Source organism: Micromonospora sp. NPDC050695 (assembly GCF_040654415.1).
In the GTDB taxonomy this organism is placed as follows: Bacteria; Actinomycetota; Actinomycetes; order Mycobacteriales; family Micromonosporaceae; genus Micromonospora.
Map to the genome: position 1 here is coordinate 1 of NZ_JBFAHZ010000005.1, position 57,186 is coordinate 57,186.

Sequence of the window (57,186 nt, forward strand, 5' to 3'; positions counted from 1 at the left end):
CGGTACGCGACACCGTTCGGGCGCGCAGACCATAGCGACACGGTATCGACCATCAAGACAACGACACGCCGGATGGGTTGTTACCTCCCGGTTTGAACCCTGCATCTCGACTGCTTTGAGTCCCTGTCCTGGTGACACGGCCACCCGCGCTGACCTGCGGAAACGCATCCGCCTAGTGACACGCCCTACCGCCTATGCGAGACCACGTCCGTGCAGGTCAGGGGCCACTTTTGTGTCACAGGACCGCTCAGTTGCTGCGGAACGCAGGCGACGGGATCCTGCTGATCAGTGACAAAGGCTTCGCCTCCAAGCCGTTCGAGCGGCAGCTGGCCGAACAGGGCATCGAACTGCTCCGACCATCGCGCAAGAAGGAGAAGACCCGCTACGGCGAACCGATGCTCAAGAAGGTCCGACAGCTGATCGAATCCGTCAACGACACCCTCAAAGGCCAGCTTGACCTGGAACAACACGGCGGACGAACCTTCACCGGCGTCGCCGTACGCGTCGCCCAACGCCTCCTCGCCATGGCCGCCGCGATCTGGCACAACAACAAGACCAGCGCACCCGTCACCCGGTCACTGATCGCCTACGACCACTGACCGGAATTCGGAACAACTCGTCTAGCGAGGAGAAACGGCTAGCATCCGGATCTCGACGTGAGGAGCCCGGATGACAGCCGCCACCCAGACCCGGTTCGGCCTCGTCGGCAGTGGCTGGCGGGGTGAGTTCTTCCTCCGCCTGGCGGGGCTGTTGCCGGAGCGGTTCCGCGCGACCGGCGTGGTCACGCGTACCGGATCGCGCGGTGACGCCGTGACGGCCCGGTGGGGTGTGCGAACGTTCCGTACGACGGCCGACCTTCTCGCCCACGAGCGGCCGGACTTCGTCATCGTGTCGGTGCCCTGGTCGGTGACGCCCGACGCGACCCGTGAGCTGGTCGCGGCCGGCGTGCCGGTGCTCGCCGAGACACCACCCGCGCCCGATGTGGCGGGGCTGCGGTCGCTCTGGTCCGACGTCGGCGGCAGCGGCCTGGTGCAGGTGGCCGAGCAGTACCTGCTGATGCCCGGGCATGCGGCCCGCCTGGAGGTGATCCGCGCCGGGGTGCTCGGCGAGCCGACCTCCGTCCAGCTGTCGTCGACGCACCTGTATCACGCGGTATCGCTGATCCGTGGTCTGCTCGGCGTCGGGTACGACACCGCCGAGGTCAACGCACGGGCGTTCGTCGCGCCGCTGGCCAACCCGTTGTCGCCGGACGGCTGGAGCGGTGACGCCACCCCGCAGCAGCTCACCACCACCCTCGCGACGATCGACTTCGGTGGGCGGATGGGGCTCTACGACTTCACCGACAACCAGTGGTGGAATCCGCTGCGTACCCGTCGGCTGGTGGTCCGGGGGTCACTCGGCGAACTGGTGGACGACCGGGTCGTCCGTCTGGTCGACCCGACCACACCGGTGGAGTCCGCCCTGGTGCGGCGGCAGACCGGTCTGGACCTGAACCTGGAAGGGCTCGACCTGAAGCACATCAGCTTCGACGGCCGGGTGGTCTACCGCAATCCGTTCGTCGGCAGTGGATTGTCCGACGACGACCTCGCGGTGGCCGACATCATGGCGCGTACCGGCGCCTGGGCGCGGGAGGAGGGTCCGGCACCCTACCCGCTGGCCGAAGCCTGCCAGGATCACCTGATCAGCCTCGCCATCGAGGAGTCGGTACGCACCGGTCAGCCGGTCGTCACCGCCGAGGAGTCGTGGGCGCGGTAGCCCTCCGTCCGGCTAGTCGTCCTGCTCCCAGCTCGGCCGGCGCTGCCGTGCCACCTCCGCCTGACTCGTCGCCTGCGGGGTCCATCCCTCATGCGGCAGCAGGATCTGCGGGTAGACCTCGCCGAACCCGATCACGAAGGCGACTACGTCGATGATCACGTGGGTGGTCCGCGCGGCGTAGATGGAGATGCGGTCGGTGCTCCAGTTGACGCCGGACATGAACGCGTTCGACACGGTCTGGTTGGTCTCGAAATTGATCGTCGAGAACGACGTCGGGCGCGGCAGGCCGGCCGGGAAGATCTGCAGGAAGCTGCCCGCGACCGAACCGGTGACCGTCACGTTGCCGAACACCGCGTCGGCGATGAAGACGTAGCCCGCGAGGGTGACCTCGATCGTCCGACCGCCCAGCAGTCGGCCCGTGCTGTCCAGGTCGCCCGGGGCGGCCAGGCCGCCGGGATCGTGGATGTTGACGCGCCCCTGTGGCGTGCGGGTGTCGAGGACCCGTTGCGGTATGACCGGCACGATCCGGTTGGAGTTGGCGCTGGTGTGGACCCGGTCCACGAAGCCGTAGTGGCGGTAGTTGCCGGAGGCCGCCCAGATGGTGCCGGTGGTGTCCATGCCGATCGAGCCGATTTCGGCCTGGGCGGAGAGCCCGGTCCCGTTGGGTGCCAGGCGCAGGGTGGGTGCGGTCAGCGCCTTGCCGTTGGGGCCGGTGGTCACCTTGGCGTTCGCCAGCCGCAGGGTGGCGGTGTCGGAGGAACTGCGGAGCGTGGTGGCGCTGCCGGCGTCGTTGTCCGCACCCTGGAGCACGGGATCGCCCGGGTCGGCCTCGGCCGAGGCGGCGGTCGCCGCGGCGGTCACGCCGGCGCCGGCCAGCCCGGCGGCGACGGTTCCGGCCCGCCGCAGCAGACGGCGGCGGTCGACGGTGTTGTCCTGGTCCCTGTTCATCCGGGCCCCCGAAAGGTATTGACAGTGTTCGACATGGCTGATACTCGTCCCCTTCGTTGTCGGCCGCATCGCCCGAACGGCCCCCGGGGCATCAGCCCTGCCCGGAGGGCGCCCACGCCGCCCTCGGTGACACCCCGGCCGTCCATAACAGACCGAAGGTCCGGCGCGTCGACTGTGTCTCTCATCCGATCCATGGCAACCATCGGCCGTGCTCGGCGTGTGTATCGGATACCACTTCGACGCCCGGAGTATCCGGGCACACACGGGGAGTAGAAATGACTCGTACCGCTCGACGCAGGATCCTCGGTGGCGTCGCCGCCGGACTGCTCGCCACCTCGCTCGGCCTCGCCGTCTCCGGCACGGCGACCGCCGCGACCGCCGGACCCGTCGGCGCCTGCACGATCAGCCCGCTGCCGTACCCGGCCGACACGTACCGTGCCGACGCGAACGCCGTCGACCCGACCGGACGCTTCGTCGCCGGTTCCGCCCTGCGGGTCAGTGACAGCGGCAACCAGCCACTGCTGCTGGTCTGGGACCGGGACCAGCTCACGACCGTCGAGTCGCCGACCGACGGCGACGTCGTCGACGTCAACGCGTACGGCGTCGTCGTCGGCAACGGCTGGGTCAACGGCATCGGCCAGCCGTGGAGGTACCGCGACGGCCGGTTCGAGCAGCTGCCGGTGGTGCCGTCCGACGGCATCTTCGTCACGGCCATCAACAAGGCCGGCGACATCGTCGGTCACGGCTCGAACAGCGCGACCGGGGAGTATTTCGCGTTGCGTTGGCCGGCCGCCCGGCCGGCTACCGTCGAGGTGCTCGACGCCCCGGCCGGTGCCGCACCGGTGGCGATCACCGCGAACGGCACCATCGTGGGCAACGCCGGCGAGTGGGGTAGCTGGTCCGCCTGGGTCCGTCGGCCGGGCGGCCGGATCGAGGCACTCGGCGCGCCGGGTGCCCGCACGACGGTGGCCGTCGCGGCGGCGGGGCACTGGGCCGTCGGCCAGGCGGATCTGGGCGGCGAGGGCGGCCCGGTGGACGTGCGGTGGGACCTTCGGGACGGCTCCTACACGGCACTCGACCCGCGGCTGGAATGGGTGACGGACGTCAACAACAAGGGCGTGGTCGTGGGCGGCGACCGGGTGGTTCGTGGCGCGACGTCCCGCGTCCTGCCGGGTGGCGGTGACCGGGTGACCATCGGTGCGCGTTCGATCTCCGACACGGGCACCATCGTGGGCTTCCGCAACGGCGACCGGGTCACCCCGGTCCGCTGGACGGGCTGCTGACCCGACTCACCAACGGCGTGGGGCCGGCCCGCCAGGGGTCGGCCCCACGCCTGGGGTCACGGCTTCCAGGAACCGGCGGTCTCGAACTGGTGCTGGTACTCCAGCACCCCCGAGGTGTCGTGGACGTCGAACACGACGCTGCCGGTCTGCCGGGTGCCGGCGGTCAGGTCGTTGCCGGCGGGCATCGGTTTGCCGCAGCCGGAGAACGCTCCGCCGATCGCGTTCGTCTCGGTGCCGTCCGCGGCGACCCACTGGAAGGAGAGCGGGTTCGTCGCTGCGGTGCCCTTGGTCACGGTCACCGTCACGTCGGCGATCACGTACATGCCCTCGTCCGGCTTGAGACCGTACGACTTGCAGGGCTTGGTCGCGGTGCTGAACTTCGTCACGGTGATCTCGACGGTGCCGTCGTCACCATCGATGACCAGGGTGTCGCCGGCGGACATGTTCCGGGTGTCGCCGTTTGCCGAGCGTGGGGTCGACTTCGGCGCGGCGGCCGGCGGCCGCCCGACACCCCGGGTGACACCCGGCGTGGGCAGCGCGTCGGTCACCTCGTTCGCGGCCCGGTTCGCGCCGATCACCACCGCGACGATGCCGCCGGCGCAGCAGAGCAGGGTGAGTACGGCAGCCGTGACCGCGACGGCCACGACGGTCCTCTTGGAACTCTTCGGCTGGACGGGCGGCGGCATCGTGAGCGGATAGCCCGGCCCGCCGGCTGCCGGGTACGCGCCACCGGAGAACGGGGGCTGCGGCCACGCCTGGTCGGGTGGTGCCGTGCTGGCGTACGGCGGCGGTGGCACGGTCTGCGGCGCCCACTGGCTCGGTACGGCCGTCACCGGCGACCCCGGGACCGGAGGCGCGGAGACCGGAGGCGCGGAGACCGGAGGCGCGGAGGCCGGAGGCGCGGAGGCCGGAGGCGCGGACACCGGCGGCTGCGGTGTCGCCGGGTTCGGCTGCGTCGGCGGTTCCGGGTTCGGCTGCTGGCGGTCCTGCGGCCCGACGGGGGGCTGGGGGTGGGTCACCGTACTCCTTGACGCCTCGGTACGTGCGGTTCGGGAACCCGCCGACGTTACCGTGCGTCGCCCACCCTCCTGTCGTCGCGCCGGATCGCGTCCACCCCCGGCGGGATCCACCAGGGTGGACGGTGGGAACGTCAGCGCAGCGGAAGGACGGCCGCGGTACGGATCAGCCCCTCGGCGACCACGAAGCGACCGCTGATCGTGGACGGCGGATCGGCGACGTCGGCCGCGTCCAGCCGGGCCGGAGCGATCCGAGCCGTGAACGTGCCGGCGTCGGGATCCACCTCCAGCCGGGCGTCGTGGAAGTCCAGCCAGCTGCCGACGACCGGGTACCAAACCTTGTAGACGGTCTCCTTGGCACTGAACAGCACGACCGGCCAGGAGATGCCGGCGGGCAGCCGCGCGCACGTCTCCTCCTCCTCGGGCAGCAGCACGAGTCGTCGTACTCCGGCGTTGATCTCGCGGTGTTGCTCGGCGTCCATCCCGACGGACCGGATGTCGGTGCGGCGCGCCGCGGCGGCGGCGCAGTAGCCGGTGGTGTGGGTGATGCTGCCGATCATCCCGGCCGGCCAGACGGGCGCGCGGTCGGCGGCGGCCGGGACGGCCGTCGGCGGTAGGCCGAGGCTGGCCATGGCCCGCCGGGCGCAGACCCGCCCGGCCGTGAAGTCCCGTCGGCGGGTCTGTACCGCCTGCTCGCCGAGGCACGCCTGTTCGGCGGCGAGCAGTTCCCCGGCCCAGTCGTCGGGGCCGGCGACCGCCACGGCGACCGTCGGCGGCAAAAGGTCACGCACGGTCGCCACCTACTGACGGGTAGGAAGGAGGCGTCCGGCCGATCGTCAAATTTCCGACTCCCACGACGGGAGAAGCTACCGCAAAGATGTAACACCGGAGGGACGTGTCGCGCTCTCCTGATGGCTCCGGGGGGACCACCATCAACATCTGGCTAGCCCCGTATACGTCTGGAGAGGACCTGCGATGACCGATGGTGCCCGATCGCCGGGGGGACGGGTTGACGACCACGCCCCGACGACCCCCGGCTGGAGCTGCGGCTCCTGCGGGGACGAGTGGCCGTGCGCGACGAAGCGTGGTCGGCTGCTGGCGGAGTACGGCGGCGACCGGGCGATGCTCAGCGTCTATCTGGGCTCGTGTCTCGCCGCCGCCACGGAGGATCTGCGTGCCGCCCCGGTGATGTCGCTGCAGGATCGGTTCATCGGCTGGCTGCCACGCGGCTCCCGACGGGTCTGAACACGCCGGTGGCCCCGCCGTCGGGCGGGGCCACCGGGCGGGGCGGGTCGGTTCAGACCCGCCGGGGCCGCCGGGTCAGGGCGAAGCCGACCACGCCGGCCACGGCGGCGAGCACGCCGCCGACGCCGGTCCAGATCCAGCGCGAGCCGAGATCCGGCAGCCAGTCCGTCGGCCAGTCACTGTCCTCGTCGGCCTCAGCGTCCACCGGGGGTACGGCGTTGAGCACCGTGCCCGCCTTGGTGTTGGGCACCAGGGGTGCGGCCAACTCACCGTCGTCGGCCGAGGCGCCCCGGTCGGCGACGGTGCCGACCAGCAGGTCCACGTCGATCGGCGCGCCCAGGTCCGGCTCCGGCAGGTCGATCACGGAGAGCCGGATGACGTACGTGCCGGGCAGCGGGTCGCCCGACCAAGGCTCGGCCCACGGCCGCACCTCGCGCAGCGTGCAGCCCAGCGTCACGCTCGACGCCTGCGCGTCCACGGTCGGGGTCTGCGCCCCGGCGGTGCACGCCTGACGCCGGCGCAGTCCGTCGAACACGTCGACGGTCCAGGTGGAGGCGCCGCCGCGTGCCTTCGGGAAGGTGACGGTGGCGTTGATCTCGTGCACCTGGCCGGCCGTCGCCGGGAACGACCAGTAGAGGTGGTCGCCGACCGAGGCGTCCACCCGTACCGGCTGCCCGGCGGTGATCGGGGTGGCGGTGAGGAACGAGGTGCCGGCCCGGTTCACCGGCGTGGCGCCCGGCGAGGGCGTCGGTGCGGCGACGGCCGCCGCGGGCAGCAGTGCGGACCCACCGGCGGCGAACAGCGCGGCCAGCGTCCGGAGCAGTGCGGTACGCATCAGTTCTCCCTCCAGGTGGCGACCCACCAGCGGGTGAGCAGGCCGGCAAGCAGGCCGGTGAGCAGTCCGGCCACGGTGAGCAGGGCGAGCAGCACCCAGCCCCGGCCGAGGTCCGGCCCGTTCGGTGCGGGTGCGGCGGCGACCACGTCGATGGTCAGCTCCACCGGCATGCCCGGGGTCGCGGCGGTGCCGGGACGCGCGGCGAACGAGTTGCTCACCACCAGGCACATGGTGGTGGGCTCCACGACCGGCGCCGAGGTCTGCTCGGCCTCGTCGGCGTCCTCGTCGTCGGCGGTGGCCGACCAGCGCAGCCCGGCGGAGAGCGCGTCGGCCCGTCCGCTGCCGGCGTCCGCGCCACGGACCAGTTCCCGACCGTCTGTGGCGGTGGCCCGCAGCAGCACGCCGTAGTCCCGGTTCACCGGCCGGTCCAGCGCCATGCTCACCGACGCGCGCAGCTCCTGTCCGGGGCGTACCGGCACCCGGTACCAGCGGTGCTCGGAGAACGCCTCCCGGTCGGCGTACACGCCGGGTGCGAGCAGCGGCGCCGAGTCGCAGGCGTTCGCACCGCCGACGACGGTCGGCGCGCGGGTGTGCGTGTCGCCGGCACGCTCAACGAGCTGTTTGATCCGGTCGGTCAGCTCCTCGGCGCTCTGCGCGGCCGTGTAGGTGCCGCCGGTCGCGCCGGCGATGCACAGCAGCTGCCGGCGGACCTTCTCGTCGGGCGCCAGGCCGAGCGTGTCGACCACCAGGCTGGTGCCCTTGGCGGCCAGCTCCCGGGCCACCTCGCACGGGTCCGGTGGGGCGCAGGTGTCCTCCCCGTCGGTGATCAGCACGATCCGGCGGGTGGTGGCGCCGGTGCCCAGGTCCTCCGCGGCGGACCGCAGTGCGAGCCCGACCGGTGTGAACCCGGTCGGCCGCAGTGTCGCGACCGCCGCCTTGGCCGCGGACCGGTCGACCGTGCCGACCGGCACGATCTGTTGTGTGTCCTGGCAGCCGACCTTCTTGTCCTTGCCCCGGTAGGTCGCGCCGAGCACCCGGATGCCGAGCTGGGTTTCCTCCGGCAGTGCGTCGACCACCTCGTTGAACGCCTGCTGCGCGACCGAGATCCGGCTGCGCCCGTCGATGTCGGCGGCCCGCATCGAGCCGCTGACGTCGAGCACCAGTTCGACCCGGGGCGGCTCGGCCACCGGCTCCTCGTCGTCGGCCCCCGCCGGGGCCGGCCCGCTCAGCGCGGTGGTCGCCAGCAGTCCGAGGAGGACGGCCGTCGATCGTCTGAAGTTGATCACGGCCCGCAGTGTAGTGAGATCCACTTTGGATGATCACTGGGGTGGCGGGGTTCGAGACCAGTGCCCCGATCAGGGCGCGGACCGGCGCGTCCCGCGCTCTGGGTCCACGGTGGCTCACCCTCGGTCAACTGCCGAAAGACAACTAACGGTCCGGGCGCCATCCGTCGGAAATCTGACCCAAGTTGACCCGTTGTGCCGGTGGTGCGCCGTGGTTAAGCTCTTCATGCGCGCCCCAATCGCCCGCTTCCCCCGTGGCAGGCGATCGGGGCGCGCGTCTTTGTGCAACGGGCCCACACGCTCCAGAGCGTGTGGGCCCGTTTCTGTCGCGCTGAGCGGCGCGTCGCCTGCCGATGCCTATATCCAGCGACCGTCCAGCCACATCCGGGCCAGCCAGTCCGAGTACGGGATGAGTTTGCCGACGAAGATCGGATAGAAGTACGCGAAGCACAGCGCCACCAGCAGCACGTACGCCCCGGCCGCGATGCTGCCGACCAGCCGGCGTTCGTAACCCGGGTCGCCCGGCACGAGCGGAGCCACCTCACCGACCTCGCCGCCGGCCGGGGCGATCAGCGCACCCAGCACGTACACCACGGCGAGCACCAGGAACGGCAGCGCCGGCGCGGTGTAGAACGAGAACATCGTCCGGCCGTCGAGGGCGAACCAGAACCAGGGCAGCAGCCCCGCCGCCACGCTGAGCAGGATCGCGCCGGCCCGCCAGTCCCGGCGGGCCACGCCCAGCCAGACCAGCGCCACCAGCGCGGGCAGGAACGACCACCACAGCAGCGGGGTGCCGAGCAGCAGGATCTCGGAGGCGCAGCTCGGCGCGCCGCAGGCGCCGTCACCGGACCAGTGGAACGCCACCGGGCGACCCAGCAGCAGCCACTGCCACGGCCACGACTGATACTTGTGCGCGTCGTCGAGTTGGGCGTGGAAGCCGTACGCCGCCCGGTGGTACTCGAACAGGTTGATCAGCGGACCGACCACTGGGGCGTCGCTGAGCGGGGCGTTCGGGTAGGACGACGCGAGCCGGTAGTAGCCGTCGTCGCTGAGCAGCCAGCCCGACCAGGTGGCCAGATAGGTGCCCACCATGACCACGCCGGCCAGCACCAGCCAAGGCAGCTCGTCGAGCAGGGTGTCCCGCCAGGGCCGGCGGACCCCCGCCGAACGGCGGACGCCGACCTCCCAGAGGATCACCAGCAGCGCGAAGGCCGGCACGAAGTACAGACCGCTCCACTTCACCGCGCAGGCGCAGCCGAGTAGCACCCCGGCCGCCAGCCGCCACCACGGCCAGGTGCGCCAGCCGCCCGGTGGCCGGCCGGCGCGGCCCGGCCGGCTCGGGTCGAGCCCGTCGTCCAGTGCCCGCGCCCAGCGCCGACGCCGGGCGTCCCGGTCGAGCACCAGAGCACCGAAGGCGGCCAGCACGAAGAAGAGCAGGAAGATGTCGAGCAGCGCCGCGCGGGACAGCACCAGGTGGAAGCCGTCCAGGGCGAGCAGCAGGCCGGCCGCGCAGCCCAGCACCGTCGAACGGAACATCCGCCGGCCGATGCGGACGAGCAGCAGCACCGACAGCGTGCCGATCACGGCGGCCGAGAACCGCCAGCCGAACTCCGGCGCGGTGGTGAACAGGTGCCCGGGGACGGTGACCCGTGAATCGGCGTCCTGGTAGCCGAAGGCCCACTCGCCGACGCCGATCAGCCACTTGCCCAGCGGCGGGTGCACCACGTACGACGGGACGTTGTCCTTGTAGTTCCACTCGACACCACGGCTGATCAGCCCGTAGGCGTCCTTCGCGTAGTACGTCTCGTCGAAGATCTTGCCCGTGGGGCTGGACAGGCCGACGAAGCGCAGGATCGCCGCGATGGCCACCACCACGGCGGTGGCGAGCCACGAGTAGTGGTCCAGTCGGCCGTCGACGGTGGCGAACCGTCTGCGGACCACGGCGGCCACACCGCCACCGCCGGCACGCGGTGTGGTGGGCTCCGCATCGGGGCTGTGGTCGGTCGTCACCTCGACCATCTTTGCCGGGTCGGCGCTCGGGCTCTGCGCTGTCGACGCACTCGTCACCCGGCGATCGTAGGCTGCCAAGGTGTCCGGTGGCGCCCGTCGTCCCTGATACCGGTATCCGCTGTCGATGAAGGAGACGAATTCGTGGGTGAAATGTCCGAAGCTGGACGCCTGATCCTGCTCGGCGCCCCGCTCGGCAACCCCGCCGACGCCTCGACCCGGTTCCGGGAGGTGCTCGCCAGCGCCGACGTGGTGGCCGCCGAGGACACGCGTCGCCTCACCCGGCTGGCCCGCGACCTCGACATCACCATCGGCGGCCGGATCGTCTCCTACTTCGAGGGCAACGAGGAGCGCCGCACCCCCGAGCTGGTCGAGGTCATCCTCGGTGGATACGTGGTCGCGCTGGTCACCGACGGCGGGATGCCCAGCGTCTCCGACCCCGGCTACCGGCTGGTCCGCGCCGCGCTCGACGTCGGCGCGCCGGTCACCGTGGCACCCGGGCCCAGCGCGGTGACCACCGCCCTGGCCGTCTCCGGGCTGCCCTGCGACCGGTTCTGCTTCGAGGGTTTCCTGCCTCGTACCCCCGGCGCCCGCCGGACCCGACTGCGGGCGCTCGCCGCCGAGGCGCGCACCCTCGTCTTCTTCGAGGCACCGCACCGGATCGGCGCGGCGCTCACCGACCTGGCCGACACCTTCGGCGCCGACCGGCCCGCCGCGCTCTGCCGGGAGCTCACCAAGACCTACGAGGAGGTGCTCCGCCGCCCGCTCGGCGACCTGGCCCGCTGGGCCGCCGAGGGGGAGCCGCGTGGAGAGATCACGCTGGTGGTGGCCGGTGCGCCGGTGACCCCGCAGGAGCGCCCCGACGACGACACCCTGCGCGCGGCGGTCGCCCAGCGGGAGGCGGCCGGCCGGTCGCGCCGGGACGCCATCACCGACGTCGCCACCGAGTACGCGCTGCGCCGCCGCGACGTCTACACGATCGTGCACAGCTGACCCGCGTCGCCAGCGTGACGCGGGTCCGTGCGGCGGCCGGCGTGATCCTCCGGGATCAGGCCGGCCGCGTGGCTGGTGGCCCGGCTGGCGTGCGGGAATAACCGCGTCGGGTGCCGACCGGGACCAGCCGTTCGCTTCTCAGGCCAACTGCTGAACCAGACGTGAGCGGATTCACGTTGGACGGGTACGTGGTATCACCCGACAGGAAGGAACTTTGACTGTGGATCCCAGGGAACAGGCGTTACGTAGACAGGCGTCACGTGAACAGGCGGTACAGGCGTTACGGCAGGTGCTGTTACACAAGGAGGAGGTGCGCCGCCAGCAGGAGTCACGCCGCCGGCAGGCGTTAAGTGATCAGGCGGAACGTGAGCGGGTGTTACGGGAGCTGCTGCCACTCAGGCAGGAGTGGTTATACCCCGAGGACTCGACCGTGAGGCGCGTGCCGAGGGAATACGAGCCCAATTTTCTAGTCTGGCGCCAGGAGAACAATGCAGTTCAGGAGCGGTTGGATAAGAGGTATCTGGCCGAAGCAGCCAGGACCGCTGCGAGACGCGAGGAAAGTGCGGAGTTGGAAAGGACCTGTTTGGCTGCCGCAAGCGCGGCACACCTGGCAAGTGCGGCGAGATTGCTCCGAGGCGAAGCGGCAGCGCTCGGGTCGACGGCACTGCCCTCGACCTCGTCACGATCGGCACTCACCAAACCGGCGGCGACGAATGTCTCTCGTGACCCGTCAGCCTCGGCCTCGAATCCGACTCGCCGATAAGGCCTGGACGAGTAAGTCCTAACGACCCTGGGTGGTGGAGATAGGCGAAGGTGTTGAGGGCCATTTTGTGACGACCGGCCCCAACACCCTTCTAACCGCACCGTCGGTGAAGGTCGATGGCTGTCTACGCGGAACTGGCTCATCCTGGCCGTGGCTCAGGCTCTGCTCGGCGTGCGGTCCGAAGCCCGCTGGCTGCGGTTCGCCCCGGGGGATCTGCCCAGGGCGTTCCCATACCTGCCCGGGCGGTCCGGCTGCAACAAGCGGTTGCGTGCGGTGGTGCCGCTGCTCAAGCGAGCGATCCGCGTGGTCGCGGCGGACACCGACCTGTGGACGGACACACCGTCCTCGACCTGGTCGGCGTCATCGGCGAACAGGTCCTGGTGAACCTGCTACCGGAACGCCGCGTCCGGACGAGAACCCGCATGATCAAACGCTCGAACTCCACGTACCAGGCCCGCAGACCGAACATCGACCGTCGCACTTACAGGCCCCCACCAACATTGACGTCATCACCGACGAACCTTGACGAACCAGCCGCCGCCCTAACTGAACGGCGTTGGGTCCTGGGTGATGGTGCAAAGCCCGGCGGCACTGGGGCCGTCCGGAAAGACGCGAGTATCCTGCGGTGAATTCTGGGTCTCGATCTGTTCATCAGGAGGCCGAAGGGTGTTTATCCCGGGTACCTAGCGTGTGGTGGATGATCGGCGAGAACAACGGCCAAGGAATCGCTGCGTCTGCCGCAGTCATGTCGTCACGGGAGTCCACCCCGGAGCCGCCGCGACCACTGACCCCGTTCCCTTCCGAGATGGTCCACCAGCTTGCGGCCGTCACGTCTGGTCCCGCGAAGCTGGTGAGCCTGCCGCCGGCTCCCGCCACGCCGCGGACGCCCACCCCGGTACCGACCCGGGCGCCGGAGCAGGCCACCGATTCGAGGTCAGCCGTCGCCACCGAGGCGCTTCAACCCCTTGAGGCCCCGCACGCGTGGCGCCAGGGCGGCGCTGCGGATGACCTCGAGCGGAATCAAGTCCGTCAGCCGGTACCAGCGGCGCGGAGCAGGGCTGGTGACGTCCCGAAGGCCGTTTTCGCCGCCCTCGCGACTGCCGGGCCGTTGCTGTCGACGGCTGGTCAGGACCGGGACGCGGTCGCCGGTGCCGTGGGCATGGCAAGCGCGACGGCAGTCGGGGACGCGATCAACGAGATCTGGAAGTGGGGCCGTGCCGCGAGCAGGTACGAGGTCAACGTGCCGAAGATCGCCGCAGGTGTGGTCATCGCCGGCGGCATCGTCGCCAACGCCGTAGGCGCACAAAAGGCCATGCATGTCGTACGCGCGGGCGGTTTGATCACGCAGTCCGCCGGCCTCGGCCTCAAGGGGGTCGGCGAGTGGTGGAAGTCGGAGAACGGCTGGAAACTGATCCCGGACGGCGACTACGCGAAGGCCGCTGGCGCCTTCTTCGCCGTCGCCGCCCCGATCCTGCAGAAGCGGGCCGTGGAGCTGCAGAGGCAGCTGGCGGAAACCGGCGTGGGATCACCCATTCCCTTCGCCGCGGCCTCGGCCGGTATGGCCGGATCAACTGCGGCGGGTGAATTTTTCAGCGAGGTCGGCAAGGGTTTCTTCGCGGACGGATTCACCCAGGGAATCAAGCTCGACAAGATCAACATTCCGAAGATCCTGGGTGGCTTCTTCGGGATGGTGGGCGCTGGCGTCATTGCCGCGGGCACGGCCACCGACAACCGCGCCGCGCGCATCGCCGGCTTCACCATTCAGGGGTTGGCCCTGCTCACCAAGGCGGTCGGTGAAGCCCACAAGTGGGAGAACCACCCGTGGGGCAGGCCGCAGAACTGGATCTCCACCCCTGTGCCGCAACAAGCCGGAGACATCGCGGCAGCGGCGACACTCACCGGCCGCCGTCCCACGGCCGGCCCGCCGCGGGGCTCTGACCAGAGACCTGCACGGGTCACTCACGATCACGGAAACTCGCCGGTCCGAGCCGCAGCACGCTGAGTCGGCGGCTCACCAGGCGGCGGCGAGGAAGCCGAGGGTGATCAGCGCCGGGCCGGCGAGGGCGGCGGCCACCGCCCAGCGACGGTGTCGCCGCCCCGGTAGTCGGGTCGACCCGGTCCATCGGGCGATGCCGGCGGCGCAGCCGATGACCATCAGCAGGCCGGGCAGCCAGCGCAGGTGCCGGCCGACGCCGGTGTCGGCGTACGCGGTGCCGCCGTCCGGGCCGGTCATCCGCGCCGGCAGCGAGGTTCCGGGTGCGTCCCGTCCGTCCGGTACGCCGCTGACCCGTACCCCGTGTGCCAGGAACCGCCCGTCGTCGGCCGTGAAGATCCCCCGGCACCGCTGGGTGAGCCCGCCGCCGGTGCAGTCGTCGATCAGCACCGTGCCGACGCGGGCGTGTCCGACCGCGAGCCAGAACGGGCCGGCGCTCACCCAGGCGAAGAAGGCCACCACCAGACTGAGCAGCACCAGCACGGTCAGCCCGGGCAGCGGGTCCGGCGGTCGGGGGGTACGCGCCGGCGAGCGGCGTCCCGCCGGCCCGGAACCGCGCTCCCGCTCCGGCGCGGCGTCCTCCCGGACCGGGGTGCCGTCCCAGTGCACCTGCTCGATCGGTGCCCAGAAGGCGCTGTCGTCGGTCGGCGCGTCGCCGTCGGAGGGGCGGGACCCCCGGTGCCACCGGCTCTGCTGCCGGACCGGCACCCGGCGGGGCACCGCGTCCACCGGCGCCCCCGTCGTCGGCTCCACCTCGACGACCTCCACCGGATCATGCCCGGTCGGCCCCGAGCCGGCCGCCGGGCCGGGTGGTGCGGGCCGGGCCGGGCTGGGTACCGGCGACGCCGGTGTGGGTCGGGCCGGGGTGGGTGCCGGCGCGGCGGGTGTCGGGCGGGCCGGGGTCGCAGCGAGCCCCGCCGCGCCGGCCCGCCCCGCTGGTGTGGGTCGCTGTTCCCCGGTGCGGGCCGGGCTCGGGCGCGCGTTGCTGCCCGGGTCGATGCCGGGCACCACCCGGGGCTGGGGCGCGACCCCGGCGCTCCGGGATCCACCGGCCCCGGAGCCGGCGTCGTCGTCCACCGCCGGCCCGGTGTGCCGGTCGTCGTGGTCCCGGGCCGCTCGTCTGCCAGTCACGACGTTCATTGCACACCGGTCGGGGAGGCGGAACGGGCAGCTCGGCCGCGTGTCGGCGACAAATCGGACCATTGGTCGAGGTCGCCGATCCGGTCCGCCGGCCCGGCACCCCCTATTGGTTCGCGGGCGCCCCGGACGGGTCACTAGGCTTGCTGCTCATGAGTCACGTTCTCGCGGCAGTGGCCTGGCCGTACGCCAACGGCCCCCGCCACATCGGCCACGTCTCCGGTTTCGGCGTTCCCTCCGACGTCTTCGCCCGGTACATGCGGATGGCCGGCCACGACGTGCTCATGGTCTCCGGCACCGACGAGCACGGCACCCCCATCCAGGTGCAGGCCGACGCCGACGGGGTCACCCCGCGCGAGCTGGCCGACCGGTACAACAGGGTGATCGTGGAGGACCTGCACGGTCTCGGCCTCTCCTACGACCTGTTCACCCGCACCACCACCCGCAACCACTACGCGGTGGTGCAGGAGCTGTTCGAGGGGATGTACCGCAACGGCTACATCGTGCCGAAGACCACCATGGGCGCGATCTCCCCGTCCACCGGGCGCACCCTGCCCGACCGGTACATCGAGGGCACCTGCCCGATCTGCGGGTACGACAGCGCGCGCGGCGACCAGTGCGACAACTGCGGCAACCAGCTCGACCCGATCGACCTGATCGACCCGAAGTCGCGGATCAACGGGGAGACCCCGAAGTTCGTCGAGACCGAGCACTTCTTCCTGGACCTGCCCGCCCTGGCCGAGGTGCTGCGGCAGTGGCTGGACACCCGGGACGGGTGGCGGCCCAACGTGCTGCGGTTCTCCCGCAACCTGCTCGACGACCTCCAGCCCCGGGCGATCACCCGGGACCTGGAGTGGGGCGTCCCGATCCCGCTGGACGGCTGGCGGGACCGGCCGGACAAGCGGATCTACGTGTGGTTCGACGCGGTGATCGGCTACCTGTCCGCGTCGATCGAGTGGGCCCGGCGCTCCGGCGACCCCGAGGCGTGGCGCAGGTGGTGGTCCGCCGACGGGCAGGGCAAGGACGCCCGGTCCTACTACTTCATGGGTAAGGACAACATCGTCTTCCACTCGGTGATCTGGCCGGCGCTGCTGTCCGGATACTCCGGCGAGGGCTCCCGCGACGGCGAGCCGGGCGAGCTGGGCCGGCTCAACCTGCCCACCGAGGTCGTCTCCAGCGAATACCTGACCATGGAGGGGCGCAAGTTCTCCTCGTCCCGCAAGGTGGTCATCTACGTCCGGGACTTCCTGGAGCGCTACGACGCCGACGCGCTGCGCTACTTCATCGCCGCCGCCGGTCCGGAGAGCAACGACACCGATTTCACCTGGGCCGAGTTCCTCCGGCGCAACAACGACGAGCTGGTCGCCGGCTGGGGCAACCTGGTCAACCGGTCCATCTCGCTGACGGCGAAGAACTTCGGCGCGATCCCGCCGGTCGACCCGGCCGGGCTCACCGAGGCCGACGAGGCGCTGCTCGCCGTGGCCCGGGCCGGCTTCACCACCGTCGGTGACCTGATCGGCCGGCACCGGCAGAAGCAGGCGATCGGCGAGGCGATGAGGGTGGTCGCCGAGGCCAACAAGTACCTGTCCGAACAGGCGCCGTGGAAGCTCAAGGACGAGGCCGACAAGCCCCGGATGGGCACCATCCTGCACGTCGCCCTCCAGGTGGTCAGCGACGCCAACACGCTGCTCACCCCGTTCCTGCCGCACTCCGCCCAGCAGGTGCACGAGCTGCTCGGCGGCACCGGTGTGCACGCGCCGATGCCGGTCATCGAGCAGGTCGACGACCTGGACGGCGGGCCGGGGTACCCGGTGCTGACCGGTGACTACACGGTCGGCGCGCGCTGGGAGTCGGTGCCGCTGGAGGCGGGTCGGCCGCTGGCCGCGCCGAAGCCGGTGTTCCGCAAGCTCGACCCGTCGATCGTCGACGAGGAGCTGGCCCGACTGGCCGGCTGAGCCGACGAGGCCGCGCGGCGGGAGGACGCCTCACCGCCGCGCGGCGTCACATCGCGTACCGGGTGTCCATCACCTGGTCGTCGGTCACCTCGGCGCCCGGTGCCCAGGTCTCGTAGACGCCGCGGTCGTGGCACTGCGCGCCGGTGGTGACCACCGCGTCCGGGTCCGGGAAGCGCAGCCGCAGCCGCAGCCAACCGGCCTCCTCGCGCAGCACCAGGCAGGGCACACCCCGCCATTGGGCGAACCGGAGCCGGCGGGCCACCGCGTCCACCGGGTAGCGCGCCGCCCGGGTCATCGCCAGCACCCGGAACCCGCCGGGCAGGTCCGCGACCGCCTCGTACTCGGTGTCACCGTGCAAGCCGACCAGTTGCGTGGAGCGCAGCGCGTCCCCGGTCGGCACGTACTCCTGGTCCGAGGAGAGACCCGGCACCGCGGCGAGCAGGTGCCGCCACTGCGGGCCGACCATGCGCAGCCAACCGCGCTGCTCGGCCTGGTAGGTGTAGAGCACCACCTCCACCCCCTCCGCCGGGTAGGCGAGCAGGGCGGCGTTCGCCGGCATCGGCAGGTCCGCGAAGTCCCGGGTGATGAACTCCGGGATGAGCTGGCCGTTGCTCGGCACGAAACCCGTGCCCAGCACCGGTGGGCCCAGCCGGTCCCGGGACGCCAACGCGGTCAGTCCCCGGTGCGCCTCGCCGGCAGGCACGTCGTAGTCGCCCGGGTCGGCGGCCCGCCAGCGCAGCGCGTACGCCACGTCGGAGCCGTCCCGGCCGACGTCGCCGTCGGTGCGCAGCACCGTGGTCGCAGTCTGCGTACGCAGGTGCGCCACGTCGTGTTCCCGGTAGCAGAAGCCGTGCGGCAGCCAGCCCCGCACGTACCCGGCGAGCTGGCGGGCGGAGAGCACCTTCACCATCCGGGTGCCCCGCCGGACGACCGCCGACGCGCGTGCCGCGACCAGCAGGGGATCCCCCGCGGCGGCCGGCTGCTGGCTGAGCTGGTGCAGCTGCGCCCAACCCCGCTCCCGGTGGGCGGGCATCATCAGCGGAGTCTCCGGCTCCTCGGCCGGTTGCGTCGCCCCGTGGACCGCGGTCACCTCGGTGACGTGCACGAATCGGCGCCACGGCAGGGCACTGCCCGGTCGGGGGGCCCACTCGAAGCCGGGCACCTCGTCGGCGCTGAACAGTTCGTACGCGGCGCCCCGGGCGACCTCCTCGGCCGGGTACACGCCGCCGCCGAACGCCACGCGCAGCCCGGTGCGCTCGCTGGCGGCACCGCTGGCCTGAGGGGTGACGCTCACGCCGCCGCCTCGCTCCTGTGCCTCATGGTTCGCTCGCTGCGCTCGCTCACCGGGCGACGGTAGAGTCGCGCGGCGTAGTCGAGGTGAACGCCGGGTGGCGGGCGGGTGGACAGCCCCGGTGTGTGATGCTGTCGCTGATGAGCGAGCCGACTGAAACCCGCCGCGAGCGTGCCGCCCGGCGGGCCGGAGAGTTCCCGCCCGCCCCCGAGCCGCTGCCCCGGCCGGTGCTGGACAGCCATACCCACCTGGACATCACGGTCAGCGAGGCCGGCGTGCCCGGCGGCGGGCCGGCCGACGACCCGGTCGCCGCGGCGGTCGCGGTGGCCGCGAAGGTCGGCGTGGACCGGCTGGTCCAGGTGGGCGTGGACGTCGCCTCCTCCCGGTGGGGCGCGGACAGCGCCGACGCGTACCCCGCGGTGCTGGCCACCGTGGCGCTGCATCCCAACGAGGCGCCCCGGCTGGCCGACCTCGACGAGGCGCTGCGGGAGATCGAGTCGCTGGCCGCCCGCGACCGGGTGCGGGGGATCGGCGAGACCGGGATGGACTTCTTTCGTACCGGCGACGAGGGCCGCGCCGCGCAGGAGGCCAGCTTCCGGGCGCACATCGCCATCGCCAAGCGGTACGACAAGGCGCTGGTCATCCACGACCGGGACGCGCACGCGGACGTGCTGCGGATCCTCGACGACGAGGGTGCCCCGGAGACGGTGGTGCTGCACTGCTTCTCCGGTGACGCCGAGTTCGCCCGCGAGTGCGTGCGCCGGGGCTACCTGCTCAGCTTCGCCGGCACCGTCACCTTCGGCAGCGCCACCGCGCTGCGCGAGGCCGCCGCGCTCACCCCGCTGGACCAGATCCTGGTGGAGACCGACGCCCCGTATCTCACCCCGACCCCGCACCGTGGCCGGCCGAACGCCTCGTACCTGATCCCGATCACGGTCCGCGCGCTCGCCGCGACCACCGGCGCCGACCTGGACGAGCTGTGCGCGGCCATCTCCGCCACCGGCGACCGGGCCTTCGGCCCGTGGTGAGCCTCCTCGGCCCGGCGGAGATCCGGGAACTCGCCGCCCGGCTGGGCGTCGCGCCCACCAAGAAGCTGGGCCAGAACTTCGTGCACGACCCGAACACGGTGCGCCGGATCGTCACCGCCGCCGGCCTGACCCCCGACGACGTGGTCCTGGAGGTCGGCCCGGGCCTCGGCTCGCTGACCCTGGGGCTGCTGCCGGTCGCCGGGCACGTACACGCCGTGGAGATCGACCCGGTGCTCGCCGGGGCACTGCCGGAGACCGTCGCCCGGCACGCCGGCGCGGACGCCGGCCGGCTCACCGTGCACCAGGCCGACGCGCTGCGCGTCGACGCCGCCGAGCTGGCCGACCCCGCACCGACCGCGCTGGTCGCGAACCTGCCCTACAACGTCGCCGTTCCGGTGGTGCTGCACCTGCTCGCCGAGCTGCCCAGCCTGCGGCACGGGTTGGTGATGGTGCAGAAGGAGGTCGCCGACCGGCTGGTCGCCGGTCCCGGCTCCAAGGTGTACGGCATCCCGTCGGTCAAGCTCGCCTGGTACGCGACGGCCCGCGGCGCCGGCCGGGTGCCGCCGAACGTGTTCTGGCCGGTGCCCAACGTCGACTCCGGCCTGGTCGCCTTCACCTGTCACGAACGGCCCCGCGCCGACGTACCCCGGGAGCGGGTCTTCGCCGTGGTGGACGCGGCGTTCGCGCAGCGTCGCAAGACCCTGCGCGCGGCGCTGGCCGGCTGGGCCGGCGGCGCCGACCGGGCCGCCGCCGCGCTCATCGCGGCCGGCGTCGACCCCGGCGCCCGGGGGGAGTCACTGACCGTCGACCAGTTCGCCGCCATCGCCGCGTCGGCTCCGGTCGGTACGCCGGCCGCGAAGTAGGCTGACGCCGTGCCTGCCGAGGACGCCGAGGAGCTGATCGTGGCCAAGCCGTTCGACATCCGCCTGCGCGGGCGGGACATCACCCCGTGACCGAGGCCTGGCGACCGGACGACGAGGACGAGCGACGTGGGGCCGTCGGCCCGGTGAAGGTGCGGGTGCCCGCGAAGGTCAACCTGCACCTCGGGGTGGGTCCGCTGCGCCGTGACGGCTACCACGAGCTGAACACCGTCTACCACGCCATCTCCATCTACGACGAGCTGACCGCCCGGCGGGGCGACACGCTGGCGTTGACCATGGAGGGGGAGGGCACCGGCGAGCTGGCCCTGGACGACTCCAACCTGGTGATCCGCGCCGCGTACGCCCTCGCCGGGTACGCCGGGGTCCTGCCGCACGCCCGTCTGCACCTGCGCAAGCAGATCCCCCTCGCCGGAGGGCTGGCCGGCGGCAGCGCCGACGCGGCCGCCGCGCTGGTGGCCTGCGACGCGCTGTGGGGCACCGGCCTGTCCCGTGACGAGCTGGCGGGGATCGCCGCCGACCTCGGCTCCGACGTGCCGTTCCTGATCTACGGGGGCACCGCGCTGGGCACCGGCCGGGGCGAGGCGGTCAGCCCCGTGCTGGTCCGCCCCACCTCCTGGCACTGGGTGGTGGCCATCGCCGACGGGGGCCTGTCCACCCCGGCCGCGTACCGCGAGTTGGACCGGCTGCGCGACTCCGGCGCCGCCGGTGACCCGCTGGGCAGCACCGACGCGCTGCTGGGCGCGCTGCGTCAGCGTGACCCCCGGGTCCTCGCCCGGACGCTCGGCAACGATCTTCAGGACGCCGCGCTGGCCATGCGCCCGGCGCTTGCCGACACCCTCAAGGCCGGCGAGGCGGCGGGCGCGCTCACCGGCATCGTGTCCGGCTCCGGCCCGACCTGCGTCTTCCTCGCCGCCGACGCCGCCAACGCCGAGCGGATCGCCGCCGAGCTGAGCAGCGCCGGCGTGTGCCGCCAGGCCCGGGTCGCACACGGCCCAGTAGCGGGCGCCCGCGTCATCTAACCCCCGTGCCACGGCGTCCCGGCGTCCCCGCCCCTGCTCCGCCGATCTTGCACTTTTGGTCGCCGAGATGACTGGAATGCCCCTTACGGCGCGACAGTAACTGCAAGATCGCGGGAGGGGGGCGGGTCCGCGTACCCTTGGGGTCGGCGTCCCGAGGTGCCCGCCGGCACCCGGACGCCTTGATCTTGAAGGGTGGACTGTGGCCAACATCGTCAATCTGGACCGGGTGTCCAAGGGGTACGGCGCCGCCGGGCGGCTGCTCACGGACGTCTCGCTCGGCCTGGACGACGCCGACCGGATCGGTGTGGTCGGCCTCAACGGTGCCGGCAAGTCCACCCTGCTGCGCCTGCTCACCAAGCAGGAGGAGCCCGACGACGGTCGGGTCACCCACCGCCGCGATCTGCGCGTGCTCTGGCTGCCGCAGCAGCTCACCCTCGCCCCCGACGCCACCGTCCGGGACGTCGTGCTCGGCACCGCCTGGCTCGGCGAGGGCATGGGCGCCGAGCACGAGTGGGCCGGCGACGCGGGCGTGCGCAACATCCTCGACGGCCTCGGCATGCCGCACCTCGGCCTCGACCAGCCGGTCGGCCCGATGTCCGGTGGCGAACGCCGGCGGGTGGCGCTCGCCGCACTGCTCGTCCGCGACTCGGATCTGCTCATCCTCGACGAGCCCACCAACCACCTCGACGTCGGTGGTGTCGACTGGCTGGCCCGGCACCTGGTCGGTCGCCGGGGCGCCCTGGTCGTCGTCACCCACGACCGGTGGTTCCTGGACGCGGTCTGCACCACCACCTGGGAGGTCGCCGACCAGACCGTCCGCGCGTACGAGGGTGGCTTCGCCGCCTGGACCCTCGCCCGCGCCGAACGTGAGCGCGTCGCCGCCGCCACCGAGGCCCGCCGGCAGAACCTGCTCCGCAAGGAGATCGCCTGGCTGCGGCGGGGCCCGCCCGCCCGCACCTCCAAGCCCCAGTTCCGCATCGACGCCGCGAACGCGCTGATCGCCGACGTGCCGCCGGCCCGCGACACCATGTCGTTGCAGCGGATGGCCACCTCCCGGCTCGGCAAGCAGGTGTACGACCTGGAGAACGTCGAGCTGCACGCCGGCCCGAAGGAGATCCTGCGCGACGTGACGTGGCTGGTCGGTCCGGGTGACCGGATCGCCATCCTCGGCGCCAACGGGGCCGGCAAGACCACCCTGTTGCGGATGCTCGCCGGCATCACCCGCCCCGACGGTGGCCGCCTCGGCACCGGCTCCACGGTGCGGCCGGCGTTCCTCTCCCAGGAACTCGCCGAGCTGCCCGGGCACCTGCGGGTGCTCGAAGCGGTCGAGGAGGTCGCCCGCCGGGTGCAGCTCGGCGACCGGGAGGTCTCCGCCGCCCAGCTCGCCGAGGTCTTCGGCTTCGACGACCGCCGCCTCTGGACCCCGGTCAGCGACCTCTCCGGCGGTGAACGTCGCCGGTTGCAGATGCTGCGGCTGCTCGCCGGCGAACCCAACGTGCTGCTCTTCGACGAGCCCACCAACGACCTGGACACCGACACCCTGGCCGCGCTGGAGGACCTGCTCGACTCGTGGCCGGGCACGATCATCGTGGCCAGCCACGACCGCTACCTGATCGAGCGGGTCACCGACACGGCGTACGGGATGTTCGGCGACGGCCGGCTCGTGCACCTGCCGGGCGGGGTCGACGAGTACCTTGCCCGGACCGCCGAGCGGGCTGGCCCTTCTCGGGCCGGTGCCGCGCCGACCGTCACGTCCGGCGAACCCACCGCGACCGGCATGTCGGCCGCCGAGGTGCGTCAGGCCCGCAAGGAACTGACCCGCCTGGAACGCCAGCTCGGCAAGCTCGACCAGCGCGAGGCCACCCTGCTCGATCAGCTCGCGGCCGACGCCACCGACTACGCCCGGGTCGCCGAACTGGACACCCAGCTCAAGGATCTGCGGGCCGAGCGGGAGCGGATCGAGGAGAGCTGGATGACCCTCGCCGAGGAGCTTCCGGAGAGCTGACCGGGCCGGGCGCGCCGGCGCGGGGGCCGTGTGCGGCGTCACACCGCCACATGCGGGACAATCGTCGGCGACACCTCACCCCACGGCGTTGGAGACTCAGACATGGCCCACACCCCCGTCAACCACCCCGCGCGGCCGATCTACCGGGCGATCGGCGGGTTGACCGGTCTGTACCTGGTGGCATTCGGTGTGCTCAGCATCATCACGAGCACCGGCAACGAGATCCTCGCCCAGGACGACACCCGGGTCCTCGGCCAGGGCACCAACCTCGCCCTCGGGCTGCTCAGCGTGCTGCTCGGGCTCATCGTGCTGGTCGGCACCGCGCTCGGCCGCAACATCGACGTGGCGATCAACCAGTGGCTGGCGTACGCCCTGATGGTGATCAGCCTGGCCAGCCTCGCCTTCATCCGGACCGACGCCAACATCCTCAACGTCAGCATCGTCACCGTCATCGTGATGATGACGGTCGCCCTGGTGCTGCTCATGGTCGGGATGTACGGCAAGGTCGGCACGGAGGATGAGGCGGAGGCGTTCCAGAAGGCTCGTCTGGTTCTCTGAGCCTTCCCGTGGTCACTGGTGTGGTTTTCGCCGGAGCCCGAGTTGCTCCGGGCGGTCAGGCCTGATCCCTGCGCAGCTCGGGCTCCGGCGAAAACCTGACCTGGTCCTGCCATTCGGCGGACCATTCCAGCTTTGGGGTTTTTCGGACAGTTGGCTCTTCTTTGGGCGACAATCCTCCTGAATCGGTCTAACTCAGGTGGATGGGGTCTGGTATGCCGCACTTTCCGGTCAACCATCCGGCTCGGCCGTTGTACCGGGTCCTCTCCGGTCTGATCGGCGTCTACATCCTCGTCTTCGGCGTCTGGGGTGTCGCCGAGACGATCGGTGACCCGCTGTTCGACCGGAGCAGCACCTGGGCGCTCGGGCTGCGCACCAACCTGGCCTTCTCACTCGCCTCGGTGGTCTTCGGAATCGTCCTGATCATCGGGGCGTCCCGGCGCACCAACCTCGGCCACTACATGAACCTCACCGCCGGCGTGGTGTTCCTGGTGACCAGCATCCTGACGATGTCGGTGCTGCAGACCGGCGCGAACGTGCTCAACTTCTCGATGTCGACAGTGATCGTGTCGATGCTGTTCGGGCTGATCCTGCTCGGCACCGGTCTCTACGACAAGGTGGGTCCTCCGGAGCACGCCGAGGCGGAACTGGAGCACCGCAAACACCCGGTGGCCGACGTGCACCGCCGCTGACCGGGGTCAGCGGCGACGGCTGGTGATCAACGTCGGCTTCGCCTCCAGGTGCGACAACCCGTTCCAGGCCAGGTTGACCAGGTGCGCCGCGACCGTCTCCTTACGCGGCTTGCGCACCTCCAGCCACCAGCGGCCGGTCAGCGCGACCATGCCCACCAGCGCCTGCGAGTACAGCTCGGCGAGCTTCGGGTCGTACCCGCGGCTCTTGAACTCGGCGCCGAGGATGTGCTCGACCTGGTGCGCCACGTCGTTCATCACGCTGCTGAAGTTGGCCGTGCCCGACATCAGCGGCGACTCGCGGACCAGCACCCGGAACCCGCTGGTCTCCTCCTCGATGTAACCCAGCAGGGCCAGAGCCGCCTGCTCCAGCAACTCCCGAGGATGCCCGGCCGTCAACGCCGTGGTGATCCGGTCCAGCAGAGCCCGGACCTCCCGGTCCACCACCACCGCGTAGAGCCCTTCCTTGCCGCCGAAGTGCTCGTACACCACCGGCTTGGAGACCTTGGCGCGGGCCGCCACCTCCTCGATCGAGGTGGCGTCGAAACCACGCTCGGCGAAGAGCTGCCGGCCGATCGCGATCAACTGCTCCCGCCGCTGGGCCGCCGACATGCGGACCCGCGAGGTGGGCTTCGGTTTGGGTGCCGGGGCCGGGGGCGTACGCCGACCGCCGGCACCGTCGCTGACCTCGGGCATGCCGCCGCCTCGCTGGCGCTCGGTGACGCCCTGCCGTGGAATGGTGCCTCCGTCGTGCCCGTTCACGTCGTCGCCTCACTGGCGAGCGGTCCGACCGCCCGGCCGCGCCGTCCGACCGTACCCGGATCGGGCCCGGCTCCCCGTCCGCCGAGCCGTCCGGTCCCCCCGCGTCGCTCGGTCATCCGGCCATCCTGCCAGGCGGCCTCCCGGTGCACCGCCCGGTTTTACCGGGGTGCGACCGGCTTCACGAGCTTTGCGGCGAGCCGTTCCGGCTTCGGCCAGCGCACCTGCGACGCCGCACCGAACTTCTCGAACAGCCAGATCACCCGGGCCGAGATGTCCACCTGACCGCGCAGCACACCGTGCCGGGCGCTGGTCGGGTCGGCGTGGTGCAGGTTGTGCCAGCTCTCGCCGAACGACAGGATCGCCAGCGGCCAGAAGTTCGACGCGCGGTCACCCTGGCGCATCGCGAAGGGGCGCTCGCCGTAGACGTGGCAGACCGAGTTGATGGCCCAGGTGACGTGGTGCAGCAGGCCGATCCGGACCAGCCCGGCCCAGAAGAACGCGGTCAGCGCGCCCTGCCACGACCAGGTCACCAGACCGCCGATCAGCGCCGGGCCGAGCAGCGAGACGGCCACCAGCGCGGGGAAGAGCCGGTCCACCCGGCTGATGTCCCGGTCGGCGATGAGGTCCGGCGCGAACCGCTCCCGGTTGGACAGCTCCCGACGGAACAGCCAGCCCACGTGGGCGTGGAAGAGGCCCCGGGTCAGCGCCCAGAAGCTGGTGCCGAAGCGCCACGGCGAGTGCGGGTCACCCTCCAGGTCGGAGAACGCGTGGTGCCGACGGTGATCGGCCACCCACTGGATGATCTCGCCCTGCACCGCGAGCGAACCCGCGACCGCCAACGTGACGCGCAGCCACCGCTTCGCCTTGAACGACCCGTGGGTGAAGTAGCGGTGGAAGCCCACCGTGATGCCGAGCCCGGAGACCACGTACCAGACCAGTCCGATGATCACGTCGGTCCAACCCAGCCAGCCACCCCATGCCAACGGCACCGCGACCAGAAGGGCGACGAAGGGGATCACCACGAAGGCCCACAGCGCGGCCAGGATCCCGGAGGACTGACTGCCGTCGGTGAGTGGTTTGGGGCCGGGGCCGGCGGTGTTGGGTTCGAGCAGGGTGGTGGACATGGCACCTCGCAGAGGGGGGGCGGAAACGATCACGAAGCTACGCCTACGTTACCGTAACTTACGGCACCGTAGATCGCACGAGGAAGTTCCGAAAACCCACGGCCGTTCGGGAAAACAAGCAGGTCAGAGCCTTGAAATGCGGGGTCGGCCGGAGGCTTGCAGACCGTCGCGACGGCGGCGTCGCGGTGCTGCCGGCGGTGCCCCGGAGGTGGGCGGAATCGACGCTCGGGGAGCGCGGTCGCCCGGCATGGCGAAATGAGCGATGGCGTCCGGCGGGCGAGGCGCTAAGGTGTAGCCCGGGATGCCCATCCCCTGCTGCGACGCGCTCGTGTCGCTGATCGGCCGTGGTGTAATTGGCAACACCCGGGTCTTTGGTACCCGTATTTCAGGTTCGAACCCTGGCGGCCGAGCTTGCTCCCTAAAGTCCGTTTTAGGGTCCACTGGGGGTAAGAGGGAACCGTGCCGGGCCCCGCGGTTAGCATGACCGCGAGAGTGTCCGCCGTCCCGACGGGAGCCACATCGTGCCCCAGCCCCACCTTCGTACCGTCGTCGTGCTCGCCGCCGGTGAGGGCAAGCGGATGAAGTCGACACTGCCCAAGGTGCTGCACCCCCTGCTCGGTCGTACGCTGCTCGGCCACGTGCTGAGCGCGGCCGCGCCGCTGGCCGCGGACCGCACCGTCGTGGTGGTGGGGCACGGCGCCGACCAGGTCCGGAGCCACCTGGGCGAGGTCGCCCCGGAGGCGACCCCCGTCCTCCAGGCCGAGCAGCTCGGCACCGGGCACGCCGTCCGGATCGCGTTGGAGGCCGTCCCGGAGGGCGCCGGCACCGTCGTGGTGATCAACGGGGACGTGCCGCTGCTGCGCCCGGAGACGGTGGGTGCGCTCGTGACCGCGCACGAGGAGGCCGCCGCGGCGGCCACCGTGCTGGCCGCCGAGGTGCCCGACCCGACCGGCCTCGGACGGATCGTCCGGGACGCCGACGGGCGGCTCGAGCAGATCGTCGAGGAGCGCGACGCCGACGCCACGCAGCGCGCGCTCCGGGAGATCAACGCCGGCATCTACGCGTTCGACGCGGTGCGGCTGCGCGACGCGCTCGGCAAGCTCTCCACCGACAACGACCAGGGCGAGGAATACCTGACCGACGTCTTCGGCCTGCTCCGCTCGGCCGGCGAGCCGGTCGCGGTGCACGTGGCCGTCGATCACGTCGAGACGTTGGGGTGCAACGACCGGGTGGAGCTCGCATCGCTGCGGCGTCTGCTGCGCGACCGGGTCAACGAGGCGTGGATGCGCACCGGGGTCAGCCTGCTCGACCCGGCGACCACCTGGATCGACGTGACGGTCGCGCTGGACCGCGACGCGGTGGTGGACCAGAACACCCAGCTGCGCGGCGGCACGGTGGTCGGCGCGGGCGCGCTGATCGGGCCGGACGTCACGCTTGTCGACACGATCGTCGGCCCCGGCGCGTCGGTGGTTCGCAGCCACGCCGTCGGCGCCGAGATCGGCGAGGGCGCCAGCGTCGGGCCGTACGCGTACCTGCGGCCAGCCGCGCGGCTCGCCGACAAGGCGAAGGTCGGCACGTTCGTCGAGGTGAAGAACTCCGCGATCGGTGCCGGCTCGAAGGTGCCGCACCTGACGTACGTCGGCGACGCGACGATCGGTGAGCAGACCAACATCGGCGCGGCCTCGGTCTTCGTCAACTACGACGGGGTCAACAAGCACCGCACGGTGATCGGCAGCCACGCCCGCACGGGCGCGGACAACATGTTCGTGGCGCCGGTCGAGGTGGGCGACGGCGCGTACACGGCCGCCGGCTCGGTGATCGTGGACGACGTGCCGGCGGGCGCGATGGGTGTCGCACGGGCGCGCCAGCGCAACATCGAGGGCTGGGTGGTGAAGCGGCGGGCCGGTACGGCGGCGGCCGAGGCCGCGCAGCGCGCCGGCGACGCGAAGGGTGCGTCGGAGGTGGCCGGCGCCGCAAGCGACAGTGAGGCAATGCACGGGCAGGCCGAGACGGTGGGCGGTGCGTCCGGCGCGGGAGATACTGCAACCGACTAGTCCCCGACCCACCACCACCGGGTCGGGTACCGCCGACAAACGGGAGCAGACGGGCCCATGGGCAGCATCGTCGCCGAAAACCGCAAAAGCCTGATGCTCTTTTCCGGACGGGGCTTTCCGGAGCTGGCCAAGGAGATCGGCGAGGTGCTCGGCGTGGCGCCGACGCCGGCCGACGCGTACGAGTTCGCCAACGGCGAGATCTTCGTACGCTTCAAGGACTCGGTGCGTGGTTCGGACGCCTTCGTGGTGCAGTCCGTGACGCACGGGGTGAACACCTGGGTCATGGAGACCCTGATCATGGTGGACGCGCTGAAGCGGGGGTCCGCCAAGCGGATCACCGTGGTGCTGCCGTTCTACCCGTACGCGCGGCAGGACAAGAAGCACCGCGGTCGGGAGCCGATCTCGGCCCGGCTCGTGGCGGACCTGCTGAAGACGGCCGGCGCGAACCGGATCCTCACCGTCGACCTGCACACCGCGCAGATCCAGGGCTTCTTCGACGGCCCGGTGGATCACCTCTTCGCCATGGACATCCTGGCGGAGTACGTGGAGCACAAGTACGCCGGCCGGCCGATGACGGTGGTGGCACCGGATTCGGGGCGGGTGCGGGTGGCCGAGCGGTGGACCGACCGGTTGGGCGGCTGCCCGCTGGCGTTCATCCACAAGACCCGCGACCCGATGAAGCCGAACCAGGTGGTGGCGAACCGGGTCGTCGGCGAGGTGGAGGGCCGGGTGTGTCTGATCGTGGACGACATGATCGACACCGGTGGCACGATCGCCAAGGCTGCGGACATCCTCAAGGAGTCGGGCGCGGCGGAGATCGTGGTCGCGTCCACCCACGCGCTGCTGTCCGACCCGGCGACCGAGCGGCTGAAGAACAGCTCGATCAGCGAGATCGTGGTGACCAACACGCTGCCGTTGCCCCCGGAGAAGCAGCTGGACAAGCTGACCGTGCTGTCGATCGCGCCGCTGTTGGCGCGGGCGATCCGGGAGGTCTTCGACGACGGCTCGGTGACCACCCTCTTCGGCGGCCTGAGCTGAGCGCGGCCTGAGCTGAGCGCGGCCTGAGCTGAGCTGGGCGCGGTTGGGCCCCTTTTCCGCCAGTCGGCGCGCCGACTGGGGGCCGGGCTGACAAACTGGTCGAAAAGGGGGCTGGCGCGCTGGCGGGAACGCCGTCGGCGCGCCGGCCCGGAGCCGTGACCGGGGACTGCCGGAAACCTTGGAATCAGCTCGGGTAGACTGGTGCGGTTGCCACGGCGAGGGTGCCCGGCGGGCCGCTGAAGAGCGCCGCACGGAGGCACCGTCATCGACGCGGTGCTCCGGGCAGTCGTTCATGACGCATGAGCCCCAGCGAGCCCCTCGCCCCAGCACCGCCAGACGACAAGCCGCCGCAGCGAAAGCATCAGGAGTTTCCCCGTGTCCGAGGTAAAGATCAGCGCCGAGCCCCGCACCGAGTTCGGCAAGGGTGGTGCCCGTCGTACCCGCCGGGCCGGCAAGGTGCCCGCCGTGCTGTACGGCCACGGCGAGAAGCCCAAGCACATCGCGCTGCCGTCGCGGGAGTTCGCCGCGGCGATCCGCAAGGGTGGCGCCAACCAGCTCTTCGCGATCGACATCACCGACGGCACCCAGGTGCTGGCGCTGCCGAAGGCGATCCAGCGTGACCCGATCCGGGACACCTTCGAGCACGTCGACCTGCTCCTGGTCCGGCGTGGCGAGAAGGTCACCGTCGAGGTTCCGGTTCAGCTGACCGGCGAGGCCGCACGGGACACCCTGATCGTGCACGACCACGACACCCTCTCGGTGACCGCCGACGCCACCAAGGTGCCCGACCACCTCGAGGCCTCGATCGAGGGCCTGGAGGCGGGCTCCCAGGTGACCGCCGCCGACGTGCAGCTGCCGGCCGGTGTCGAGCTGGTGGGCGACTCGGAGCTGATGGTCGCCTCGGTGACCGCCGCGCCGACCGCCGAGCAGCTTGAGGCGACGCTGCCCGAGGTCGAGTCGGCCACCGAGGAGGCCGAGGCCGAGGTCGGCGAGGGCACCGAGGGTTCCGAGGGCGCGGACGCCCCGGCCGCCGAGGGCGACGAGACCACCGAGGCGCGCACCGAGGCCTGATCGGTTCGTACTCTGCTGGCAGGCGTCCCCGAGTGTTCGGGGGCGCCTGCCGGCGTATCGGGAGTCGGTGGGACAGACGTCGGAAGGGACGGGTCGTGACGGACGAGGCGGGGCCGTGGCTGGTGGTCGGCCTGGGCAACCCGGGCCGGGAGTACGCCGGTAATCGGCACAACGTCGGGTTCATGGTGGCCGACCTGCTGGCCGGGCGCGTGGGCGCGCGGTTCGGCCGGCACAAGCGGGCGGTCGCCGAGGTGGCCGAGGGGCGGCTGGGATTCGGCGGACCGAAGCTGGTGCTGGCGAAGCCACTGACGTACATGAACCTGTCCGGTGGGCCGGTGGCGGCGCTGGCGCAGTTCTACAAGGTGCCGGCGGCCCAGGTGGTCGCGGTGCACGACGAGTTGGACATCGGCTTCGGCCAGGTGCGGATCAAGTGCGGCGGTGGCGAGGGCGGGCACAACGGCCTGCGGTCGATGTCGAAGTCGTTGGGCACGAAGGACTACGTCCGGGTGCGGTTCGGCGTCGGCCGGCCACCGGGGCGGCAGGACCCGGCGGATTATGTGCTGTCGGATTTCAGCGCCGCCGAGCGCAAGGAACTGGATTTCCTGGTGGACCGTGCCGCGGACGTGGTGGAGTCGGTGATCGTCAAGGGCGTGGAGCCGACCCAGAACCTCTACCACGGCGCCTGAGACGGGCGGGGCGTACCGGATCCGTAGCAGTGGGCCGGTAGTCTGCGCCTCTTGGCGGGCCGCGACCGGCGAGGTGCCCCGCGGTGGAGCGTGCGTGCGGGCACGGCGCGCGGCGAGGTGACGGGAGCGGGCAGATGGGCAGTCCTCCGATGATCGACGGCGCGTTCGCCCGGTGGTTGGCGGCCCGGGCCGGTCAGGTGCTGCTCGATCTGCGCGCGGAGTTGGGTTTCACCGACGCCGGCGCGCTCAGGTCGGCCGGGGACAAGGTGTCGCACGACCTGATCCGTACGGAGTTGGCGAAGTGGCGGCCGGGCGACGCCGTGCTCTCCGAGGAGGACGAGGGGTCGCGGCTGGCCTGGGCGGCGGAGGTCAACACCGAGGCGGTGTCCCGACTGGCCGCGGACCGGGTGTGGATCATCGACCCGTTGGACGGCACCCGGGAGTTCGCCGAGGAGGGCCGCTCGGACTGGGCCGTGCACGTGGCGCTGTGGGCGCGCAGTGCGCCGAGCCCGCAGGGGCTGGTCGCCGGGGCGGTCGGGCTGCCGGCGCAGCACCGGGTGCTGTGCACCGACTACCCGCCGGCGTACCCGCCGATGACGGTGGAGGCGGCGACGGCGGGTACCCGGGTGATCCGTTTGGCGGCGAGCCGGAGCCGGCCGCCGGTGTTCCTCACCGACCTCGCCGAGGACGTGGGGGCGAAGCTGGTGCCGATGGGTTCCGCCGGAGCGAAGATCGCCGCGGTGATCACCGGCGAGGTGGACGCCTACATCCATGCCGGCGGGCAGTACGAGTGGGACTCGGCGGCGCCGGTGGCTGTGGCGACGGCCACCGGACTGCACGCTTCCCGGATCGATGGTTCTGCGCTGAAATACAACGAGGTGGATCCGCGCCTGCCTGACCTGCTGGTCTGTCGCAAGGATCTCGCCACCCGGTTGCTTGCAGCGCTGCAGAGACATTCCGGGTAGCCTGAGCGGACTTTCTTGACATGCCCGACCGGAAAGGTCTGGAAATCGGATGAGCGAGCGAATCGAGCCGGCGTCATGACCACCCCTGCGGCCTACCGGGTCTCCCACCTGGACGCCCTGGAGGCGGAGAGCATCTTCGTGATGCGCGAGGTGGTCGCCGAAATGGAACGCCCGGTGCTGCTCTTCTCCGGCGGTAAGGATTCGATCGTCATGCTGCGGCTGGCGCAGAAGGCGTTCGCCCCGGCCAACATTCCTTTCCCGGTCATGCACGTCGACACCGGGCACAACTTCCCCGAGGTGCTCGAATACCGCGACCAGCGGGTCGCCGAGCTGGGACTGCAACTCCTGGTGGCGAGCGTGCCGGATGCCCTGGCCGCCGGGCTGGTCCGGGAGTCCGGCGACGGGATGCGCAACCGGATCCAGACGCCGGTGCTGCTGGACGCGGTGGAGAAGCACCGCTTCGACGCGCTGTTCGGCGGCGCCCGCCGCGACGAGGAGAAGGCCCGCGCCAAGGAGCGGATGTTCAGCTTCCGCGACGAGTTCGGCCAGTGGGATCCGAAGAACCAGCGGCCGGAGTTGTGGTCGTTGTACAACGGCCGGCACCACCCGGGCGAGTCGATCCGGGTCTTCCCGCTGTCCAACTGGACCGAGTTGGATGTGTGGCACTACATCGCCCGGGAACGGATCCCGCTGCCGTCGATCTACTACGCGCACGAGCGCGAGGTGATCGAGCGGGACGGGATGGTCTACGCGGTCAACGAGTTCTTCCGGCCCCGCGCGGGTGAGGAGCGGTTCAAGGCGCAGGTGCGCTACCGCACCGTCGGCGACGCCTCCTGCACCGCGGCGGTCCGCTCCGACGCGGACACCGTGGAGAAGGTCATCGAGGAGGTGGCGGCCACCCGGATCACCGAGCGTGGCGCCACCCGTGGTGACGACCGGGTCAGTGAGGCCGCCATGGAGGACCGCAAGCGGGAGGGCTACTTCTGATGAGCACCGAGATCGTGGCATCCGCGAATGCGGAGGCCCGGGCTGTCACCGGGGCCGGGCCGGAGGCCCGGCCGATGGACCTGCTGCGGTTCGCGACCGCCGGCAGCGTGGACGACGGCAAGTCGACCCTGATCGGCCGGCTGCTCTACGACACCAAGTCGCTCTTCACCGATCAGTTGGCCGCGGTCGAGGCGGTCAGCGCGGCCCGTGGCGACGAGTACACCAACCTGGCGCTGCTCACCGACGGCCTGCGCGCCGAACGCGAGCAGGGCATCACCATCGACGTGGCGTACCGGTACTTCGCCACGCCCCGGCGCAAGTTCATCATCGCCGACACCCCCGGGCACATCCAGTACACCCGCAACATGGTCACCGGGGCGTCCACCGCCGACCTGGCGTTGATCCTGGTCGACGCGCGCAAGGGCCTGGTCGAGCAGTCCCGCCGGCACGCGTTCCTGTGCTCCCTGCTGCGGGTGCCGCACCTGGTCCTGTGCGTCAACAAGATGGACCTGGTCGACTGGTCGCAGGAGGTCTACGAGCGCATCGCCGACGAGTTCACCGCGTTCGCCGCGAAGCTCGACGTACCGGACCTGACCGTGGTGCCGATCTCCGCGCTGCGCGGCGACAACATCGTCGCCCGCTCGGAGAACATGCCCTGGTACGAAGGCCCGTCGCTGCTGCACCACCTGGAGCGGGTGCACATCGCCAGCGACCGCAACCTGGTCGACGTCCGGTTCCCGGTGCAGTACGTGATCCGACCGCAGTCCACGACGGTCACCGACTACCGCGGCTACGCCGGTCAGGTCGCCTCCGGCGTGCTCAAGCCGGGCGACGAGGTGATGGTGCTGCCGTCCGGCTTCACCAGCCGGATCGCCGCGGTGGAGACCGCCGACGGGCCGGTCGCGGAGGCGTTCCCGCCGATGTCGGTGACGGTACGACTGGCTGACGAGATCGACATCTCCCGGGGCGACCTGATCTGCCGTCCCAACAACGCTCCGGCGGTGGCCCAGGACATCGAGGCGATGGTGTGCTGGATGGACGAGACCGCCCCGCTTCGGGTCGGCGGCCGGTACGCGATCAAGCACACCACCCGGTCGGCGCGGGCGATCGTGCGCGGGCTGCACTACCGACTGGACATCAACTCGCTGCACCGTGACGAGTCGGCGGACGAACTGCGGCTCAACGAGATCGGCCGGGTGCGGCTGCGGACCACGGTGCCGCTGCTGGCCGACGAGTACCGCCGTAACCGCACCACCGGCGGCTTCGTCATCATCGACGAGACCACCAACCGCACGGTAGGCGCCGCCATGATCGTCGAAGCCAGCTGACCCCAAGCCGGCACCCACCCGTGCGGCCTCCGGCCGTGCCATTCCGTGCCGCCGTCGGCTGTGCGCTCGTGCGGCCCTCGGCTGTGCCAGTCCGCCCCGCCTGGGCCGCGCGCTCGTGCGGCCCTCGGCTGCGCCAGTCCGTGCCGCCTCGGCCGCGCCGCCTGCTGCCCCAAGATCGCGCTCGATCCACGAAGTAGTGGCCTCGGCAAACGGCCGAGGCCACTACTTCCATGTACGAGCCCGCCCCGCTCCGCGCCCCCGTGTCCCCGCCCCGGTGATCAAGAGGTTTGCGTCAAAATCCGGGCTCGGATTGACGCAAACTTCTTGATCAACTTGCGGTGGGTGGGGTGGGGGTGGGGGTGGGTGGGGGTGGGGGTTGCGGGAGGCGGGTTGTTCCGGGGGAGGGGAGGACCGTGAGTGTGGTGGGGGCGGTGAAAGCGCGTTCGGCGTACGCCGCTTTCACGGCGGTGGCTACCGTGTCGGCGCGGTCGACCCCGACCAGGGCCAGGACGCAGCCGCCGAAGCCGCCGCCGGTCATCCGGGCGCCGAGCGCACCGGCCTCCAGCGCCGCCTCGACCGCCGTGTCGATCTCCGGGACGGTGATCTCGAAGTCGTCGCGCATCGAGACGTGTGAGGCCGTGAGCAGCGGGCCGATGTCCTGGACGCGGCCGGCGCGTAGCAGCGCCACCGTGTCCAGCACACGCTGGTCCTCGGTGACCACGTGCCGCACCCGACGTCGGGTCTCGTCGTCGTCGAGTCGGGCCAGCGCGGAGTCGAGTTGGTCGACGGTCACGTCACGCAGCGCGGGAACGCCGAGCGCCTTCGCGGCCGCCTCGCAGGATCGGCGACGGGCGGCGTACTCACCGTCGGCGTGCCGGTGCGGCGCCCGGCTGTCGATGACCAGCACGGCCAACCCGGCGGCGTCCAGGTCGAAGGGGATCTGCTCGACCGACTCGTCGCGGCAGTCCAGGAAGAGGGCGTGCCCGGCGCGGCAGCGGATCGCGGCGGACTGGTCCATGATCCCGGTCGGCGCGCCCACGTAGACGTTCTCCGCCCGCTGTGCGAGCCGGGGCTGCCGTTCGGCGGGCAGGTCCAGCCCACCGAGGTCGAGCAGGGCGGCGAGGACGGCCGACTCCAGCGCGGCCGAGGACGACAGGCCGGCGCCCAGCGGCACGTCGGAGGCGATGGCCAGCCGGGCACCGGGGGCCGGGTGGCCCGCGTCGCGCAACGCCCAGACCACTCCGGCCACGTACGCGCCCCACCCGGTGACCCGACCCGGCTCGGCGACGTCGTCCGCGCCGAAGGTGATCGTCTCGCCGGAGAGCTCGGACCAGACCGTCCACTGCTCGCCGTCCTGCCGGTCGGCGGCGACCACGGTCCGCAGTGGCAGCGCGAAGGGCAGCACGAACCCGTCGTTGTAGTCGGTGTGCTCGCCGATCAGGTTGACCCGACCGGGAGCCGCCCAGCGGCCGGCCGCGTCGCCGCCGTACTGGCTGGTGAAACCCTCGGCGGCCCGCTCGGCGACGTCACCGGTGGGGTTGGTCATGACTGCTCCAGGACGTGCGCGCGGTAGAAGGCCCAGGCGTCGCCGACCATGTCGTGCAGGGTCGGCTTCTCGGGCACCCAGCCCAGCTCGTCGCGGGCCAGTGCGGAGGAGGCGACGAGTTCGGCGGGGTCGCCCTCGCGACGCGGGGCCACCTCGACCGGCACGGGTCGCCCGGTGACCTCGCGGACCACATCGACCACCTGGCGGTTGGTGAAGCCGTTGCCGTTGCCCAGGTTGTAGATCCGGTGCTGACCGCCGGCGGCGGCGTCCAGCGCCAGCAGGTGCGCGCGGGCGAGGTCGGCGACGTGGATGTAGTCACGGACGCAGGTGCCGTCCACGGTGGGGTAGTCGTCGCCGAAGAGCTGGAGCTTCTCCCGCCGGCCGGCGGCGACCTCCAGCGCGATCGGGATCAGGTGGGTCTCCGGGTCGTGCCGCTCGCCGAGCGAGACGTCGCCGTCGAGGTGCGCGCCGGCCACGTTGAAGTAGCGCAGCGAGACGGCGGCCAGCCCGTGCGCGATGGCCTCGGAGGTGAGCGCCATGTCGACGGCGAGTTTGGTGGCGCCGTACGTGTTGGTGGGCGCCTTGACCGCGGTCTCCGGGATGGGCAGCTCGGTGGGGTTGCCGTAGACGGCGGCGGTGGAGGAGAACACCATCCGGGGCACCCCGGCGGCCCGGACCGCGTCGATCAGGGCGAGCGTGCCGACGGTGTTGGTCTGCCAGTACAGCTCGGGCTTGACCATCGACTCGCCGGCGGCGATCAGGGCGGCGAAGTGCAGCACCCCGTCGAAGCCGGCGTCGGGGGTGACGATCCGGGCGGCGTCGTGGATGGACGCCTCGACGTGGGTCGCGTCGGGGGCGAGTGCCTCACGGTGGCCGGTGCGCAGGTCGTCCAGGACGACGACCTCGTGCCCCGCGTCGAGCAGCATCCGGGTCACCACGCTGCCGATGAAGCCGGCGCCCCCGGTGACGAGCAGTTTCACGTCGTTGCCTCCTGTTTCGACCCCACCCGGGACTGGCCCTTCGGTGATCACCCTACGGCCGCGGCGGGCACCCTCGCCGACCACGCCACCATCACTATTCCATCATAATCTCTCATGATTAAACAGACCCGCACATGACGGTCCGTCGTCCGCGAATCCCGGTGCGGGAGGCGAACGGTGTCTACCATCTCTGTCATGCGGGAAGCGGCCCGTACCGGGCTCCGGCGACGCGCGCGGGGGCGGCCCCGCCGCGACCCCGGCCCGCTCGCCCGGGCCGTCGCCCGCGTGCTGGTCCGCACCGCCGACGGGGCCAGCCGCCTCGTCACCGACCTGCTCGGCGCCGGTCCGGCGGCCGGCCGGGAACGCATCTCCGAAGCCGAACTGCGGGACCTGGTCGCAGCGAACACGGTGCTCGACCCGGACGAGCGGCGGATCATCGACGAGGTTCTGGTGGCCGGCGCCAGCCTCGTCCGCAAGGTGATGATGCCCCGCACCGAGGTGGTCTTCCTGCCCGCCCGGCTGACCATCGCCGAGGCCGCCCGGCTGGTCCGCGCCGAGACGCACACCCGCTACCCGGTCACCGACGGCACCCACGACGACGTGGTGGGTTTCGTGCACCTGCGCGACGTGCTGCTGCGCCCGGACGTCGACCCGTGCGTCACCGTCGGCGAACTGATCCGCGAGGTGAAACGGCTGCCCGGCAGCAAACGGGTGCTGCCCGCGCTGACCGAGATGCGCCGGGAGGGCCAGCACCTGGCGGTGGTGGTCGACGAGTACGGCGGCACCGCCGGGATCGTCACCCTGGAGGACCTGATCGAGGAGTTGATCGGCGAGATCCACGACGAGTACGACGCCGCTCCGGACCCGGTGCACGCCGGCCTGCCCACCGTGGTGGACGGTCGGCTCAACCTGTCCGACTTCGCCGAGCGGACCGGGGTGGTGCTGCCCGCCGGGCCGTACGAGACGGTCGGCGGGTTCGTGATGGCCGCGCTGGGGCGGCTGCCGGTGACCGGTGACGAGGTGTCGGTGCCCGGTGAGCCGGTCGACGTCGACGAGCCCGACCCACCGGCCGGCTGGTCGTTGCGGGTGGTGGCGCTGGACGGACGACGGGTGGCGCGCCTCGCGGTCTCCGCCGCACGGACCGCGGAGCAGCGGCCCGATCCCGCCGCCGTGCCGTCGCGCCAGCCCGGGGTGGGCCAGCCGCGGGATCCGCTGGCCGGGCAGCGGCGTCGGGCCTCGGTCGGGCCGACCCGCCGGGTCGACGCGGGGAAGCCGCACGAGGTCAACACGCCCACACCGGCGGGCCGCGGCCGACCCGCCGGCCCGTCATGACGGACCCGGTTGCTTGCTGACAGAATTATCGCCATGTCCGACGTTCCCGCCCGTCCCCGCGTCTTCTCCGGCATCCAGCCGACGGCCGACTCGTTCCACCTCGGCAACTACCTCGGCGCGGTACGGCACTGGGTGGCCCTGCAGGAGACCCACGACGCGTTCTACTGCGTGGTGGACCTGCACGCCATCACCGCGGGGCACGACCCGGCGCTGCTGCGCCAGCGGACCAGGGTGGCCGCCGCCCAGCTCTTCGCGGTCGGCCTCGACCCGGAGCGCAGCACCCTGTTCGTGCAGTCGCAGGTGCCCGAGCACCCGCAGCTGGCCTGGGTGCTCGGCTGCATCACCGGCTTCGGCGAGGCCAGCCGGATGACGCAGTTCAAGGACAAGTCGCAGAAGCAGGGCAACGAGAGGGCCAGCGTCGGGCTCTTCACCTACCCGATCCTGCAGGCCGCCGACATCCTGCTCTACCAGGCCAACGCGGTGCCCGTCGGCGAGGACCAGCGCCAGCACCTGGAGCTCTCCCGGGACCTGGCCCAGCGGTTCAACTCGCTGTTCGGCACGACGTTCACGGTGCCGGCACCGCACATCGTCAAGGACACCGCGAAGATCACCGACCTGCAGGAGCCGACGGCGAAGATGTCCAAGTCGTCGTCCTCGCCGGCCGGCATCATCGACCTCCTGGACGATCCGGCCCGCTCGGCCAAGAAGATCCGCTCGGCGGTGACCGACACCGGCCGGGAGATCGTCTTCGACACCGAGACCAAGCCGGGCGTGTCCAACCTGCTGACCATCCACTCGGCGCTCAGCGGGCGCGGCATCGACGAGCTGGTGGCCGCGTACGCCGGCCGCGGCTACGGCGACCTCAAGAAGGACCTGGCCGAGGTGGTGGCGGAGTTCGTCCGACCGATCCAGGAGCGCACCCGCACGTACCTCGACGACCCGGCGCAGTTGGACAAGCTGCTCGCCGCCGGCGCCGAGAAGGCCCGGGTGGTGGCGGGGCCGACGCTGCGGTCGGCGTACGAGCGGGTCGGGTTCTTCCCGCCGGTGCGCGGCGAATAGCGCCGCGGGACAGGTGGGCGGGTCGGTGGCCGAGAGGGCGGCGCGGAGCGTGGATCGCAGTGGCGGGGTGCCGCCCGCCGGCGACACCATCCAGATCGGCATCGCGGTGGACATCCCGGAGCCGTGGGGTGGCCACCTCACCCGGCGACGGGTCGAGGCCGGTGACCCGCTCGCGGTGCCCGCGCACGTGACGCTGCTCGGGCCGACCGAGATCCCGACGGCCAACCTGCCCGCCGTCGAGGAGCACCTGGCCGGCGTCGCCGCCACGCATCTGCCGTTCGCGCTGCACCTGCGGGGCACCGGCACGTTCCGCCCGGTGACGCAGGTGGTCTTCGTCGCGGTGGCAGCTGGGATCAGCGAGTGCGAACTGCTGGCGGCGGCCATCGCCGCCGCGCCGGGCCTGCACCGCGAGACCCGCTTCCCGTACCATCCGCACGTCACCGTGGCGCAGGACGTCGCGCCGGAGGCTCTGGACAAGGCGTACGAGGACCTCGCCGACTTCTCGGCGATGTTCGAGGTCGACGCGTTCACCCTCTTCTCGCACAGCGGACAGGCCCGGTGGCAGCCGCGTCGGGACTTCCGGCTCGGCGACTGAACGGCCGGCGACGCGCCGGTCGGCGAGCATCGGAAGCCGGTTGCCACTACGGCGGTGGGAGATCGGCGAGGATGATCGCGTGAACGTGATCGGCCAGATCGAGGCGGGCATCGACCGCTGGGTGAGTGCCGCGCGCGGCCGATCCGGCCTCTTCGACCACGTGTGGCGCGCCGGAACGCTCTACGCCGAGGTGCTCGCCGGGCGGCTGGCCGCGGCGATCGCCTACTACGGCTTCTTCGCGGTCTTCGCGCTCGCTCTGGTCGCGTACTCCATCTTCGGCGCGATCCTGGAGGACAACGACGAGGTCAGTACGGCGGCGGCCGGGTTCCTGAAGGAGAACCTGCCGTTCCTGGACGCGCAGCAGATCGCCAACTCCAGCGGCACCGTGGGCGTGGTCGGTCTCGTCATCCTGGTCTTCACCGGCATCGGTTGGGTGGAGGCGATCCGCTCCTCCCAGCGGCTCATGTACGCCCTCAACCAGCAGCCGGGCAACCTCGTGGTCCGGCGGCTGGTCGACCTGGGCGTGATGATCGGCGTCTTCGTGCTGCTCGGCCTCTCGGTGGCGGCGGTGGACGCGTTGGAGTCGTTGCTGCGTTTCCTGCTGCGCAGCACCGGGTCGGTCGGCCTGACCACGATCAGCGCCGTGCTCAGCGTGCTGGTCAACGCGGTCCTCGCCACCGCGCTGCTGCTCGCGGTGCCCCGGCTGCGGATGAGCCGGTCCCGGCTGCGCCCGGTGGTGCTGCTGGTCGCCGTCGGCATCACGCTGCTCAACACGGTCGGGCGGTACTACGTGGTACGCACCGAGCGGAACCCGGCGTACACGGTGGTGGCCGGCGCGGTCGGTCTGCTGCTCTACCTCTACCTGCTCAACCAGTTGGTGCTGTTCGGGGCGGCGCTGCTCGCGACCAGCACGAAGGGGCGGGTGGTGGACCTGGCGGAAGGTGCCCCGCCGGTGGATCTCGACGAGGACACCGACCCCGGGGCACCGGGCGGTGCGGGCTGATGGCGGACGGTGCGCAGGTGCTGATCACGGTCGACCCGGACTCGTCGGTGCCCCCGTACGAGCAGGTGCGGGTGCAGCTCGCCGGGCTGATCGGCGACGGCCGGTTGCCGGTGGGCAGCCGCCTGCCCACCGTCCGGCAGCTCGCCGCCGACCTGCGGCTGGCCGCGAACACGGTGGCGCGGGCGTACCGGGAGTTGGAGACGGCCGGCCTGCTGGAGACCCGGGGGCGCAACGGGACCTTCGTCGCGCCCGGCCGGGACGACGCGGTCGACCGGCTGCACCGGTCGGCGGCCGGCTACGCGGCGGAGGCGGCCCGGCTGGGCGTACCGCCCGCCACCGCGCTCGCCCTGGTCCGTGCCGCCCTGGACGCGACCCGTCCCGGCTGACCGGCCCGAGAACCCCCGCCGGACGGGCGGTACTGCCGCGAACCGCGTCCGACACTCGCGTTTGCGGACCATGATGAGCCGGTGGGCGCACTCATGACACTGGACCTGCCGGCCGACTCGCCGATGCTCGGCCTGCCGTGGATCATCACTTTCGGTCCGCTCGGTGACCTCGACGAGTGGGAGCCCGTGGTCTGTGGACCGTACGAGCGACCGCACGCGTTGGCGCTGGCCGAGGCGGTGGTGGCCGATGAGCAGCTGATGGCCGTGGTGGAGCCGCTGCTGCCGGCGCTGTCGGCCGACGAGATCCGCAGCGAGATCGCCGCCGCGCAGGTCGCCGCCGAGGACGAGGCGCGTCAGGTCGAGGGAGCCGACCTGTACGGCGACTTCGAGGACGTGATCGACGAGGAGTTGGACGCCGCTGCCGACGAGGCGGGCCACGGCGAGCCCACCGAGCCGCCGAACGAGGCCGAGGTCCGCGCCGGCTTCACCCGGATCGCGGCGCTGCTCACGGCGAAGTGACGCTGGTCGGCACCCAGCGCCGCGCAGACGGACACCGGCGCCGCGCGGAGCGGACTCCGCGTGGCGCCGGCACCACCTCACCCCCCACCACAAGGGGCCGGTAGCCCAGTCGCCCGTTGGCGCGGGGCACGACGGACGACCAGGTCGAGAACGGGTTACCCGCTCAGCGGCGTTCCAACCAGACGGCCGCGTCAACCGGCAGCAGATGGCCGGAGCCCTCCCCGGTCAGCGCCGCGCTGGCGACGACCGGCTGGCCGTACCCGTCGATCAGGACCGGCGCCCCGCTCAGGTTGACCACGCAGGTCAGCACGGTGTCGCCGGCGGCGCGGGAGAAGGCGAGCACGCCCGGCCCGGTCTCCAGCCAGGTGATCCCGCCGGCGTCGGCGGCCAGCGCCGGGTGGTCGTGACGGATGCGCAGCGCGGCCCGGTACAGCTCCAGCGTCGAGCCGGGCACGCCGGTCTGCGTGGCAACGGACAGGGCCTGCCAGGTGGAGGGTGCGGGCAGCCAGCTCAACTCGCTGCCGGCCGGCCCGAAGCCGTACGGCGCCAGCTCACCGGTCCACGGGATCGGCACCCGGCAGCCGTCGCGGCTCTCGCCGGTGCGCAGGAACGCGGGGTCCTGGCGCAGCTCGTCGGGGAGGTCGAGCACCTCGGGCAGGCCCAGTTCCTCGCCCTGGTAGAGGTACGCGCAACCGGGCAGGGCGAGCATCAGCAGGCTGGCCGCGCGGGCCCGACGCAGCCCTTCGGGGCCGTCGCCGTAGCGGGTGACGTGGCGCTGTTTGTCATGGTTGGACAGCACCCAGGTGGTCGGTGCGCCGACCACCGCCGCCTCGGCCAGCGCGGTGTCGATCACCTTGCGGAACGAGTCGGCCGACCAGGTGGCGTCGAGGAAGTCGAAGCTGAACGCCTGGTGCAGTTCGTCCGGGCCGATGTAGCGGGCGAGCCGTTGCGGGGTCTCGGCCCACGCCTCGGCGACCGCCATCCGGCCGCCGGGGTAGCTGTCCAGGATGGGTCGCCAGGCGCGGTAGATCTCGTGCACCTCGTCCTGGTCGAAGTAGGGCAGCCGGCCCCTGCCGAGCAGTTCCACCTGGCGCTGGCCGGTGGTCAGGATGCCGAAGCCGACGTCCGGCAGCCCTTCGGCCTTGATCATGCCGTGGGCCACGTCGATCCGGAAACCGTCCACGCCCCGGTCCAGCCAGAACCGCAGCACGTCCTCGAACTCGGCGCGGACCTCCGGGTGGCGCCAGTTCAGGTCCGGCTGGGCCGGGTCGAACAGGTGCAGGTACCACTGGCCGTCGGCGACGCGGGTCCAGGCCGGCCCGCCGAAGATGCTCTCCCAGTCGTTCGGCGGCAGCTCACCGTGCGCGCCCCTGCCGTCGGCGAAGAGGTAGCGGGCCCGCTCCGGTGAGCCGGGGCCGGCGGCGAGGGCGTCGACGAACCAGCGGTGCGCGCTGGACGTGTGGTTGGGCACCAGGTCGACGATGATCCGCAGGCCGAGGGCGTGCGCGTCGGTGATCATCGCGTCGAAGTCGGCGAGGGTGCCGAACATCGGGTCCACGTCGCGGTAGTCGGCGACGTCGTAGCCGCCGTCGACCATCGGGGACGTGTAGAAGGGGGTCAGCCAGAGCGCGTCCACCCCGAGGTCGTTAGGTACGGCAGGCGTTGCCGGATGCCCTGGAGGTCACCGACACCGTCGCCGTCGCTGTCGGCGAAGCTGCGGACGTACACCTGGTAGACGACCGCGGCGCGCCACCAGTCGTCGTCGGCGGTGCGGTGCGGGGTGGTGGTGCTGGCGGTCATCGGTTGGCGTTCCCCGTCTGTGTCGGGCCGGCGCGGTGGCACCCGTTGCGGTGCGGCCGGCGGCCCGCGCGGGTGTCTCAGCAATATGCCGGCCAAGCGCTGCAAGAGTCAAGCAGTTCTTGCGCAAGGAATGGCGGCCCGATGCGGCCGCAGTTCGGCCCCTGGTGTCCCACCAGACGGGCGGGCCGGCGGTCAGGCCGAGACGGCGAGCGCCGACGAGCCGCCCCGGCGCCGGTTCGACCCGCCCGCGCCGTGGCGGGCGTCGGCCGGGGCGACCGCGGTCGAGCCGCGCACCACCAGCTCCGGGCGGAACAGGTACTCGGAGTGCGGTGCGCCGTGCCCGTTGATCTCGTCCACCAGGGCCCGGACCGCGGCCACCGCCATCGCGATCACCGGTTGGCGCATGGTGGTCAGCGGCGGGTCGGTGAAGGCCATCAACGGCGAGTCGTCGTACCCGACGACGGAGAGATCGCCCGGAACGGTCAGGCCCCGTTGGCGTGCCGCCCGGACCGCGCCGAGCGCCATCAGGTCCGAGCCGCAGACCACGCCGGTCACGCCCCGGTCCAGCAGCCGGCCGGCCGCCGCCTCGCCACCCTCCACACCAAACAGCGACAGCTCGGCGAGCGGGCCGAGATCGGCCTCGGCGACGCCGGCCAACCGGGTCATCGCGGCACGCCAGCCGGCCACCTTGCGCTGCACCGGGACGAACCGGTCCGGGCCGGTGATCAGGCCGATCCGCCGGTGTCCGAGTGCGACGAGGTGGGCCACGGCCAGCTCGGCGGCCTCCCGGTCGTCGCAGGAGACGAAGGGCGCGCCGATGCCCGGCACGTACCCGTTGATCATCACGACCGGCAGCGGCCGGGCGATCAGCGCCCGGTAGCGGTCGTGGTTGGCGGCGGTGTCGGCGTGCAGGCCGGACACGAAGACGATGCCGGAGACCTGCCGGTCCAGCAGCATCTCCACGTACTCGTCCTCGGTGACGCCGCCGGCGGTCTGCGTGCAGAGCACCGGTGTGAACCCACTCTGCGCCAGGGTCGACTCGATGACCTGGGCGAAGGCGGGGAAGATCGGGTTGTCCAGCTCCGGCACCACCAGGCCGACCAGTCCGGCGCTGCGCTTGCGCAGCCGGGCCGGGCGCTCGTAACCGAGCACGTCGAGGGCGGTGAGGACGGCCTGCCGGGTCTCCGGGGCCACGCCGGGGCGGTCGTTGAGCACCCGCGACACCGTGGCCTCGCTGACTTCGGCCTGCTGGGCGATGTCGGACAGTCGAGCGCGCATGGCGGCACTTTAGCCCACCGGCAAGTTCTTGCGGGGCTCTCTGCAAGCCCTTCCATCATCTGCAACGTCTTGCTAACGTCCCCGCAACATACGAGAGCAGCGGCGCAGTTCTATGCGCCGGATGGCAAGAACTTCCAGAGGTTCCCACTGGCGGGCCGCCCTTCCCCCGGCGGACCCGCCATGACGACAGGAGTACCGATGCGCATCCGTACCGCGGGTGTGGTCGCCCTCTTCGCCCTGGCGCTCGCCGCCTCCGGCTGTGGCGGCGACAGCGACAAGCCGGCTGCGAAGGAGTCCCCCAAGGCCGCCGGCGGCAAATTGGTGATCTGGGCGGACGACAAGCGGACCGCCGCCCTGAAGCCGTTCGCGGAGAAGTTCGGCACCGAGAACGGCGTCACCGTGGAGGTCCAGGCCGTCAGCAAGGACCTGCAGACCAACTTCGTCACCGCCTCGCAGCAGGGCAGCGGCCCGGACGTGGTGGTCGGCGCGCACGACTGGATCGGCAACCTGGTGCAGAACGGCGCCATCGAGCCGGTGCAGCTCGCCGCCGCGCAGAAGAGCGCGTTCAACGAGACCGCCATCAAGGCGGTCACCTTCAACGGCCAGCTCTTCGGCGTCCCGTACGCGCAGGAGAACCTGGCGCTGATCCGCAACACCGAGCTGGCCCCCGAGGCGCCGAAGACCATCGAGGACCTGGTCGCCAGCGGCAAGAAGCTCAAGGCGGAGAAGAAGGCCACCGAGACGCTCTGCCTCCAGGTCGGCCAGAACGGCGACGCGTACCACATCTACCCCCTCTACACCTCGGCCGGCGGCTACCTCTTCGGCGCCGCCGCGAACGGTGACTACGACCCGAAGGACCTCGGTGTGGGCAAGCCCGCGTCGATCGAGGCGTTCAAGAAGATCGGCGCGCTCGGCGAGAAGGGCGAGGGTGTGCTCAAGCGCTCCATCGCGGACACCAACTCGATCGCCACCTTCACCGGCAAGAAGTGCGCGTACCTGGTCTCCGGCCCGTGGGCGGTCGCCGACGTCAAGAAGGCCAACATCAAGTACGACATCTCCGCCATCCCCGGCTTCGCCGGCGGCAAGGAGGCCCAGCCGTTCGTGGGTGTCCAGGCGTTCTACGTCGCCGCCAAGGGCAAGAACAAGGCGCTGGCGCAGGAGTTCGTCGCCAACTACACGACCACTCCCGAACTGGCCGTCGCGCTGTACAACGCCGAGCCCCGGCCGCCGGCGCTGACCGCCGCCCTCGACCAGGTCAAGGGCAGCGACCCGGACCTGGCCAAGTTCCAGGAGGCCGGCAGGAACGGCCAGGTGCTCCCGGCGATCCCGGCGATGGCCGCCATCTGGGACCCGTTCGGCAAGGCAGAGGCCGCCGTCATCGGTGGGGCCGACCCGACCAGCACCATCACCGCCGCCGGCAAGACCATCTCCGGCCAGATCAAGTAATGAGTACGCCGCTGTCCGGCCCGGGGTCTGCCACGCAGACCCCGGGCCGGGGGCCTGTCGACTCCCGGCCCCCGCGCTCCCGCGCCGCGCACCACGCGCCGATCACCCTGTCCGGCCTCGTCGGCAAGGTGCTCCTGCTCGGCCTGACCGCCGGAATCGCGGTCTGGGCGGCCTTCCCGCTCATCGACGGCGAGAAGTGGGCCGGCCTGGCCCTGTTGGCGGCGACCACCGCCGGCCTGTTCTACCTGTACCTCACCCGCCGGCACATCCCGGCCAAGTACCTGGTCCCGGGCACCCTGTTCCTGATCGCCTTCCAGGTCTTCCCGGTGCTCTACACGGCCAGCACCGCCTTCACCAACTTCGGTGACGGGCACCGGGGCAGCAAGGACGAGGCGATCGTCGCGATCCAGACCTCCTCGGTCACCCAGCTGCCCGGCTCCACGGAGTACGCCCTGTCGGTCGCCACCAAGGGCGACCCGGCCACCGGCCCGCTCGTCTTCCTGGTCACCGACCCCGCCACCGGAACGGTCTCCGCCGGCGACACGGGTGGGCTGCGCCAGCTCGACGCCGACGACGTCGCCGTCGCCACCGGCGGCAAGGTCACCGCCGCCGACGGCTACACCGTGCTGAACTTCGGCCAGGCCAGCGCCCGCAGCAAGGAGATCACCGACCTGGTGGTCCCGACCGCCGGCGGCGCACTGCGATCCAGCGGCCTGTCCCGCGCGTACGAGGGCAAGGCGGTGCGGGCGTACGAGGCCGGCTGCGACTGCGTCCGGGACACCGCGACCGGGCAGACCTGGACCGCCGACGAGGAGGTGGGCGCCTTCGTCGCCGCCGACGGCGAGCGTCTGGCCCAGGGCTGGAAGATCAATGTCGGGCTGCGCAACTTCACCCGGGTGCTCACCGACGAGAACATCTCCGGCCCGTTCCTCGGCACCCTGATCTGGAACTTCGCCTTCGCCATCGGCTCCACCGGCGGCACGTTCCTGCTCGGCATGCTCATCGCGCTCGTGCTGCACTCGCCCCGGATGCGCGGCACGAACCTCTACCGGGTGCTGCTGGTCCTGCCGTACGCCATGCCGTCGTTCGCGATGCTGCTGGCCTGGCGGGACATGTTCAACGCCGACTTCGGGCTGATCAACAACCTGTTCGGGCTGGACGTGGACTGGTTCGGTCAGCCGTGGACGGCCCGTTTCGCGGTGATCCTGGTGCAGCTCTGGCTCGGCTACCCGTACATGTTCCTGGTGGCCACCGGCGCGCTGCAGGCCATCCCGCGCGAGCTGACCGAGGCCACCTCGGTCGACGGGGCATCGCCCTGGCAGTCCTTCCGCGCGGTCACCCTGCCACTGCTGCTGGTCGCGCTGTCGCCGCTGCTGATCTCGTCGTTCGCGTACAACTTCAACAACTTCAACGCGATCTACCTGACCACCGAGGGTGCGCCCTTCCCGGCCGACAACCCGACCAACGGCGCCACCGACCTGCTGATCACGTACACCTACCGGCTCGCCTTCGGCGGGCAGGGCGCGGAGTTCGGTTTCGCGGCCGCGATCTCGCTGTTCATCTTCGCCATCGTCGCCGTGGTCTCGACGGTCGGCTTCCGGCGGACCCGCAAGCAGGAGGAGGTGTATTCGTGACCACCCTGAGCGGGGCCGCGGGTACCGGCGACAGGCCCGCAGTCAACCGTAACGTCACCGGCCGGCGGCGCAACCGCTGGTTCGCGCAGGTCGGCTGGCGGCACCTGGTCGCCGTGCTCGGCGTGCTGTTCAGCCTTTTCCCGATCGTGTTCGTGCTGTCCGCCGCACTCAACCCGCTCGGCACGCTCTCCACCACCGAGCTGGTGCCGACCGGCGGGGTGTCGCTCGGCAACTTCAGCGGGCTGTTCGAGCGGACCGCCTTCGAGCGGTGGTTCCTCAACTCGCTGCTGATCGCCGGGGTGGCCTCGTTCGCGTCGGTGTTCCTGTCCGCGCTGGCCGCCTACGCCTTCTCGCGGATGCGGTTCCGCGGCCGGCGGGTGGGTCTGCTCTCGCTGCTGCTGATCCAGATGTTCCCGCAGTTCCTGGCGATCGTGGCGATCTACCTGATCTTCGGCACGATCACCGACCTGTGGCCGTCGATCGGCTTCAACACCCCGTGGGGCCTGCTGCTGCTCTACATGGGTGGCGCGCTCGGCGTGAACACCTGGCTGATGAAGGGCTTCTTCGACACCCTGCCCCGGGAGCTGGACGAGTCGGCGACCATGGACGGGGCCTCGCACGCCCAGGTCTTCTTCCGGATCATGCTGCCGTTGGTGGCGCCGATCCTGGCGGTGACCGGTCTGCTGGCGTTCATCGGCACCATCAACGAGTTCCTGATGGCCAACGTGTTCCTCACCAGCACCGACTCCAAGACCCTCGCGGTCGGCATGTACGGCATGTTGCAGGGCAACGAGCGCAACAACAACTTCGGCATCTTCGCGGCCGGCACCCTGCTCACCGCGATCCCGACCGTGCTGGTCTTCCAACTCCTGCAGCGCTACATCGTGTCCGGCCTGACCGCCGGAGCGGTCAAGGGATGAGCATGCGGCAGCCGCACCACGACGGATCCGCCCGCTACGTCCCGCAGCAGGAGCCGGTGCTGGGGGAGACGGTCGACGTCTTCGTCCGGGTGCCGGTCGGCGCGGACGTCGGGCAGGTGCACGTCCGCACCACCGGTGACGGTGAGCCCCGCTTCCGGGAGGCCACCGTGGACCGCGTCGAGGGCGACACCGTCTGGTGGCGGGCCGAGGTCGAGGCCCGTAACCCGGTGAGCAACTACCGTTTCCTGCTCTCCGGTCGGCGTGGCCCCACCTGGTTGACCGCGGCCGGCGTGGTCGACCACGACGTGCCCGACCATGGTGACTTCAAGCTGGTCACGTACGCCGCGCCGCCAGCCTGGGCACGGGACGCCGTCATCTACCAGATCTTCCCGGACCGGTTCGCCCGATCTGCGGGCGCCGACGCCCGACCGCTGCCGGACTGGGCGATCCCGTGCGACTGGGACACCCCGGTGATCGGGCGGGGCCCGGAGACCCCGCACCAGTTCTACGGCGGTGACCTGGACGGGATCACCGAGCGATTGGACCATCTGGACCGGCTCGGCGTGAACACGGTCTACCTGACCCCGATCTTCCCAGCCCGGTCCAACCACCGCTACGACGCCGCCAGCTTCGACCGGGTCGATCCGCTGCTCGGCGGGGACGCCGCGCTGGCCCGGCTCGCCGACGCGGTACGCGCCCGGGGCTGGCGGCTGCTCGGCGACATCACCAGCAACCACACCGGGGACGGTCACGACTGGTTCAGCGCCGCGTCCTCGGACGTGCACGCCGCCGAGCGGGAGCTGTACTACTTCGACGAGGCCGGCGACTACGAGTCCTGGAACGGCGTCAAGTCCCTGCCGAAGCTGAACTGGGGCAGCGCCGAGCTGCGTCGCCGCTTCGCCACCGTGCCGGACGCGGCACTGCGCCGCTGGCTGCGCCCGCCGTACGGGCTGGACGGGTGGCGGGTCGACGTGGCGAACATGACCGGCCGGCGGGGCGCCGACGCGTACACCCACGAGGTGGCGGCGCTGCTGCGTTCGGTGGTCGTCGACGAGCGCTCGGACGGCCTGCTGATGGCCGAGCACGGCCACGACCACACCGGCGACCTGGACCGTGACGGCTGGCACGGCACCATGAACTACGTCGGCTTCACCGACCCCGTCTGGTCCTGGCTGCGGCACGGCGACCAGCCGGTGCCGAACTTCCTGGGTACGCCGGGCGGGGTGCCCCGCCGCGACGCGGGCACGGTGCTGGCGACCATGGGCACCTACCGTTCACTGATCTCCTGGCGCTCGTACGTGCACTCCTGGCAGCTGCTCGGCTCGCACGACTCGGCGCGGATCCGGACGGTGGTCGGTGACGCGGCCCGGCAGGAGGTGGCCGCCGGTCTGCTCGCCACGATGCCGGGCACCCCGATGATCTTCGCCGGGGACGAGCTGGGCCTGACCGGCACCAACGGCGAATCCTCGCGTACCCCGATGCCGTGGCACCGGCCGGACGCCTGGGACACCGGCACGTTCGCGGCGTACCGGGCGCTGATCGCGCTGCGCCGCGGTGAGCCGGCGCTGCGCCACGGCGGTCTGCGCCGGCTGCACGACGACCCGGACACGCTGGTCTTCCTTCGCGAGGCGCCGACCGGCGCCGTGCTGGTGCTGGCCCGGCGGGCAGCCGGTGTGCCGGTCCGGTTGGCCGGGTTGCCGGCCGCCGAGAACGTGTACGGCGGAGCGCCCGCGCTGCGGCCCGGCCCGGACGGGGCGGTGACCCTGCCCGGTGACGGCCCCACCTTCCAGGTCTGGCGGTGGGGCTGAGCGGTGGTGACGCGCCGACCACCGGACCCCCTACTACAAACCGTCGTTGATAGGGGAGGATGAGCGGCGTGGAAGCACTGCGACTGATCCTCCTCTATGTCCATCTGATCGGCTTCGCCCTGCTGCTCGGCGGCTCGATCGCCCAGTACGCCAGCGGCAGGCTGCGGATCAACCCCGCCATGCTCTGGGGGGCCGTGATCCAGTTGCTGACCGGCCTCGGGCTCGCCGCGCCGCTGCGCGGCGGCGGTGACGACGAGCCGGCACCGGCGAAGCTTGTGACGAAGTTGGTGATCGCGCTGCTGATCTTCGTCATGGTCTTCTTCTCCCGGAAGCGGGACGTGGTCAACCGCGGGCACTTCCTCGCGATCGTCGGTCTGACCCTGGTCAACGCGGCGGTGGCGGTCTTTTGGCGGTAACGTCCGTGGAGGGGATGGCCCCCGCGAACCGGACGTTCGGGACGCCTCCATGCGCGGTTACCAGCACGAAGAGTGACTTGCCCCACGCAAGGGTTACACCCGGGTAACAGGCGTTCAACAGTCGTGCACGATTGTCGGCCGGTGGGTGGGCGCGGGCGTACGCTCCCGTCCGTAACGTGGGACAGCCGGCGGCACACCCGCAGGTCGGCTGATGGGCTGCCACCGCACTAGGCGCGGTGTGCAATGGGAAGGAGACGTCTTGCGCTCGGTGCGTGGGATGCGGATCGCCTCGATCTTCGCGGTGGGTGGGCTTCTGCTCACCGCCGCCGCGTGTGGCGAGGCCCCCGATGATGACAACAACGCCGGCAGTGGCGCCAAGAAGTACAGCGCCTGCATGGTGACCGACGTCGGCGGCATCGACGACAAGTCGTTCAACACCTCGGCCTGGAAGGGCCTGCAGGAGGCCAAGGCCGCCAACAGCAACATCGACATCAAGTACGTCGCGTCGAAGTCCGAGCCCGACTACGAGCCGAACCTGACCCAGTTCGTCAACCAGAAGTGCGACTTCATCCTGGCGGTCGGTGGCCTGATGGCCAACGCCACCTCGAAGATCGCCAAGGCGAACCCGAACCAGCAGTTCGGCATCGTCGACGCCAACCCGGGTGACGCCAACGTCTACCCGATGCAGTTCGACACCGCCCAGGCCGCGTTCCAGGCCGGCTACCTGGCCGCCGGGATGAGCAAGAGCGGCAAGGTGGGCACCTACGGTGGTCTGCCGATCCCGCCGGTGACCATCTTCATGGACGGCTTCGTCGACGGCGTGGCGTACTACAACACCACCAAGGGCAAGAACGTCCAGGCGCTGGGTTGGAACAAGGAGACCCAGAAGGGCTCCTTCACCAACGACTTCGCCAAGCAGGACGAGGGCAAGAAGGTCTCCGACGCGCTGGTCGCCCAGGGCGCGGACATCATCATGCCGGTCGCCGGCGGCTCCGGCCTCGGCACCACCGCCGCCGCCAAGGCGTCGGGTGGCAAGTACAGCACCATCTGGGTGGATGTCGACGGCTGCGAGAGCACCCCGGACTGCTCGGCGATCATCACGACGGTCGTCAAGAACATCCCGGAGGCCGTCAAGGAGGCCGTGCTGAAGGCCGCCGGTGGCGAGAAGCTGGAGGCCAAGCCGGGCTTCGTCGGCACCCTGGCCAACACCGGTGTCTCGATCGCCCCGTTCCACGACTTCGACAGCAAGGTCCCGGCCGAGCTGAAGGCAGAGGTCGACAAGATCAAGGCGGACATCGCCGCGGGCACCATCACCGTCACCTCGAAGGCCCAGCCGACCAAGTGACGACCGGCCAGCTCTTCCGGTGAGATCATCGGAGGGCCGGCGGGGAACAGGTACGACCGATCCGGCCGCTCCGGCGCCGCGGGTGACCCCCGTGGGGCCGGAGCGGCCGATCGCGCGCCACGGCGACCGGCCGGTCCGGCCCGGTCGCCGGCAGCTACGCTGCACCATCGCTCGCACTCCAGGAGGTTGCGCTGAGACTCGAACTGCGCGGCATCACCAAACGATTCGGTGATCTGGTCGCCAACGACCACATCGATCTGACGGTCGAGCCTGGAGAGATCCACGCCCTGCTCGGCGAGAACGGCGCGGGCAAGTCGACCCTGATGAACGTGCTCTACGGGCTCTACCAGCCCGACGAGGGCGAGATCCTGGTCGACGGCAAGCCGCTGAAGCTGAAGGGCCCGTCCGACGCGATCGGTGCCGGGATCGGCATGGTGCACCAGCACTTCATGCTGGTGCCGGTCTTCACCGTGGCCGAGAACATCATGCTCGGCGCCGAGCAGACCAGGGGCGGCATCGCCGGATTCCTGGACCGGCGGCGGGCCCGGCGCGAGGTCGCCGAGGTGTCCGAGCGCTACAACCTGCGGGTCGACCCGGACGCGGTGATCGAGGACCTGCCGGTCGGCATCCAACAGCGCGTCGAGATCGTCAAGGCGCTCACCCGCGACGTCGACCTGCTCATCCTGGACGAGCCGACCGCCGTGCTCACCCCGCAGGAGACCGAGGAACTGCTGACCGTCATGCGGTCGCTCAAGGCCGCCGGCAAGTCGATCGTCTTCATCACCCACAAGCTCGGCGAGGTCAAGGCCATCGCCGACCGGATCACGGTGATCCGACGCGGGAAGACCGTCGGCACCGCCTCGCCGGAGGCCAGCCGGGACGAGCTGGCCGCGCTGATGGTCGGGCGCAACGTCCGGCTCACCGTGGACAAGTCCCCGGCCACGCCGGGCGACCCGGTGCTGGAGGTGGCCGGGCTGGTCGTCGACGACGACCGGCAGATCCGCGCCGTCGACGGGGTGGACCTGACCGTGCGCGCCGGTGAGGTGCTCGGCGTGGCGGGCGTACAGGGCAACGGTCAGACCGAGCTGATCGAGGCGATCATGGGTCTGCGGCCGGTGCTCGCCGGCACGGTCAGCCTGGCTGGCGACCGGATCGACGGCTGGAAGACCAAGAAGGTGCTCCGCGCGGGCGTCGGCTACGTGCCCGAGGACCGCAGCGTGGACGGCCTGGTCAAGGAGTTCAGCGTCGCGGAGAACCTGGTGCTGGACATCTACGACCGGCCGCCGTTCGGTGCCGGGCTCGCGCTGAAGCCGGACGCCATCACGTCCTCGGCCAAGGAGCGGATCGAGCAGTTCGACGTCCGTACCTCATCGGCCGACGCGCCGGTGGGCACCCTCTCCGGCGGCAACCAGCAGAAGGTGATCGTGGCGCGGGAGTTGTCCCGCCCGCTGAAGCTCTTCATCGCCGCCCAGCCGACCCGCGGCGTCGACGTCGGGTCGATCGAGTTCATCCACAGCCGGATCGTCCATGAGCGGGACGTCGGGACCGCCGTCGTGGTGGTCTCCAGCGAACTCGACGAGGTGATCGGGCTGGCCGACCGGATCGCGGTGATGTATCGCGGCCGGATCATCGGCGTCGTCGGCCCGGACACCCCGCGCGAGGAGATCGGCCTGCTGATGGCCGGCATCAGCCCGGACGCCGCCGCTGCGACCGACGGGGGCCCCGCGACCGACGCGGGCTCCGCGAGCGAGGACGAAGCATGACCAACCCCAACCCGCAGTCGGGCTCTCCGGACAAGGAGCCGGCGAGCGAGGCGCAGGCCGCGCAGAACGCCCTCGGCAACACCGAGCGGGCCAGCACGACCACCGCGCCGAAGCCGTCCGAGCCGGAGCCGAAGCCGTCCCTGGGCCGGCTGTTCCTGGACAACCTCTGGGCGGCCAACACCTTCACGGTGACCCTGCTGTCGCTGGTGCTGGCGGTCGTGGTCGGCGCGGTACTGATGATCATTTCTGATCCGGACGTGCTGCACACCTACTCGTACATCACCGCGCGTCCCTCCGACGCGTTCAGCGCCAGCTGGACACTGGTGAGCGAGGCGTACGCGAACCTGTTCAAGGGCTCGGTGTTCGACCCGGAGGCGTTCGCCGGCTGGTTGAACGGCAGCAACGGCTGGCAGGCCGTGCTGGCGCCGATCTCCGAGACGCTCACCTACGCCGCGCCGCTGGTCTTCACCGGCCTGGCGGTGGCGCTGGCCTTCCGCGGCGGCCTGTTCAACATCGGCGCGCAGGGCCAGGCCACCATCGGCGTGATCCTGGCGGCGCTGGCCGGCTTCCTGCTGCCGCTGCCGCCCGGCCTGCACCTGCTGGTGGCGGTGCTGGCCGGCGCCCTGGGTGGTGCGCTCTGGGGGTTCATCCCGGGCATCCTCAAGGCCCGCGCCGGCGCACACGAGGTGATCAACACGATCATGCTCAACTACGTCGCCACGTACTTCCTCACCTGGCTGATCGTGCAGAACGGCGTGCAGGACCCGAAGCGCACCGACGCGATCAGCAAGGCGGTCGACACCTCCGCCCAGCTGCCCCGGCTCCTCGGCGACAACCTGCGGGTGCACGCCGGCATCCTGCTCGCCGTGCTGGCCACCTGGGCGGTCGCCTGGCTGCTCAACCGCTCCACGCTCGGCTTCGAGCTGCGGGCGGTCGGCGCCAACCCGGACGCCGCCCGGACCGCCGGCATCAGCGTCACCCGGACGTACATCCTGATCATGGTGTTCTCCGGGATCCTGGCCGGCCTCGGCGGCTCGAACATGGTGCTCGGCTCCACGGCCAGCGCGCTGACCCCGCTGGTGGTCGCGCAGATCGGCTTCGACGGCATCCTCGTGGCGCTGCTCGGCCGGGTGAAGCCCTGGGGGGTGCTGCTCGCCGCGCTGCTGTTCGGTGCGCTCCAGGCCGGCGGCAACCGGATGCAGTCGTACTCGGGGATCTCGCTGGAGCTGGTGACCGTGCTCCAGGCGCTGATCGTCATCTTCATCGCCGCGCCGGCCCTGGTGAAGGCGATTTTCCAGCTCCGGGCCGCACGTGCCGCCCGGTTGCAGACGAGCCTGGCGAAGGGCTGGTAACTCATGTCCACCATGGCTGTCCCCGACGTCGCGGTCGCCCCGGTCGACGAGGGCTTCTGGACCCGTAGCCGCAAGGTCGGCCTCACGCTGCTGGCGCTCGGCCTGTTGGCGGCGGTGCTCTTCGGGGCGCTCGCCACCGACCAGCAGGCCCGGTTCACCCTCAGCGACGACGCTGCCGGTGCCGCACTGGAGATCAACGGCACGATCGGCGCGATCCTGTTCGGGATCATCGCGATCGCCGCGGGCGCGGCGCTGCTCGCCGGGGTGCCGAAGCGCTGGTTCCTGCCCGTGCTCGGCGTCGGGCTGGTCGGCTTCGTGCTCTCGTTCCTCTGCTGGCAGGTCTCCGCCGCGCCGACCGGGCAGAACTTCATGCCGCTGGTCAACATCATCCGGGGCACGTTCATCCTGGCCCTGCCGCTGATCTTCGGCGCGCTCGCCGGGGTGCTCTGCGAGCGGTCCGGTGTGGTCAACGTGGCCATCGAGGGTCAGCTGCTGATGGGCGCGTTCAGTGGCGCCCTGTTCGGCAGCATCTCCGGCAGCGTCTGGGTGGGCCTGGTCGCCGCCGCCGTCGGTGGGGCGTTCATCTCGCTGCTGCTCGCCGTCTTCGCCATCCGCTACCTGGTCGACCAGGTCGTCATCGGCATCGTGCTGAATCTGCTGGCGGTCGGCGTCACCGGCTTCCTCTACGAGCGGCTGATGCAGACCGACGCGGAGCAGTACAACAGCGCGCCCCGCTTCAGCAACTGGGAGATCCCGCTGCTCAAGGACATCCCGGTGCTCGGTCCGGCGCTGTTCCGCGGCAACATCTTCCTCTACGTCGGCCTGCTGCTGGTCCTGGTGATCCACATCGGGCTGTTCCGCACCCGCTGGGGTCTGCGTACCCGCTCGGTCGGCGAGCACCCGACCGCCGCCGACACGCTCGGCGTCAAGGTGCTGCGGGTGCGCTACCGCAACGTGCTGCTGGCCGGCGTGGTCGCCGGCATCGGTGGCGCTTCGTACACGCTGGCGCTCTACTCGTTCACCAAGAACATGATCGGCGGCAAGGGCTTCATCGCGCTGGCCGCGCTGATCTTCGGCCGGTGGAACCCGACCGGGGCGCTGCTCGCCGCGCTCTTCTTCGGGTTCGCCGACCAGCTCGCGACCTACCTGAGCGCGATCAACAGCTCGATCCCCAGCCAGTTCCTGGCCATGCTGCCCTACCTGGCCACGATCCTGGCGGTCGCCGGGCTCGTCGGCCGGGTCCGGGCGCCCGCCGCCGACGGCAAGCCGTACATCAAGGGCTGACGCCCCGACAACGGCCCCACACGC

49 protein-coding genes, 1 tRNA gene and 1 pseudogene are annotated in these 57,186 nt (G+C 71.4%); 37 read left to right on the forward strand and 14 right to left on the reverse strand.

What is annotated here, in order from left to right; all coding sequences use genetic code 11:
* Positions 1-194 precede the first annotated feature (194 nt).
* Both AB0H52_RS05020 and AB0H52_RS05025 read left to right on the forward strand, forming a co-directional pair.
* Positions 195-599 (forward strand): transposase, encoded by a 405-nt coding sequence (locus tag AB0H52_RS05020; RefSeq protein ID WP_357945346.1) that lies wholly within the window; start codon positions 195-197, stop codon positions 597-599.
* A 70-nt stretch (positions 600-669) separates the two neighbouring features.
* Positions 670-1,755 carry a Gfo/Idh/MocA family oxidoreductase gene (locus AB0H52_RS05025; protein ID WP_151491173.1) on the forward strand — a complete coding sequence of 362 codons (1,086 nt, stop codon included), beginning with the start codon at positions 670-672 and terminating at the stop codon, positions 1,753-1,755.
* 12 nt (positions 1,756-1,767) lie between these two features.
* Here the strand turns inward: AB0H52_RS05025 and AB0H52_RS05030 are convergent, their stop codons facing one another.
* The gene (locus tag AB0H52_RS05030; RefSeq protein WP_151491174.1) at positions 1,768-2,703 is read right to left on the reverse strand and encodes a hypothetical protein; all 936 of its coding nucleotides are present in this window, start codon (positions 2,701-2,703) and stop codon (positions 1,768-1,770) included.
* Positions 2,704-2,978: 275 nt separating this feature from the next.
* Here AB0H52_RS05030 and AB0H52_RS05035 point away from each other — a divergent pair, with 275 nt between their 5' ends.
* Positions 2,979-3,986 carry a hypothetical protein gene (locus AB0H52_RS05035; RefSeq protein ID WP_151491175.1) on the forward strand — a complete coding sequence of 336 codons (1,008 nt, stop codon included), beginning with the start codon at positions 2,979-2,981 and terminating at the stop codon, positions 3,984-3,986.
* A gap of 56 nt (positions 3,987-4,042) precedes the next feature.
* On the opposite strand, the gene AB0H52_RS05040 is transcribed toward AB0H52_RS05035, so the two are convergent.
* The gene (locus tag AB0H52_RS05040; protein ID WP_357945350.1) at positions 4,043-4,819 is read right to left on the reverse strand and encodes a DUF4352 domain-containing protein; all 777 of its coding nucleotides are present in this window, start codon (positions 4,817-4,819) and stop codon (positions 4,043-4,045) included.
* Between the two features lie 317 nt (positions 4,820-5,136).
* Positions 5,137-5,793, reverse strand: a complete 657-nt coding sequence (locus AB0H52_RS05045) for a 4'-phosphopantetheinyl transferase superfamily protein (protein WP_151491177.1) — start codon at positions 5,791-5,793, stop codon at positions 5,137-5,139.
* Positions 5,794-5,977: 184 nt separating this feature from the next.
* Between AB0H52_RS05045 and AB0H52_RS05050 the strand changes: the two genes are divergently transcribed.
* Complete coding sequence (locus AB0H52_RS05050; RefSeq protein ID WP_151491178.1) at positions 5,978-6,247, forward strand: hypothetical protein; 270 nt, start codon at positions 5,978-5,980, stop codon at positions 6,245-6,247.
* A 52-nt stretch (positions 6,248-6,299) separates the two neighbouring features.
* Here the strand turns inward: AB0H52_RS05050 and AB0H52_RS05055 are convergent, their stop codons facing one another.
* The 3 genes from AB0H52_RS05055 to AB0H52_RS05065 all read right to left on the reverse strand — a co-directional run bounded on the left by AB0H52_RS05055 (position 6,300) and on the right by AB0H52_RS05065 (position 10,384).
* The gene (locus AB0H52_RS05055) at positions 6,300-7,082 is read right to left on the reverse strand and encodes a peptidase (protein ID WP_151491179.1); all 783 of its coding nucleotides are present in this window, start codon (positions 7,080-7,082) and stop codon (positions 6,300-6,302) included.
* On the reverse strand, positions 7,082-8,368 hold the full coding sequence (locus AB0H52_RS05060; RefSeq protein WP_357945354.1) for a VWA domain-containing protein: 1,287 nt from the start codon (positions 8,366-8,368) through the stop codon (positions 7,082-7,084). Before AB0H52_RS05060 ends, AB0H52_RS05055 begins: the two co-directional genes overlap by 1 nt.
* Before the next feature lie 354 nt (positions 8,369-8,722).
* Positions 8,723-10,384, reverse strand: a complete 1,662-nt coding sequence (locus AB0H52_RS05065; protein WP_225854625.1) for a phospholipid carrier-dependent glycosyltransferase — start codon at positions 10,382-10,384, stop codon at positions 8,723-8,725.
* Between the two features lie 132 nt (positions 10,385-10,516).
* On the opposite strand from AB0H52_RS05065, the gene rsmI reads away from it, so the two are divergent.
* The 3 genes from rsmI (at position 10,517) to AB0H52_RS05080 (ending at position 14,130) form a co-directional block, all read left to right on the forward strand.
* Positions 10,517-11,365: a 16S rRNA (cytidine(1402)-2'-O)-methyltransferase gene (gene rsmI, locus AB0H52_RS05070; RefSeq protein WP_151491182.1), complete on the forward strand. Its 849-nt coding sequence runs from the start codon at positions 10,517-10,519 to the stop codon at positions 11,363-11,365.
* Positions 11,366-12,278: 913 nt separating this feature from the next.
* Positions 12,279-12,512, forward strand: a complete 234-nt coding sequence (locus AB0H52_RS05075; protein WP_357945357.1) for a hypothetical protein — start codon at positions 12,279-12,281, stop codon at positions 12,510-12,512.
* 313 nt (positions 12,513-12,825) lie between these two features.
* The gene (locus AB0H52_RS05080) at positions 12,826-14,130 is read left to right on the forward strand and encodes a hypothetical protein (protein ID WP_151491183.1); all 1,305 of its coding nucleotides are present in this window, start codon (positions 12,826-12,828) and stop codon (positions 14,128-14,130) included.
* 9 nt (positions 14,131-14,139) lie between these two features.
* On the opposite strand, the gene AB0H52_RS05085 is transcribed toward AB0H52_RS05080, so the two are convergent.
* Positions 14,140-15,252 (reverse strand): hypothetical protein, encoded by a 1,113-nt coding sequence (locus AB0H52_RS05085; RefSeq protein WP_357945360.1) that lies wholly within the window; start codon positions 15,250-15,252, stop codon positions 14,140-14,142.
* A 158-nt stretch (positions 15,253-15,410) separates the two neighbouring features.
* On the opposite strand from AB0H52_RS05085, the gene metG reads away from it, so the two are divergent.
* Positions 15,411-17,213: a methionine--tRNA ligase gene (gene metG / locus AB0H52_RS05090; RefSeq protein ID WP_151491398.1), complete on the forward strand. Its 1,803-nt coding sequence runs from the start codon at positions 15,411-15,413 to the stop codon at positions 17,211-17,213.
* 46 nt (positions 17,214-17,259) lie between these two features.
* On the opposite strand, the gene AB0H52_RS05095 is transcribed toward metG, so the two are convergent.
* The gene (locus AB0H52_RS05095) at positions 17,260-18,507 is read right to left on the reverse strand and encodes a hypothetical protein (protein ID WP_151491399.1); all 1,248 of its coding nucleotides are present in this window, start codon (positions 18,505-18,507) and stop codon (positions 17,260-17,262) included.
* A gap of 125 nt (positions 18,508-18,632) precedes the next feature.
* On the opposite strand from AB0H52_RS05095, the gene AB0H52_RS05100 reads away from it, so the two are divergent.
* From AB0H52_RS05100 to AB0H52_RS05125, 6 genes are all read left to right on the forward strand, one after another.
* Complete coding sequence (locus AB0H52_RS05100) at positions 18,633-19,532, forward strand: TatD family hydrolase (RefSeq protein WP_151491400.1); 900 nt, start codon at positions 18,633-18,635, stop codon at positions 19,530-19,532.
* Positions 19,526-20,395 carry a 16S rRNA (adenine(1518)-N(6)/adenine(1519)-N(6))-dimethyltransferase RsmA gene (rsmA, locus tag AB0H52_RS05105; RefSeq protein WP_151491401.1) on the forward strand — a complete coding sequence of 290 codons (870 nt, stop codon included), beginning with the start codon at positions 19,526-19,528 and terminating at the stop codon, positions 20,393-20,395. Before AB0H52_RS05100 ends, rsmA begins: the two co-directional genes overlap by 7 nt.
* Before the next feature lie 86 nt (positions 20,396-20,481).
* Positions 20,482-21,432, forward strand: coding sequence for a 4-(cytidine 5'-diphospho)-2-C-methyl-D-erythritol kinase (locus AB0H52_RS05110; RefSeq protein WP_357945364.1), 951 nt, complete (start codon positions 20,482-20,484; stop codon positions 21,430-21,432).
* A gap of 199 nt (positions 21,433-21,631) precedes the next feature.
* A complete protein-coding gene (locus AB0H52_RS05115; protein ID WP_151491403.1) occupies positions 21,632-23,437 on the forward strand; it encodes an ABC-F family ATP-binding cassette domain-containing protein in 1,806 nt (601 codons plus the stop codon).
* Between the two features lie 102 nt (positions 23,438-23,539).
* The gene (locus tag AB0H52_RS05120; protein ID WP_151491404.1) at positions 23,540-23,995 is read left to right on the forward strand and encodes a DUF4383 domain-containing protein; all 456 of its coding nucleotides are present in this window, start codon (positions 23,540-23,542) and stop codon (positions 23,993-23,995) included.
* A 212-nt stretch (positions 23,996-24,207) separates the two neighbouring features.
* Positions 24,208-24,684, forward strand: a complete 477-nt coding sequence (locus AB0H52_RS05125; protein WP_151491405.1) for a DUF4383 domain-containing protein — start codon at positions 24,208-24,210, stop codon at positions 24,682-24,684.
* A gap of 6 nt (positions 24,685-24,690) precedes the next feature.
* Here AB0H52_RS05125 and AB0H52_RS05130 read toward each other — a convergent pair whose 3' ends face one another.
* Entirely contained in the window at positions 24,691-25,377 is a 687-nt protein-coding gene (locus AB0H52_RS05130; RefSeq protein WP_151491413.1) for a TetR/AcrR family transcriptional regulator, read from the reverse strand.
* A gap of 224 nt (positions 25,378-25,601) precedes the next feature.
* On the reverse strand, positions 25,602-26,567 hold the full coding sequence (locus AB0H52_RS05135) for an acyl-CoA desaturase (RefSeq protein ID WP_151491406.1): 966 nt from the start codon (positions 26,565-26,567) through the stop codon (positions 25,602-25,604).
* A gap of 338 nt (positions 26,568-26,905) precedes the next feature.
* On the opposite strand from AB0H52_RS05135, the gene AB0H52_RS05140 reads away from it, so the two are divergent.
* From AB0H52_RS05140 to AB0H52_RS05175, 8 genes are all read left to right on the forward strand, one after another.
* Positions 26,906-26,977 (forward strand) — tRNA-Gln (locus AB0H52_RS05140).
* A 108-nt stretch (positions 26,978-27,085) separates the two neighbouring features.
* Positions 27,086-28,621 carry a bifunctional UDP-N-acetylglucosamine diphosphorylase/glucosamine-1-phosphate N-acetyltransferase GlmU gene (glmU, locus tag AB0H52_RS05145; RefSeq protein ID WP_151491407.1) on the forward strand — a complete coding sequence of 512 codons (1,536 nt, stop codon included), beginning with the start codon at positions 27,086-27,088 and terminating at the stop codon, positions 28,619-28,621.
* A 57-nt stretch (positions 28,622-28,678) separates the two neighbouring features.
* Positions 28,679-29,659 (forward strand): ribose-phosphate diphosphokinase, encoded by a 981-nt coding sequence (locus AB0H52_RS05150; RefSeq protein ID WP_030329105.1) that lies wholly within the window; start codon positions 28,679-28,681, stop codon positions 29,657-29,659.
* 375 nt (positions 29,660-30,034) lie between these two features.
* Positions 30,035-30,730 (forward strand): 50S ribosomal protein L25/general stress protein Ctc, encoded by a 696-nt coding sequence (locus AB0H52_RS05155; protein WP_151491408.1) that lies wholly within the window; start codon positions 30,035-30,037, stop codon positions 30,728-30,730.
* A 95-nt stretch (positions 30,731-30,825) separates the two neighbouring features.
* The gene (gene pth / locus AB0H52_RS05160) at positions 30,826-31,416 is read left to right on the forward strand and encodes an aminoacyl-tRNA hydrolase (protein ID WP_151491409.1); all 591 of its coding nucleotides are present in this window, start codon (positions 30,826-30,828) and stop codon (positions 31,414-31,416) included.
* Positions 31,417-31,550: 134 nt separating this feature from the next.
* The gene (locus tag AB0H52_RS05165; protein WP_357945370.1) at positions 31,551-32,381 is read left to right on the forward strand and encodes an inositol monophosphatase family protein; all 831 of its coding nucleotides are present in this window, start codon (positions 31,551-31,553) and stop codon (positions 32,379-32,381) included.
* A 75-nt stretch (positions 32,382-32,456) separates the two neighbouring features.
* Positions 32,457-33,368 carry a sulfate adenylyltransferase subunit CysD gene (cysD, locus tag AB0H52_RS05170; RefSeq protein ID WP_357945373.1) on the forward strand — a complete coding sequence of 304 codons (912 nt, stop codon included), beginning with the start codon at positions 32,457-32,459 and terminating at the stop codon, positions 33,366-33,368.
* 74 nt (positions 33,369-33,442) lie between these two features.
* Positions 33,443-34,696: a GTP-binding protein gene (locus tag AB0H52_RS05175; protein WP_192580374.1), complete on the forward strand. Its 1,254-nt coding sequence runs from the start codon at positions 33,443-33,445 to the stop codon at positions 34,694-34,696.
* A gap of 328 nt (positions 34,697-35,024) precedes the next feature.
* On the opposite strand, the gene galK is transcribed toward AB0H52_RS05175, so the two are convergent.
* Positions 35,025-36,242: a galactokinase gene (gene galK, locus AB0H52_RS05180; RefSeq protein ID WP_357945376.1), complete on the reverse strand. Its 1,218-nt coding sequence runs from the start codon at positions 36,240-36,242 to the stop codon at positions 35,025-35,027.
* Positions 36,239-37,222 carry a UDP-glucose 4-epimerase GalE gene (gene galE / locus AB0H52_RS05185; RefSeq protein ID WP_151489361.1) on the reverse strand — a complete coding sequence of 328 codons (984 nt, stop codon included), beginning with the start codon at positions 37,220-37,222 and terminating at the stop codon, positions 36,239-36,241. The genes galK and galE overlap by 4 nt, the downstream gene beginning before the upstream one ends.
* A 195-nt stretch (positions 37,223-37,417) precedes the next feature.
* Between galE and AB0H52_RS05190 the strand changes: the two genes are divergently transcribed.
* The 6 genes from AB0H52_RS05190 to AB0H52_RS05215 all read left to right on the forward strand — a co-directional run bounded on the left by AB0H52_RS05190 (position 37,418) and on the right by AB0H52_RS05215 (position 42,116).
* Complete coding sequence (locus tag AB0H52_RS05190; protein ID WP_357945378.1) at positions 37,418-38,554, forward strand: hemolysin family protein; 1,137 nt, start codon at positions 37,418-37,420, stop codon at positions 38,552-38,554.
* Between the two features lie 33 nt (positions 38,555-38,587).
* A complete protein-coding gene (gene trpS, locus AB0H52_RS05195; RefSeq protein WP_151489363.1) occupies positions 38,588-39,613 on the forward strand; it encodes a tryptophan--tRNA ligase in 1,026 nt (341 codons plus the stop codon).
* A gap of 25 nt (positions 39,614-39,638) precedes the next feature.
* On the forward strand, positions 39,639-40,208 hold the full coding sequence (locus tag AB0H52_RS05200; protein WP_225854345.1) for a 2'-5' RNA ligase family protein: 570 nt from the start codon (positions 39,639-39,641) through the stop codon (positions 40,206-40,208).
* A gap of 79 nt (positions 40,209-40,287) precedes the next feature.
* The gene (locus tag AB0H52_RS05205) at positions 40,288-41,211 is read left to right on the forward strand and encodes a YhjD/YihY/BrkB family envelope integrity protein (RefSeq protein ID WP_151489365.1); all 924 of its coding nucleotides are present in this window, start codon (positions 40,288-40,290) and stop codon (positions 41,209-41,211) included.
* On the forward strand, positions 41,211-41,597 hold the full coding sequence (locus tag AB0H52_RS05210; RefSeq protein ID WP_151489366.1) for a GntR family transcriptional regulator: 387 nt from the start codon (positions 41,211-41,213) through the stop codon (positions 41,595-41,597). Before AB0H52_RS05205 ends, AB0H52_RS05210 begins: the two co-directional genes overlap by 1 nt.
* Before the next feature lie 81 nt (positions 41,598-41,678).
* On the forward strand, positions 41,679-42,116 hold the full coding sequence (locus AB0H52_RS05215; RefSeq protein WP_151489367.1) for a hypothetical protein: 438 nt from the start codon (positions 41,679-41,681) through the stop codon (positions 42,114-42,116).
* A 163-nt stretch (positions 42,117-42,279) separates the two neighbouring features.
* On the opposite strand, the pseudogene AB0H52_RS05220 reads toward AB0H52_RS05215, so the two are convergent.
* Positions 42,280-43,916, reverse strand: a pseudogene (locus AB0H52_RS05220) (glycoside hydrolase family 13 protein).
* Between the two features lie 192 nt (positions 43,917-44,108).
* A complete protein-coding gene (locus tag AB0H52_RS05225) occupies positions 44,109-45,194 on the reverse strand; it encodes a LacI family DNA-binding transcriptional regulator (RefSeq protein ID WP_151489369.1) in 1,086 nt (361 codons plus the stop codon).
* A gap of 198 nt (positions 45,195-45,392) precedes the next feature.
* On the opposite strand from AB0H52_RS05225, the gene AB0H52_RS05230 reads away from it, so the two are divergent.
* The 9 genes from AB0H52_RS05230 (at position 45,393) to AB0H52_RS05270 (ending at position 57,162) form a co-directional block, all read left to right on the forward strand.
* Positions 45,393-46,640 (forward strand): maltose ABC transporter substrate-binding protein, encoded by a 1,248-nt coding sequence (locus AB0H52_RS05230; protein ID WP_151489370.1) that lies wholly within the window; start codon positions 45,393-45,395, stop codon positions 46,638-46,640.
* On the forward strand, positions 46,640-48,274 hold the full coding sequence (locus tag AB0H52_RS05235; RefSeq protein ID WP_357945383.1) for an ABC transporter permease subunit: 1,635 nt from the start codon (positions 46,640-46,642) through the stop codon (positions 48,272-48,274). The genes AB0H52_RS05230 and AB0H52_RS05235 overlap by 1 nt, the downstream gene beginning before the upstream one ends.
* A gap of 5 nt (positions 48,275-48,279) precedes the next feature.
* A complete protein-coding gene (locus tag AB0H52_RS05240) occupies positions 48,280-49,194 on the forward strand; it encodes a sugar ABC transporter permease (RefSeq protein ID WP_151489386.1) in 915 nt (304 codons plus the stop codon).
* Positions 49,191-51,002, forward strand: coding sequence for a glycoside hydrolase family 13 protein (locus AB0H52_RS05245; protein WP_151489372.1), 1,812 nt, complete (start codon positions 49,191-49,193; stop codon positions 51,000-51,002). Before AB0H52_RS05240 ends, AB0H52_RS05245 begins: the two co-directional genes overlap by 4 nt.
* A 68-nt stretch (positions 51,003-51,070) precedes the next feature.
* Positions 51,071-51,418: a hypothetical protein gene (locus tag AB0H52_RS05250; protein ID WP_151489373.1), complete on the forward strand. Its 348-nt coding sequence runs from the start codon at positions 51,071-51,073 to the stop codon at positions 51,416-51,418.
* Positions 51,419-51,695: 277 nt separating this feature from the next.
* Positions 51,696-52,763 carry a BMP family ABC transporter substrate-binding protein gene (locus AB0H52_RS05255; RefSeq protein ID WP_151489387.1) on the forward strand — a complete coding sequence of 356 codons (1,068 nt, stop codon included), beginning with the start codon at positions 51,696-51,698 and terminating at the stop codon, positions 52,761-52,763.
* Positions 52,764-53,014: 251 nt separating this feature from the next.
* On the forward strand, positions 53,015-54,526 hold the full coding sequence (locus AB0H52_RS05260; RefSeq protein WP_357945539.1) for an ABC transporter ATP-binding protein: 1,512 nt from the start codon (positions 53,015-53,017) through the stop codon (positions 54,524-54,526).
* Positions 54,523-55,878 carry an ABC transporter permease gene (locus AB0H52_RS05265; protein ID WP_151489375.1) on the forward strand — a complete coding sequence of 452 codons (1,356 nt, stop codon included), beginning with the start codon at positions 54,523-54,525 and terminating at the stop codon, positions 55,876-55,878. Before AB0H52_RS05260 ends, AB0H52_RS05265 begins: the two co-directional genes overlap by 4 nt.
* Positions 55,879-55,881: 3 nt before the next feature.
* Positions 55,882-57,162 (forward strand): ABC transporter permease, encoded by a 1,281-nt coding sequence (locus AB0H52_RS05270; RefSeq protein ID WP_151489376.1) that lies wholly within the window; start codon positions 55,882-55,884, stop codon positions 57,160-57,162.
* Positions 57,163-57,186: the final 24 nt, after the last annotated feature.

Bases quoted from the DNA above. Each gene is read 5' to 3' on its own strand.
- AB0H52_RS05020 (WP_357945346.1), top strand. From the start codon at position 195: ATGCGAGACCACGTCCGTGCAGGTCAGGGGCCACTTTTGTGTCACAGG.
- AB0H52_RS05025 (WP_151491173.1), top strand. From the start codon at position 670: ATGACAGCCGCCACCCAGACCCGGTTCGGCCTCGTCGGCAGTGGCTGG.
- AB0H52_RS05030 (WP_151491174.1), bottom strand. From the start codon at position 2,703: ATGAACAGGGACCAGGACAACACCGTCGACCGCCGCCGTCTGCTGCGG.
- AB0H52_RS05035 (WP_151491175.1), top strand. From the start codon at position 2,979: ATGACTCGTACCGCTCGACGCAGGATCCTCGGTGGCGTCGCCGCCGGA.
- AB0H52_RS05050 (WP_151491178.1), top strand. From the start codon at position 5,978: ATGACCGATGGTGCCCGATCGCCGGGGGGACGGGTTGACGACCACGCC.
- AB0H52_RS05055 (WP_151491179.1), bottom strand. From the start codon at position 7,082: ATGCGTACCGCACTGCTCCGGACGCTGGCCGCGCTGTTCGCCGCCGGT.
- AB0H52_RS05065 (WP_225854625.1), bottom strand. From the start codon at position 10,384: ATGGTCGAGGTGACGACCGACCACAGCCCCGATGCGGAGCCCACCACA.
- AB0H52_RS05080 (WP_151491183.1), top strand. From the start codon at position 12,826: ATGATCGGCGAGAACAACGGCCAAGGAATCGCTGCGTCTGCCGCAGTC.
- metG (WP_151491398.1), top strand. From the start codon at position 15,411: ATGAGTCACGTTCTCGCGGCAGTGGCCTGGCCGTACGCCAACGGCCCC.
- AB0H52_RS05100 (WP_151491400.1), top strand. From the start codon at position 18,633: ATGCTGTCGCTGATGAGCGAGCCGACTGAAACCCGCCGCGAGCGTGCC.
- AB0H52_RS05120 (WP_151491404.1), top strand. From the start codon at position 23,540: ATGGCCCACACCCCCGTCAACCACCCCGCGCGGCCGATCTACCGGGCG.
- AB0H52_RS05125 (WP_151491405.1), top strand. From the start codon at position 24,208: ATGCCGCACTTTCCGGTCAACCATCCGGCTCGGCCGTTGTACCGGGTC.
- AB0H52_RS05130 (WP_151491413.1), bottom strand. From the start codon at position 25,377: ATGCCCGAGGTCAGCGACGGTGCCGGCGGTCGGCGTACGCCCCCGGCC.
- AB0H52_RS05135 (WP_151491406.1), bottom strand. From the start codon at position 26,567: ATGTCCACCACCCTGCTCGAACCCAACACCGCCGGCCCCGGCCCCAAA.
- AB0H52_RS05150 (WP_030329105.1), top strand. From the start codon at position 28,679: ATGGGCAGCATCGTCGCCGAAAACCGCAAAAGCCTGATGCTCTTTTCC.
- AB0H52_RS05165 (WP_357945370.1), top strand. From the start codon at position 31,551: ATGGGCAGTCCTCCGATGATCGACGGCGCGTTCGCCCGGTGGTTGGCG.
- cysD (WP_357945373.1), top strand. From the start codon at position 32,457: ATGACCACCCCTGCGGCCTACCGGGTCTCCCACCTGGACGCCCTGGAG.
- AB0H52_RS05175 (WP_192580374.1), top strand. From the start codon at position 33,443: ATGGACCTGCTGCGGTTCGCGACCGCCGGCAGCGTGGACGACGGCAAG.
- galK (WP_357945376.1), bottom strand. From the start codon at position 36,242: ATGACCAACCCCACCGGTGACGTCGCCGAGCGGGCCGCCGAGGGTTTC.
- AB0H52_RS05190 (WP_357945378.1), top strand. From the start codon at position 37,418: ATGCGGGAAGCGGCCCGTACCGGGCTCCGGCGACGCGCGCGGGGGCGG.
- trpS (WP_151489363.1), top strand. From the start codon at position 38,588: ATGTCCGACGTTCCCGCCCGTCCCCGCGTCTTCTCCGGCATCCAGCCG.
- AB0H52_RS05210 (WP_151489366.1), top strand. From the start codon at position 41,211: ATGGCGGACGGTGCGCAGGTGCTGATCACGGTCGACCCGGACTCGTCG.
- AB0H52_RS05225 (WP_151489369.1), bottom strand. From the start codon at position 45,194: ATGCGCGCTCGACTGTCCGACATCGCCCAGCAGGCCGAAGTCAGCGAG.
- AB0H52_RS05230 (WP_151489370.1), top strand. From the start codon at position 45,393: ATGCGCATCCGTACCGCGGGTGTGGTCGCCCTCTTCGCCCTGGCGCTC.
- AB0H52_RS05235 (WP_357945383.1), top strand. From the start codon at position 46,640: ATGAGTACGCCGCTGTCCGGCCCGGGGTCTGCCACGCAGACCCCGGGC.
- AB0H52_RS05245 (WP_151489372.1), top strand. From the start codon at position 49,191: ATGAGCATGCGGCAGCCGCACCACGACGGATCCGCCCGCTACGTCCCG.
- AB0H52_RS05255 (WP_151489387.1), top strand. From the start codon at position 51,696: ATGCGGATCGCCTCGATCTTCGCGGTGGGTGGGCTTCTGCTCACCGCC.
- AB0H52_RS05265 (WP_151489375.1), top strand. From the start codon at position 54,523: ATGACCAACCCCAACCCGCAGTCGGGCTCTCCGGACAAGGAGCCGGCG.
- AB0H52_RS05270 (WP_151489376.1), top strand. From the start codon at position 55,882: ATGTCCACCATGGCTGTCCCCGACGTCGCGGTCGCCCCGGTCGACGAG.